At 66.9% G+C, this 56,118-nt stretch carries 55 protein-coding genes and 2 pseudogenes (2 of these 57 running past the window's edge); 22 read left to right on the top strand and 35 right to left on the bottom strand.

Going from position 1 to position 56,118, the window contains the following annotated elements; translation table 11 throughout:
- The 3 genes in view from MXB53_RS07455 to MXB53_RS07445 are tightly spaced (at most 38 nt apart) and all read left to right on the top strand, a layout consistent with a single transcriptional unit that may run on beyond the window.
- A protein-coding gene (locus MXB53_RS07455) for a DNA polymerase/3'-5' exonuclease PolX (RefSeq protein ID WP_248896755.1) crosses the window boundary here: on the top strand, positions 1–414 show its 3' end. The gene continues 1,305 nt to the left of window position 1, outside the view; 414 of the gene's 1,719 nt are visible here — the last part of the coding sequence; the start codon falls outside the window, past its left edge; it ends in the stop codon at positions 412–414.
- Positions 407–2,449 (top strand): NAD-dependent DNA ligase LigA, encoded by a 2,043-nt coding sequence (gene ligA, locus MXB53_RS07450; protein ID WP_248896754.1) that lies wholly within the window; start codon positions 407–409, stop codon positions 2,447–2,449. Before MXB53_RS07455 ends, ligA begins: the two co-directional genes overlap by 8 nt.
- Before the next feature lie 38 nt (positions 2,450–2,487).
- Entirely contained in the window at positions 2,488–3,819 is a 1,332-nt protein-coding gene (locus tag MXB53_RS07445) for a hypothetical protein (RefSeq protein ID WP_248896753.1), read from the top strand.
- Positions 3,820–3,894: 75 nt separating this feature from the next.
- Here MXB53_RS07445 and MXB53_RS07440 read toward each other — a convergent pair whose 3' ends face one another.
- The 3 genes from MXB53_RS07440 to MXB53_RS07430 all read right to left on the bottom strand — a co-directional run bounded on the left by MXB53_RS07440 (position 3,895) and on the right by MXB53_RS07430 (position 6,791).
- Positions 3,895–4,797 (bottom strand): carbamate kinase, encoded by a 903-nt coding sequence (locus MXB53_RS07440; RefSeq protein ID WP_248896752.1) that lies wholly within the window; start codon positions 4,795–4,797, stop codon positions 3,895–3,897.
- A 2-nt stretch (positions 4,798–4,799) separates the two neighbouring features.
- Positions 4,800–4,955 carry a DUF7563 family protein gene (locus MXB53_RS07435; RefSeq protein WP_248896751.1) on the bottom strand — a complete coding sequence of 52 codons (156 nt, stop codon included), beginning with the start codon at positions 4,953–4,955 and terminating at the stop codon, positions 4,800–4,802.
- Between the two features lie 93 nt (positions 4,956–5,048).
- Positions 5,049–6,791, bottom strand: coding sequence for a bacterio-opsin activator domain-containing protein (locus MXB53_RS07430; protein WP_248896750.1), 1,743 nt, complete (start codon positions 6,789–6,791; stop codon positions 5,049–5,051).
- 277 nt (positions 6,792–7,068) lie between these two features.
- On the opposite strand from MXB53_RS07430, the gene MXB53_RS07425 reads away from it, so the two are divergent.
- From MXB53_RS07425 to MXB53_RS07415, 3 genes are all read left to right on the top strand, one after another.
- A complete protein-coding gene (locus MXB53_RS07425) occupies positions 7,069–7,653 on the top strand; it encodes a response regulator transcription factor (RefSeq protein WP_248896749.1) in 585 nt (194 codons plus the stop codon).
- An 81-nt stretch (positions 7,654–7,734) separates the two neighbouring features.
- The gene (locus tag MXB53_RS07420; RefSeq protein ID WP_248896748.1) at positions 7,735–10,227 is read left to right on the top strand and encodes a PAS domain S-box protein; all 2,493 of its coding nucleotides are present in this window, start codon (positions 7,735–7,737) and stop codon (positions 10,225–10,227) included.
- A gap of 31 nt (positions 10,228–10,258) precedes the next feature.
- Positions 10,259–10,672, top strand: a complete 414-nt coding sequence (locus tag MXB53_RS07415; RefSeq protein WP_425601216.1) for a universal stress protein — start codon at positions 10,259–10,261, stop codon at positions 10,670–10,672.
- Here the strand turns inward: MXB53_RS07415 and MXB53_RS07410 are convergent, their stop codons facing one another.
- Positions 10,673–11,689, bottom strand: coding sequence for a PLP-dependent cysteine synthase family protein (locus MXB53_RS07410; RefSeq protein ID WP_248896746.1), 1,017 nt, complete (start codon positions 11,687–11,689; stop codon positions 10,673–10,675). It abuts the gene before it with no gap.
- Positions 11,690–11,843: 154 nt separating this feature from the next.
- On the opposite strand from MXB53_RS07410, the gene MXB53_RS07405 reads away from it, so the two are divergent.
- A complete protein-coding gene (locus MXB53_RS07405) occupies positions 11,844–12,002 on the top strand; it encodes a hypothetical protein (protein ID WP_248896745.1) in 159 nt (52 codons plus the stop codon).
- Positions 12,003–12,064: 62 nt separating this feature from the next.
- Complete coding sequence (locus tag MXB53_RS07400) at positions 12,065–12,343, top strand: hypothetical protein (RefSeq protein WP_248896744.1); 279 nt, start codon at positions 12,065–12,067, stop codon at positions 12,341–12,343.
- Between the two features lie 26 nt (positions 12,344–12,369).
- On the opposite strand, the gene MXB53_RS07395 is transcribed toward MXB53_RS07400, so the two are convergent.
- From MXB53_RS07395 to MXB53_RS07385, 3 genes are all read right to left on the bottom strand, one after another.
- Complete coding sequence (locus tag MXB53_RS07395) at positions 12,370–13,008, bottom strand: phosphoribosyltransferase (RefSeq protein WP_248896743.1); 639 nt, start codon at positions 13,006–13,008, stop codon at positions 12,370–12,372.
- Between the two features lie 151 nt (positions 13,009–13,159).
- Positions 13,160–13,339 carry a hypothetical protein gene (locus MXB53_RS07390; RefSeq protein WP_248896742.1) on the bottom strand — a complete coding sequence of 60 codons (180 nt, stop codon included), beginning with the start codon at positions 13,337–13,339 and terminating at the stop codon, positions 13,160–13,162.
- A gap of 86 nt (positions 13,340–13,425) precedes the next feature.
- Entirely contained in the window at positions 13,426–14,403 is a 978-nt protein-coding gene (locus MXB53_RS07385) for a TIGR03557 family F420-dependent LLM class oxidoreductase (protein ID WP_248896741.1), read from the bottom strand.
- 120 nt (positions 14,404–14,523) lie between these two features.
- On the opposite strand from MXB53_RS07385, the gene MXB53_RS15950 reads away from it, so the two are divergent.
- Positions 14,524–14,673, top strand: coding sequence for a universal stress protein (locus tag MXB53_RS15950; RefSeq protein ID WP_425601196.1), 150 nt, complete (start codon positions 14,524–14,526; stop codon positions 14,671–14,673).
- Here MXB53_RS15950 and MXB53_RS07380 read toward each other — a convergent pair.
- The 8 genes and pseudogenes from MXB53_RS07380 to MXB53_RS07345 form a co-directional block, all read right to left on the bottom strand.
- A complete protein-coding gene (locus MXB53_RS07380; protein ID WP_248896740.1) occupies positions 14,649–15,560 on the bottom strand; it encodes a sodium:calcium antiporter in 912 nt (303 codons plus the stop codon). The two genes, MXB53_RS15950 and MXB53_RS07380, sit on opposite strands and share 25 nt — an antisense overlap.
- Before the next feature lie 120 nt (positions 15,561–15,680).
- Positions 15,681–16,559: a universal stress protein gene (locus MXB53_RS07375; protein ID WP_248896739.1), complete on the bottom strand. Its 879-nt coding sequence runs from the start codon at positions 16,557–16,559 to the stop codon at positions 15,681–15,683.
- Between the two features lie 163 nt (positions 16,560–16,722).
- Positions 16,723–17,154, bottom strand: a complete 432-nt coding sequence (locus MXB53_RS07370) for a universal stress protein (RefSeq protein WP_248896738.1) — start codon at positions 17,152–17,154, stop codon at positions 16,723–16,725.
- A 49-nt stretch (positions 17,155–17,203) separates the two neighbouring features.
- Positions 17,204–21,157, bottom strand: a complete 3,954-nt coding sequence (locus MXB53_RS07365; protein ID WP_248896737.1) for a PAS domain-containing protein — start codon at positions 21,155–21,157, stop codon at positions 17,204–17,206.
- Between the two features lie 61 nt (positions 21,158–21,218).
- Complete coding sequence (locus tag MXB53_RS07360; RefSeq protein WP_248896736.1) at positions 21,219–22,556, bottom strand: glutamate-5-semialdehyde dehydrogenase; 1,338 nt, start codon at positions 22,554–22,556, stop codon at positions 21,219–21,221.
- On the bottom strand, positions 22,549–23,388 hold the full coding sequence (gene proB / locus MXB53_RS07355; protein ID WP_248896735.1) for a glutamate 5-kinase: 840 nt from the start codon (positions 23,386–23,388) through the stop codon (positions 22,549–22,551). Before proB ends, MXB53_RS07360 begins: the two co-directional genes overlap by 8 nt.
- Positions 23,381–24,163, bottom strand: coding sequence for a pyrroline-5-carboxylate reductase (gene proC, locus MXB53_RS07350; protein ID WP_283102244.1), 783 nt, complete (start codon positions 24,161–24,163; stop codon positions 23,381–23,383). The genes proB and proC overlap by 8 nt, the downstream gene beginning before the upstream one ends.
- A gap of 150 nt (positions 24,164–24,313) precedes the next feature.
- Positions 24,314–25,110: pseudogene (locus MXB53_RS07345) on the bottom strand (TrmB family transcriptional regulator).
- A 258-nt stretch (positions 25,111–25,368) separates the two neighbouring features.
- Between MXB53_RS07345 and MXB53_RS07340 the strand changes: the two are divergent.
- Together MXB53_RS07340 and cysS are read left to right on the top strand one after the other, a co-directional pair.
- Positions 25,369–26,172, top strand: coding sequence for a TrmB family transcriptional regulator (locus tag MXB53_RS07340; RefSeq protein WP_248896734.1), 804 nt, complete (start codon positions 25,369–25,371; stop codon positions 26,170–26,172).
- Positions 26,173–26,277: 105 nt separating this feature from the next.
- On the top strand, positions 26,278–27,756 hold the full coding sequence (gene cysS / locus MXB53_RS07335; RefSeq protein ID WP_248896733.1) for a cysteine--tRNA ligase: 1,479 nt from the start codon (positions 26,278–26,280) through the stop codon (positions 27,754–27,756).
- On the opposite strand, the gene MXB53_RS07330 is transcribed toward cysS, so the two are convergent.
- Positions 27,753–28,037, bottom strand: coding sequence for a DUF357 domain-containing protein (locus tag MXB53_RS07330; protein WP_248896732.1), 285 nt, complete (start codon positions 28,035–28,037; stop codon positions 27,753–27,755). The genes cysS and MXB53_RS07330 overlap by 4 nt on opposite strands.
- Before the next feature lie 96 nt (positions 28,038–28,133).
- Between MXB53_RS07330 and MXB53_RS07325 the strand changes: the two genes are divergently transcribed.
- The 4 genes and pseudogenes from MXB53_RS07325 to MXB53_RS07310 form a co-directional block, all read left to right on the top strand.
- Positions 28,134–29,201, top strand: a complete 1,068-nt coding sequence (locus tag MXB53_RS07325) for an NAD(P)/FAD-dependent oxidoreductase (protein ID WP_248896731.1) — start codon at positions 28,134–28,136, stop codon at positions 29,199–29,201.
- A 129-nt stretch (positions 29,202–29,330) separates the two neighbouring features.
- Positions 29,331–29,615, top strand: a complete 285-nt coding sequence (locus tag MXB53_RS07320; protein WP_248896730.1) for a DUF7545 family protein — start codon at positions 29,331–29,333, stop codon at positions 29,613–29,615.
- A 70-nt stretch (positions 29,616–29,685) separates the two neighbouring features.
- The gene (locus tag MXB53_RS07315; RefSeq protein ID WP_248896729.1) at positions 29,686–30,498 is read left to right on the top strand and encodes a ZIP family metal transporter; all 813 of its coding nucleotides are present in this window, start codon (positions 29,686–29,688) and stop codon (positions 30,496–30,498) included.
- Between the two features lie 102 nt (positions 30,499–30,600).
- A pseudogene (locus tag MXB53_RS07310) lies at positions 30,601–30,943 on the top strand (DRTGG domain-containing protein); the annotation flags it as partial.
- Here the strand turns inward: MXB53_RS07310 and MXB53_RS07305 are convergent.
- Positions 30,940–32,055: a M24 family metallopeptidase gene (locus MXB53_RS07305; protein ID WP_248896728.1), complete on the bottom strand. Its 1,116-nt coding sequence runs from the start codon at positions 32,053–32,055 to the stop codon at positions 30,940–30,942. The pseudogene MXB53_RS07310 and the gene MXB53_RS07305 sit on opposite strands and share 4 nt — an antisense overlap.
- Before the next feature lie 103 nt (positions 32,056–32,158).
- Between MXB53_RS07305 and MXB53_RS07300 the strand changes: the two genes are divergently transcribed.
- Positions 32,159–33,253: a DUF7544 domain-containing protein gene (locus tag MXB53_RS07300; RefSeq protein ID WP_248896727.1), complete on the top strand. Its 1,095-nt coding sequence runs from the start codon at positions 32,159–32,161 to the stop codon at positions 33,251–33,253.
- 37 nt (positions 33,254–33,290) lie between these two features.
- Here the strand turns inward: MXB53_RS07300 and MXB53_RS07295 are convergent, their stop codons facing one another.
- Positions 33,291–34,088 (bottom strand): CBS domain-containing protein, encoded by a 798-nt coding sequence (locus MXB53_RS07295; RefSeq protein WP_248896726.1) that lies wholly within the window; start codon positions 34,086–34,088, stop codon positions 33,291–33,293.
- Positions 34,089–34,129: 41 nt separating this feature from the next.
- The gene (locus tag MXB53_RS07290) at positions 34,130–35,584 is read right to left on the bottom strand and encodes a DHH family phosphoesterase (protein WP_248896725.1); all 1,455 of its coding nucleotides are present in this window, start codon (positions 35,582–35,584) and stop codon (positions 34,130–34,132) included.
- 85 nt (positions 35,585–35,669) lie between these two features.
- Here MXB53_RS07290 and MXB53_RS07285 point away from each other — a divergent pair, with 85 nt between their 5' ends.
- Positions 35,670–36,047 carry a DUF7522 family protein gene (locus MXB53_RS07285; RefSeq protein ID WP_248896724.1) on the top strand — a complete coding sequence of 126 codons (378 nt, stop codon included), beginning with the start codon at positions 35,670–35,672 and terminating at the stop codon, positions 36,045–36,047.
- Between the two features lie 12 nt (positions 36,048–36,059).
- Here the strand turns inward: MXB53_RS07285 and MXB53_RS07280 are convergent, their stop codons facing one another.
- The 14 genes from MXB53_RS07280 to purH all read right to left on the bottom strand — a co-directional run bounded on the left by MXB53_RS07280 (position 36,060) and on the right by purH (position 50,029).
- Complete coding sequence (locus tag MXB53_RS07280) at positions 36,060–37,565, bottom strand: NADH-quinone oxidoreductase subunit N (RefSeq protein ID WP_248896723.1); 1,506 nt, start codon at positions 37,563–37,565, stop codon at positions 36,060–36,062.
- A complete protein-coding gene (locus MXB53_RS07275) occupies positions 37,562–39,094 on the bottom strand; it encodes a complex I subunit 4 family protein (RefSeq protein ID WP_248896722.1) in 1,533 nt (510 codons plus the stop codon). The genes MXB53_RS07280 and MXB53_RS07275 overlap by 4 nt, the downstream gene beginning before the upstream one ends.
- Positions 39,091–41,112 carry an NADH-quinone oxidoreductase subunit L gene (gene nuoL / locus MXB53_RS07270; RefSeq protein WP_248896721.1) on the bottom strand — a complete coding sequence of 674 codons (2,022 nt, stop codon included), beginning with the start codon at positions 41,110–41,112 and terminating at the stop codon, positions 39,091–39,093. Before nuoL ends, MXB53_RS07275 begins: the two co-directional genes overlap by 4 nt.
- Before the next feature lies 1 nt (position 41,113).
- Entirely contained in the window at positions 41,114–41,416 is a 303-nt protein-coding gene (nuoK, locus tag MXB53_RS07265; RefSeq protein ID WP_248896720.1) for an NADH-quinone oxidoreductase subunit NuoK, read from the bottom strand.
- Positions 41,416–41,781, bottom strand: a complete 366-nt coding sequence (locus MXB53_RS07260) for a proton-conducting membrane transporter (protein ID WP_248896719.1) — start codon at positions 41,779–41,781, stop codon at positions 41,416–41,418. Before MXB53_RS07260 ends, nuoK begins: the two co-directional genes overlap by 1 nt.
- Positions 41,778–42,050 (bottom strand): NADH-quinone oxidoreductase subunit J, encoded by a 273-nt coding sequence (locus MXB53_RS07255; protein WP_248896718.1) that lies wholly within the window; start codon positions 42,048–42,050, stop codon positions 41,778–41,780. Before MXB53_RS07255 ends, MXB53_RS07260 begins: the two co-directional genes overlap by 4 nt.
- A gap of 77 nt (positions 42,051–42,127) precedes the next feature.
- Positions 42,128–42,589, bottom strand: coding sequence for a NuoI/complex I 23 kDa subunit family protein (locus tag MXB53_RS07250; protein ID WP_248896717.1), 462 nt, complete (start codon positions 42,587–42,589; stop codon positions 42,128–42,130).
- Positions 42,589–43,695 (bottom strand): complex I subunit 1/NuoH family protein, encoded by a 1,107-nt coding sequence (locus tag MXB53_RS07245; protein ID WP_248896716.1) that lies wholly within the window; start codon positions 43,693–43,695, stop codon positions 42,589–42,591. The genes MXB53_RS07250 and MXB53_RS07245 overlap by 1 nt, the downstream gene beginning before the upstream one ends.
- Positions 43,695–45,359: an NADH-quinone oxidoreductase subunit D gene (locus MXB53_RS07240; protein ID WP_248896715.1), complete on the bottom strand. Its 1,665-nt coding sequence runs from the start codon at positions 45,357–45,359 to the stop codon at positions 43,695–43,697. The genes MXB53_RS07245 and MXB53_RS07240 overlap by 1 nt, the downstream gene beginning before the upstream one ends.
- Positions 45,356–46,063 carry an NADH-quinone oxidoreductase subunit B gene (locus MXB53_RS07235; protein WP_248896714.1) on the bottom strand — a complete coding sequence of 236 codons (708 nt, stop codon included), beginning with the start codon at positions 46,061–46,063 and terminating at the stop codon, positions 45,356–45,358. The genes MXB53_RS07240 and MXB53_RS07235 overlap by 4 nt, the downstream gene beginning before the upstream one ends.
- The gene (locus MXB53_RS07230; protein ID WP_248896713.1) at positions 46,060–46,473 is read right to left on the bottom strand and encodes an NADH-quinone oxidoreductase subunit A; all 414 of its coding nucleotides are present in this window, start codon (positions 46,471–46,473) and stop codon (positions 46,060–46,062) included. The genes MXB53_RS07235 and MXB53_RS07230 overlap by 4 nt, the downstream gene beginning before the upstream one ends.
- 130 nt (positions 46,474–46,603) lie before the next feature.
- Entirely contained in the window at positions 46,604–47,215 is a 612-nt protein-coding gene (purE, locus tag MXB53_RS07225; protein ID WP_248896712.1) for a 5-(carboxyamino)imidazole ribonucleotide mutase, read from the bottom strand.
- Positions 47,212–48,375, bottom strand: a complete 1,164-nt coding sequence (locus tag MXB53_RS07220; protein ID WP_248896711.1) for a 5-(carboxyamino)imidazole ribonucleotide synthase — start codon at positions 48,373–48,375, stop codon at positions 47,212–47,214. The genes purE and MXB53_RS07220 overlap by 4 nt, the downstream gene beginning before the upstream one ends.
- Before the next feature lie 70 nt (positions 48,376–48,445).
- Positions 48,446–50,029, bottom strand: a complete 1,584-nt coding sequence (purH, locus tag MXB53_RS07215; protein ID WP_248896710.1) for a bifunctional phosphoribosylaminoimidazolecarboxamide formyltransferase/IMP cyclohydrolase — start codon at positions 50,027–50,029, stop codon at positions 48,446–48,448.
- Positions 50,030–50,486: 457 nt separating this feature from the next.
- Here purH and purB point away from each other — a divergent pair, with 457 nt between their 5' ends.
- The 4 genes from purB to MXB53_RS07195 all read left to right on the top strand — a co-directional run bounded on the left by purB (position 50,487) and on the right by MXB53_RS07195 (position 53,998).
- A complete protein-coding gene (purB, locus tag MXB53_RS07210; protein ID WP_248896709.1) occupies positions 50,487–51,887 on the top strand; it encodes an adenylosuccinate lyase in 1,401 nt (466 codons plus the stop codon).
- Between the two features lie 53 nt (positions 51,888–51,940).
- Complete coding sequence (locus tag MXB53_RS07205) at positions 51,941–52,285, top strand: glutaredoxin family protein (RefSeq protein WP_248896708.1); 345 nt, start codon at positions 51,941–51,943, stop codon at positions 52,283–52,285.
- A gap of 115 nt (positions 52,286–52,400) precedes the next feature.
- Positions 52,401–52,964 carry a DUF7110 family protein gene (locus MXB53_RS07200; RefSeq protein ID WP_248896707.1) on the top strand — a complete coding sequence of 188 codons (564 nt, stop codon included), beginning with the start codon at positions 52,401–52,403 and terminating at the stop codon, positions 52,962–52,964.
- Positions 52,965–53,107: 143 nt separating this feature from the next.
- Positions 53,108–53,998: a class I SAM-dependent methyltransferase gene (locus tag MXB53_RS07195; RefSeq protein WP_248896706.1), complete on the top strand. Its 891-nt coding sequence runs from the start codon at positions 53,108–53,110 to the stop codon at positions 53,996–53,998.
- A gap of 23 nt (positions 53,999–54,021) precedes the next feature.
- On the opposite strand, the gene MXB53_RS07190 is transcribed toward MXB53_RS07195, so the two are convergent.
- The gene (locus MXB53_RS07190) at positions 54,022–54,507 is read right to left on the bottom strand and encodes a metal-dependent hydrolase (protein ID WP_248896705.1); all 486 of its coding nucleotides are present in this window, start codon (positions 54,505–54,507) and stop codon (positions 54,022–54,024) included.
- On the bottom strand, positions 54,500–54,991 hold the full coding sequence (locus tag MXB53_RS07185) for an OB-like fold-containing membrane protein (RefSeq protein WP_248896704.1): 492 nt from the start codon (positions 54,989–54,991) through the stop codon (positions 54,500–54,502). The genes MXB53_RS07190 and MXB53_RS07185 overlap by 8 nt, the downstream gene beginning before the upstream one ends.
- Positions 54,992–55,077: 86 nt before the next feature.
- Here MXB53_RS07185 and MXB53_RS07180 point away from each other — a divergent pair, with 86 nt between their 5' ends.
- Positions 55,078–56,118, top strand: the 5' portion of a protein-coding gene (locus MXB53_RS07180) for a phosphohexomutase domain-containing protein (protein WP_248896703.1). Its footprint extends 309 nt past the window's final position; the window shows 1,041 of its 1,350 coding nt (coding positions 1–1,041); the start codon lies at positions 55,078–55,080; its stop codon lies off the right edge, out of view.

Below are 56,118 nucleotides of genomic sequence, written 5' to 3'. Positions count from 1 at the left end.
TGGCTAGAGCGCCTCGACCTCGTCGTCGCCGGGGTGCATACGCCGCCCGACGACCCGACCGACCGCCTGGTCGAGGCGGTCGAGTCGGCACCGATCGACGTCCTGGCGCATCCGACGAACCGCCTCCTGATGGAGCGCGGCGGGATCGATTACGACCTCGACCGGGTCGTCGACGCCGCCGCGGCCAACGATGTTGCGCTGGAGATCAACGCCCAACCCGAACGGCTGGATCTGGACTGGCGCGCGGTCAAGCGCCACCGCGACGCCGTCGACTTCGTCGTCTCGACCGACGCTCACGCCACCGAGGAACTGGATTACCTGCATCTCGGCGTCGCCCAGGCCCGCCGGGGCTGGTGTGAGGCGAGCGATGTGTTGAACACCGAGCCGCTCGATACACTCCCCATCGATGGTTGAGCGACCGGCCGACAACCCCTACGTCACGGCTCCGGACCTCGAGTTCGAGGAGCCGTCGGCACTCTCGGAAGACGAGGTCCGCGAACAGGTCGAACGCCTGCGCGAGGCCGTCAACTACCACGACTACCGCTACTACGTCGAGAGCGATCCGGTCATCTCCGACCGCGCCTACGACATCCTCTTCGACCGCCTCGAAACGCTGGAAGCGGCGTTCGACCTGCACGACCCCAACTCGCCGACCCAGCGGGTCGGGGGCGAACCCCTGGATGAGCTAGAGACGGTCGAACACGTCACCGAGATGCTCAGCCTCGACTCCGCCGAAGAGGCGGCCGACGTACGCGAGTTCGACGAGCGGGTGCGCGAGGTGGTCGGCGACGTGGCGTACGCGCTCGAACCCAAATTCGACGGCTTCTCGGTCGAAGTCGTCTACGAGGACGGCGAGTTCGACCGTGCGGTCACCCGGGGCGACGGCGAGGTGGGCGAGGACGTCTCGCGGAACGTGCGCACGATCCGATCGATCCCGCTGACGCTCGGCAACGGTCCCGACCTGCTCGTGGTCAGAGGCGAGATATACATGCCGCGCTCGGGGTTTCAGGACTGCAACGAGCGCCGCATCCAACGCGGGGAGGACCCCTTCGCCAATCCCCGCAACGCCGCCGCCGGGACCGTCCGCCTGCTGGATCCGAACACGGTCGCGGACCGGCCGCTCGACGCCTACTTCTACGACATCATGGAGACGTCGGCGCCGGTCGAGAGCCAGCGGGACGCGTTCGACCGCATGGAGTCGATCGGTCTCCCCGTCAACGAGTACAACCGCGTAGTGGACGACATCGAGGCGGCCATCGACTACCGCGAGGAGATGCTGGAGCGCCGGGCCGACCTCGAATACGAAATCGACGGCGTCGTCGTGAAGGTGAACGACTACGCGAAACGCGAGCAACTAGGGACGACGGCCACGCATCCGCGCTGGGCGTTCGCGTACAAGTTCCCGCCCAAGACGGGCGAGACGGTCGTCCGCCGGATCGTCGTCCAGGTGGGGCGGACGGGGAAACTCACCCCCGTTGCCCTGCTCGATCCGGTCGACGTGAAGGGCGTGACCATCACGCGAGCAACGCTACACAACGAGCGCCAGGCCCAACAGCTCGGCGTCGGCGCCGGCGCCCGCGTGGAGATCGAACGCGCGGGCGACGTCATCCCGCAGGTGGGCGAGGTGCTCGAACCCGGCGAGAGCGTCTTCGAGATGCCGGACACCTGTCCGGCGTGTGGCGGGTCGGTCGTCCAGGAGGGGCCGAACCACTACTGTACGAACGTGTCGTGTCCGGCCCAACTCCGGCGGAGCCTCGAACATTTCTGCTCGAAGAGCGCGATGGACATCGAGGGCGTCGGCGAGGAGGTCGCCGAACTGCTGGTCGAGGAGGGACTGGTCGATTCGGTGGCCGACCTCTACGCGCTCGAGCAGGACGAACTGGCGTCGCTCGAGGGGTTCGGCGACCGGTCGGCTCGGAAACTCATCGACGAGATCGAGGCGAGCAAGGACGTCGACCTGGCGAGTTTCCTCCATGCGCTCGGAATCCGCCACGTGGGCAAGGAGCGCGCGCGCCGCCTCGCCGACGCGTTCGACCTCGATGCCCTTCGAGACGCCGACCGCGACGCCCTGCGATCCGTCGCGGACATCGGCCCCGAAGTCGCCGAGAGCATCCGCTCGTTTTTCGACAACGAACGCAACCAGACCGAAATCGACCGTCTGCTCGAAGCGGGCGTCAGCCCGACCCGTACCGGCGTCAGCGACGAACTCGACGGCCTCACGCTCGCCATCACGGGATCCATCGAGGGCTACACCCGCGAGGAACTGACCGACCTGCTGGAACGCCACGGCGCGACGGTCACGTCGTCGGTCAGCGGGCGAACTGACTTCTTAGTCGTCGGGGAGACCCCCGGAACCACCAAACGCGAGTCGGCGGCCGAACACGGCGTCGAACGGATCGACGCCGAGGCGTTCCGCGACCGGATCCTCGACCGCATCGAAGACAATTAGGGCGCGGTGACTCCACACCGTCGCCGAAACGTGACGCCATGCGCGTGCTCATCATGGGGGCGGCCGGCCGCGACTTTCACGACTTCAACACGGTGTTTCGGGGACGGGCGGACGTCGATGTCGTCGCGTTCACCCGCGCGCCGGGACAGAATCTGGGCGAGACGGCGGATTCGACCGACCGCCGGTATCCGCCCTCGCTCGCCGGCGAAGGGTATCCGGACGGCATCCCGATCGAACCCGAGGCGTCGCTGGAACGGCTGATCGACGCCCACGACGTCGACCAAGTGGTGTTCTCGTACTCCGACGTTTCGCACGCACACGTCATGCACGCCGCGTCGCGTGCGCTCGCCGCCGGCGCGGATTTCCGCCTCGTCGGCCCCGACGAAATGATGCTCGACCTCGACGTGCCGGTCCTGGCCGTCGACGCGGTGCGGACCGGGTGTGGTAAGTCGGCGGTGACCCGGGCGTTCGCCAACGCGCTCGACGACCGGGACGTGACGGTCCGCATCGTGCGGGAGCCGATGCCGTATGGCGACCTCGAAGCCCAGCGCGTCTGCCGATTCGAAGACGAATCCGATCTCGACGCCGCGGCGACCATCGAGGAACGCGAGGAGTACGAGATGCACGTTCGAGACGGGCACGTCGTCTTCGCGGGCGTCGATTACCGTGACGTGGGCGACGCCGCCGTCGCGGAGGCCGACCTGCTCCTCTGGGACGGCGGCAACAACGAACTCCCCTTCTTTCGGCCGGACGTGCACGTCGTCCTCGCGGATCCGCTGCGGGCGGGCGACGAACGCCGCTACCATCCGGGCGAGGCGAACCTCCGTCTCGCCGACTGCGTGTGCATCACCAAGGAGGACAGCGCAGACGCCGACGCCATCGACACCGTCGTCGACAACGTGACCGACCTGAACCCCGACGCCAACGTCGTCCACGCGGATTCGGTCGTCACCGTCGACCATCCGGACCGCGTGCGGGGCGCCCGCGTCCTCGCCGTCGAGGACGGTCCGACGCTGACTCACGGCGACGCGGCGTACGGCGCGGGCGTGGTCGCCGCCGAGCGCTTCGGCGCGGCCGAACTCGTCGACCCCCGCGGCGCGGCCGTCGGACGCATCAGCGAGGTGTTCGAGGAGCAGCCGCATCTCGGGCGCTGTCTCCCGGCGATGGGGTACAGCGACCAGCAGATTCGGGACCTCGAAGCGACGATTCGCGCGGTGGACTGTGATCTCGTCCTCGCGGGGACGCCCCACGACCTGTCGCGACAGGTCGATGTCGGCGTGCCGATCGAACCGGTCCGGTACCGAGTCGACCCCTACGACACCTCGTTCGACGCGCTGCTCGACCGCTACGCGGACGCGCTCGACCTCTAGGGAGTACCGTAACTGTTGATAGATTCGCGCCGGATCGTCCCGGTGCGAATCTATCGTGACGTTCGATGATCCCTACTAGCGAATCTGCGTGCCCGCGTCGCCCGCGAGCGCCGCGTCGACCGATTCGGGCGTCGTGATGATCGCGCGCTCGCCGCCTTCCGCCACGAACCGGGCACAGGCGTCGACTTTCGGCCGCATCGATCCGGTTCCGAACTCGCCGCGGTCCAGATACTCCCGGAGCGTCGCCGGATCGGCGTCCTCGATGGGTCGCTGCTCGTCGGTGCCGTAGTCGAGATACGCGTACGGAACATCGGTCAGAAAGACGAGTTCGCGGGCGTCGAGGCGTCGGCCCAGAAGCGCGCTGGTGTGGTCCTTGTCGATGACGGCCTCCCGGCCCTCGAGGCCGTCGTCGGTTTCGACGATGGGCACACCGCCCCCGCCGCCACAGATCACGGACTGGCCGCGGTCGACGAGGGATTCGATGGCGTCGGCCTCGACGATCCGTTGCGGTCGTGGCGAGGGGACGACGCGCCGGTGCGCGTTGCCACCCTCGACGGGCGCCGTCTCGAAGGGTTTGCGCTCGGCTTCCGCGGCGGTGTAGCGCGGACCCACCGGTTTCGACGGCGACTCGAAGGCGGGGTCGTCGGCGTCGACGACGGCCTGGGTCGTGACCGGAAGCGCCGTCTCGTTCCACTGCGAGTCGAGGACGCGCGCCAGCAGATAGCCGAGGTGACCCTGCGTCTCCGCGACGAGAACGTCGAGGGGATGGGCGGGCGTGTCGGCGGCCGCCTGTTCGAGCAGTCGGTTTCCGACCTGGGGGCCGTTGCCGTGCGTCCAGACGACGGTCCGGTCGGCCGACTGGAGGGGGCCGAGCCGGCGGACCGTCCGTCGGATCGTCGCCGGTTGTGACGCGTGATCCGCGTCCTCACCCTCGAGCAAACAGTGGCCGCCGAGGGCGAGGACGGTCCGCTCGGCCACGGTTAGCGCCTGTTGGCGTGGGCTTCGCGCACGTCCCCGCCGTCGCGAATCTTGTCCGGACAGTGGGGACAGACTCGCGGTTTCTCGGTGTCTCGCGGCGTGAACACGCGCGCGTAGCGTTCCGTGACGAACGACTCACAGTTCTGGCACTTCACCATCGGAGGGTCACCTCAGTTCGGCGATCCATACACCACGCTGCGAGAGCGAGGGTTATAGTGGGAGTTCCTACATGGGTAGGGACCCCGTGGCCTCTACTCCGTCTCCTCCAAGTAGACTTCGACCAGTTTCCGCTCGGCTTCCCGGAGGTGTTCGTGGAACGTCGGCGGCGCCAGGCCCAGTCCCTCGGCCACCTCTTCGGCGGTACTGTCACGGGGCCAGTCGAAATAGCCCGCGTTGAACGCGGCGCTGATGACCGTGTCCTGGCGTTCGGTGAGCTTCTCCGCGAGCGAACCGCGGAACCCCTCGACGGACTGATACGATCGGTCGGTGTTGCGCTTGCTCACGAGGTCGACGTCGTCGAACTCGTCCTGGATCGCTTTCAGCACGCTCCGGAGGTTGACGTCGGGGGCGAACTCGAGGCGGACGTACCCCTCGCCGCCGTCGACGAAGAACTTCGTGATACTCCCGCTGGTTTCCGAGAGCGTCAGCGCGATGGAGGCGTCGTGGAGGGTGCATTCGAGGAGGCAGTCCGCGCCCCGGTCGTCGATGACGCGACAATCGTCGACGCCGTCCGACTCGACGAGGCGTGGCGTCACTTCGCTGGCCGACCGGCCGGCCACGGTGAGATAGCAGGTGATGCCCCCGTCGGAACTCAGGTGGATGCCGTCGAGGTCGATGCGGCAGTCGTACTCGGCCGACAGGTCGACGAACACGTCGGATCGGGCGGTGATCTGGAGTTCCAGTTCGACGACGGTGTCGGTGTCGACCAGCTGTCGCGTCTGGATCGAGTCGATGGCGTTGCCGAGCGTGGTGCCGACATCGTGGAGGGTCGACCGGTAGCGGTCGCTCAGCGGCATGGGCTCGCTCGACCAGGCCACCATCGCACCCCGGATCGTCTGGCGGTAGTTGATGGGGATCACGACGGCGGTCTGGGGCGTCCAGTCGGTGCCGAGGGCCGCCTGTAACCGATCGATCGGTCGGTCGGACGCTGCGTCCAGGTCCACGACACGGATGTCCTCGGTGTCGATGGCCTCCCGTATCGCGCCGCCCTCGGGACACGTCACCGGGTCGATGTCGGCGTCGGATCGGCCGCTGACCGCGTTCGGGAGGAACTCGTCATATGTTTCGACGTACTCCCCGACGATGGCCAGGTCGTACGGCGTGTTCTCGACGAACCGATCGCAGATTTCGCGGCTGAGTTCCACTTCAGTGCTGACATCGACGACGGTCTGGTTGACCGAGCGGATCAACTCGTTGAGCGTCTTGAGCTGTTCCAGTTCCGCCGCCTCTTCCTGGACCGTCTGGTCGGTGCCGGCGGCCTCGATCTCCTCTTTGAGTCGCTCGACGTCGCTCGATTCGATCGAGCCGTCGTTCTCGTGGCCCTCGATGGTCTCGGCCGTGGACTGCAAGGCGAGATACTCCTGAGTGTCCTCGCCCATCTGCTCGCGGAGCTGGAGCTCCTCGACGACGCCGCTGAGTTCGGACTTGGTGACCGGCTTCACCAGATACTCGTCGAAGGGGAGGTCGAGGATCGTCTGCTCGGGCTTGACTGCCGTCAGCATCGACACCTGGCAGTCGACATCCTGCTCGCGAATTCGTTCGAGTACTTCGTCGCCCGGCATGTTCGGCATCCGCCGGTCGAGCAGGACGATGTCGATGTCGTCATCGATCGTTTCAAGCGCCTCCTCCCCACTGTACGCGATGTGTACGTCGTGGTCGTCTCGTAACCAGAGCGCGTACGTGTCCGCGACGTCTTCGTCGTCGTCGACGATCAGCACGGACGGTTGTCCGGTCCTGGTTTCGACGTCACCCCCGACCTGTGGTTTGTTGTTCATCGTGGCATCCTCTCGGCAGTATATCACCCACTTCCGAGTCACACTCTATAAGGTTTCTCCCGTCGACCGAGAGTGGTTTTTCTGGTCGACCTCCCCACCGTTCCGAACCGCGAGGCAGTCGCCGTCCACCTAATCTCGTAGGGTACCGTTACATCCAGTGAGACGGCGAAGCGTCATCCGTCGTGATCACTCTTACACCCCGTGTCCGGTCTGAGACGCCAGCGCGGAACCGGCGGCTCGCGCCGCCGAACCATCCCGCCCACGTGCATTCCCACCGATGACGGACACCGTGACGGTGTTGATCGTCGAGGATGAGACGGACCTCGCCGATACGTACGCCATCTGGCTGGAACAGGAGGAGTACGAGGTCTGGACGGCCTACAGCGGCGACGAGGCCCTCAGCAAACTCGAGCCAGCCATCGACGTGATCCTCCTCGACCGGCGGATGCCGAACATCCCGGGCGATGTCGTCCTGAAGAAAGCCCGCGAACGGGAAGGGGCCTACCAGATATCCATGCTGACGGCGGTCGAACCCAACGCCGACATCTTCGACCTCCCCTTCGACGAGTACCTCACCAAACCCGTCACCCGGACGGAGGTGCTCGACGCGGTCGAGCGGCTGGTGGTCCGCGACTCGATCGAAGACGACCTCAACGAACTGTTCCAGTTGGCGTCGAAACACAGCACGCTCGCAACCCAGTCGAACGACGATATCGAACGGACACAGCGAAAGATCCAGGAGGAGATTCAGGACCAGCACGAGACGATCCAGTCGAAGATCCAGCGGCTCGACGACCCCGAGGACTACTTCTCGGTGATCGAAGAGCCGCCGGCGACTTACGACAGCCACGACGCCCCCTGATCGTGCCGCCCTCGAATCGGTAACACCCCGTGCGATTAGGGCCGTTATTTATACGATGGCAGTTGCAGCCATCCGTACACTTTGAGTCACCACGACCGGCGACGGTATCTCTCCGCGGCGGCCGTGTCCACGCTCGGCCTCTGTACGCTGGCCATCCCTCTCTGGGACATGTGGGACGACGTGAGTGACCTCTCCTGGAGCCTCGTCACCACCCTGATCGAGAACAGCCCCATGTTGCTCCTCTCGATCGGATTGATGGGTGCGGGGTACTGGCTCGTCATCTGTGACGCAGACACGGAGTACGTCACGACCGTCGCGAAGTGGAACGTCGGCGTCGTCGCCGTCGTGGGACTCCTCTATGCGTGGGTGATCCTCCTGCAACTCTGGGCGATGCACAGCCTCAAACCGTGGGTGCTGGCGCTGGACGGCGTGTTGTTCAGCGGCGTCGTCGCGCTCGGGGTTGGCATCTACAACGCCGAAGGAGAACAGTATCAGTTGGAGCTCGAACGCCGAGAGGAGATCCACCGCTCGCTCACCGAGGACGTCCTCGATACGTCCGACGTCGCGATGTTCGTCGTCAACGACGACGGGCGCGTCGCCTGGGCGAACCGCGCCGTCGACACGTATTTCGGCATCGATCCCACCACCATCCGCGGCCGCGATGTCGACGCTCTGATCGCGGACGACATCGCCGCGACGCTCGACGACCCGGAGACGTTCGAGACTCACGTCACGTCGCTCTACGGCACCGACGACACCGACCGTCTGGAGTGTCGCGTGCCGCCCACCGACGGCGGCCCCGACACGGCGCAGTGGCTCGAACACCGCTCTCAGTCCATCGAAACCGGCCGCTACGAGGGCGGACGCATCGAGTACTTCACCAACATCACCGAACAGAAGCAGGCCCAAGAGCGTCTCGCCGCGCGTGAACGGACGCTCCGGGAGATGTACGACGTCATCTCCGCGGAGTCGACGCCGCTCGAGGAGAAGGTCGGCGCCGTCATCGACATCTGTCGGGACTTGCTCGGCGTCGACTACGGCGCCTTCGCGCGGATCGACCCGGACGACGACGCGTACCACGTCGAGGCCATCCAGACGGACGACGCCGATATCGGCGCGGGCGACACCATTCCGTACTCCGAGACGTGGTGCCGGCGGATGATCGCCGAAGGCGAAACCATCCAGTTCGAGACCGGGTCCGCCGGGCCGGACGACGAGTTCGAGCGCTACGTCGGCACGCCGATACAGGAGGACGACAGTCTCTACGGCGCGCTCTGTTTCCTGGCTCGCGAGGACGCCACGTTCAGCGACTGGCAGTTGACGATGGTCGAACTGATCGGCGACTGGATCGGCTACGAACTCCAGCGCACCTCCCTGCAGGAAGAACTCAGACGACGGGTGGCAGACCGGGAGGCGAAACTCGCCTCGTTCGTCGACGCCGTCGACGAGTACGCCATCTTCCGGGTCGACGACACCCACCGGATCACCTCGTGGAACCGGGGCGCCGAGGCGATCACCGGCTACGAACGGGCGGAGATTCTCGACGAACGGCTCGACGTGTTCGTCGACACGGAGTCCGAGTCGCCGACGCAACTGTTCGAGCGCGCGGCCGAACAGGGGCAAGTCACGTACCAGGGGTGGTGGGAGCGCCGCGACGGCCGGACCTTCTGGGCGGACGTGACCATCTCGGCACAGACCATCGGCGACGGCGACACCGAGTTCGTCGTCATCGTCCGCGACACCACCGACGAACGGGAGTACGAACGCACCATCGAAACCGAGCGCGAGCGCCTCGAGTTCCTGAATCGCGTGCTCAGACACAACCTGCTGAACAGCCTCAACGTGGTCCGGGGACGCATCGCCCTCGTCGACGACAACGAGCCGGACGACATCGCCTTCGACGACCACGTCAACACCGCGCGAAGCCGCGTCGAGGGGATGATCGACCACATCGAGCGGATGCGGACCTTCACCGACGCCATCATCGACGACGAGGACCACGAACTCCGGCCGATGGCGCTCGACGACGTGATCGAGAGCAAGACCGAGATGCTCGCCGAAACCCACGACTCGGCGACGATTCAGACCGTCCTCCCCGACGACGGCCCGAGCGTGCTCGCCGATCCGTTGCTCGGTGCGGTGATCGAGAACGTCGTCGCGAACGCCCTGATCCACAACGACAGCGACGCCCCGCGGGTCGACATCTCCGTCAGCGACGCGACGGTCGAGGTCGCCGCCGACGAATCCGGGGCGATTCTGGGACGGGCAGACGACAGCCAACCATCGGCACACGCGGAGGTCATCAGCCACCCGGCGATCACCGTCCACGTCGCCGACAACGGCCCCGGCATCCCGGACGACGAGAAATCGGCCGTCCTGGAGAAAGGCATTTCCCGGCTGAGCGAACCCGGGAACGGCTTCGGGCTCTTCCTCGTCAAGGAGATGATGGACACCTACCTCGGCGACATCGACATCCGAGACAACGATCCGTCGGGCACCGTCGTCGACCTGACCTTCCTCACGGCCACGACGGAGGACGGAGACGACGCGTCGATCCGGGTGCTGGCCCGGTGACGCGGTGGGTTAGGACGCGGTCTTTTTGCCCGTGCGTGCCGCGCTCGCAGACAGGGGTACGGCGTACGACCACGAGAGCGACGCCACGAACCGATCGGGGGAAACGCCGGCGACGGTGGCGGTGCCGACGGCGGCCACCGCGGAAACGACCGTCACGGAAGAGGGGTCGGAACTCGAACGGTCGATCGGACTGGTCGGCGGCCTCGCCGTCGGCGTCGGGACGCTGATCGAGCGAGGGCTGCCGACCGAACGTATTCACACCGAGTCGACATCGGTCGAACGGCCGACGCAGGCCATCGTCGACCGCTCGACCGAGTTCGACGTCATCGTCATGGGCGAGGGCGAGTCGACGCTGCTGACGACGATCCTCGGCGAGACGACCGAACGTATCGCCGAGGGAGCCGTCGCGCCCGTCCTCGGCGTGCGGCGGCGAGCGGCGGCGTGATTACGCGGTCGACCCCGAGTGGTCGGCCCAGTCGGGGAAGGACGTGTACCGGTCGCCCCGGTCGGCAGCCATGAGGACGACCACGTCGTCGTCCGCGAAGCCGCCGTCCATCGCGTGCTCGTAGAAAGCGGCGAGGACGCCGCCCGTCGACGGACCGACGAGAAACTGGTCGTCGACCCGGAGGTGGTTCCTGACGGTCGCCGCGTCGTGTTGTCCGGGGTCCCGGATATCGAGAGAGACATCCGCGACCCGCTGGCGCAGGCGTCGCGCCCAGCGTCGCGCGGCGCTGCTGGTGACGACCCGCCGCCGGTCGACCACGGACGGGTCGAACGTGCCGGGGTAGTCGAAGGCGGGGCCGCGGGCGTATCGGAGGCCGGAGATGGTGTGCGACGGCCGCGCGGGTTCGTAGCCGATCACCGACACGTCGCCGCGGTCGTGGAGCGCGCGGCCGACGCCCGTCACCGTTCCGCCGGTGCCGACACCGCCGACGAAGTGGGTCACCTCGCCGTCGGTCTGCTCCCAGATCTCGCGTCCCGTCTCCCGTTCGTGAACGGCGGGGTTCGCCGGATTCTCGTACTGGTTCGGGTTGTAACACGCGTCGTCCGTCGCTTCGGCGACTCGCTCGGCGCAGTCCTCGATCATCCGTTCGTACGTCCGCGACCGAGTCACCTCCCCGCCCGCGTCCTCGATGGCGAGGACCTTCGCCTCGCTGGGGCGGGGCGGCAGATAGATTTCGACGTCGTAGCCGCGGTGCCCGCCGAGACGGGCGATCGCCGTGCCGGTGTTGCCGGAGGAGGGTTCGATGATCGTCGGGACATCGTCGAGATGGCCCGCGTCGGCCGCCGCATCGAGCATTGACTTGCCGATGCGCGTCTTGACCGAGCCACCGCCGTAGGGCTGTTCGTACAGGTTGAACCACTCGACTTTGGCGTACACCGTGGGCGGCGCGTCCAGGGGAAGCTTCACCAGCGGCGTCTCGCCGATCGTCGACTCGTCGACCGGGACGGCCTCGGACATACGCAGCGGTTCGACACTGCGGCAGTTAACCGCGGTTCCTACGTGTGTCGGCGGCCGTCGACAGCGCGTGCTCCGATTAGGGACGGGTTATGAGGATGCCGCGCGCCGAGGCGTCGCTGACGAGCAGCGAGACGCCGCGACACGGCGTACGACCATGACCGACGAACTGACACTCACCGTCACCGAAACCGAAGCCGCACAGCTCAGAACCGTCCTCGACGTCTGCCTCGAGGAGGGGTTCGATATCGACGACATCGACCGCGCGGCGCTCGAACGCGTCCGAGACGCGCTTTCCGAAGGGGGTAAGGCGTGAACCGCCGTCTCGCCCGGTGATTTGGTCGCTCGCCTTAGTACCTCCTTCTCGTGGGACGACCCATGAATCCGGCCGCGACCATTCTGGCCGAACGGGGCGAAGGACCGGCGGTCGTCGAACTCGAAGACGGCCGCGAGTACGAGATTGCCTTCGACGAGGTGGATGTCGAGGGCTTCCACGCCTCGGGGACCGACCGCGAGGACGAGTACGCGTACCGTATCGACCGCCCGCCACACTCGGACGAGCCACTGGCGCTCGAACGCCGGCGGCTTCCGGAGGGCGACTGGACCGAACTCGGGCGGGTGGCGTTCGTCGAGGATCCCCGAGACGGGTCGTTGTAACCGTTTTCCGCAGTCGCCGCTCGGTCTTACTCCACGGGGAGATCCCAGCCCAGATACGCCATCGCTTCCTCGTCGGTTACCTGTTCGAACTCGCGGTAGCAGGCGCCGACGGCCGTGAAGTTCGGCGGGCTCTCGACGACGATCACTTCGTCGGCCTCCGCTTCGAGTTCGGCGACCGAATCCGGGGGCGCGACCGGCACGGCGAGAACGGTGCGTGCCGCCCCCGCGCCCTCCACCTGTCGGAGACACGCTCGGGCGGTCGCCCCGGTGGCGACGCCGTCGTCGACGACGACCACCGCCTTGTCCTCCATCTCCGGCGGGTCGCGGTCGCCGCGGTACCGTTCGATCTTCTGCCGTGCCGTCTCGGCGGCGCGTTCGCGTTCCTCGTTGAGGTAGTCCTCGTCGATGCCGTACCGCTCGATGACGCTCTCGTTGAGCCACGCGCTCCCGTCACCGGCCGCGGCGCCGATGGCGAACTCGGGGTTGCCGGGCACCCCCATCTTCTTCGCCGCGACGATGTCGAGCGGCGCATCGAGTCGGTCGGCGACGGGGCGCGCGACCGGCAGGCCACCCCGTGGAATGCCGAGCACGAGGTCGGCCGCGATATCGCGCTGATCGAGGAGTTCGGCCAGGCGGTCACCGGCCTCCATCCGATCCTGGAACATACGTCCGATACGACGCTGTGCAGGCAAAAACGTCGAACCTAATGGGCTGTCAACGCCGGACGGTCGCGCCACGAGCGGCCGAAGCCCGCGAATCGGCGGGTCGTTCTCATACTGTCGGCTGTAGCTCTTGATTCAGTTACAGCCGACAGTATCAGTCGCTGATCGGAATCGTGTGGATCTCTTCTGCCCCTTCTTCTGGCTCCGCTTCGTGCTCGGCCTCGATGTGGAGTGTGTGGTCGTCCGCTTCGGTGGTGTCGACCGCGCGTCGTCGCGTCGGCCCGGCCAGTTCGTCGAACAGCGATTCCATCTCGAAGGGCGGATGGGTCGTCATACGGGTGTCACCCGGCTGTGAGTCGGCCGGCGCCGTATGTCAAACGGTGGGCTAATAGATTTCACCCGCGTCAGAACAACATCCCGTCACCGACCCCCGACATCGGGGAGCGTCCCCGCCGCCTCGATGAACGCCTCCTGGTCGGGGCTGGTCGAGAGGAACTCGATCTCGTCGAAGCCGGCGTCGCGGTGGCGGTCGATCACGGCATCGACGTCGGCGATATCGGCCGTCACCAGCCCCCACTCGTCCCAGTCCTCGCGGTCGATGTCGGCCGCCCGGCGCTCGATTTCTCGAGGGTCGGCCACCTCGTCGTCGAAGTCGACGGCCATCGATCCCGTCCAGAACTCGACGGCGTCGAGGGCGTCGTCGTAGTCGTCGGCGTAGGAGAGGCCGAACTGGCGGATCCGTTTGATCTCGTCGGGGTCGCGGCCGGCGTCCGCGGCGCCGTCGCGGAGCGCGGGGACGAGCGTCTCCTCGTAGGTGTCACAGTCGGCGAGCGTGAGGAAGCCGTCGGCGTATCGTCCCGCGACGCGGGCGGTGTGGGGACCGTTGCCGGCGACGTACAGCGGCACCCGTTCGTCGGGGAGTGTGTAGAGGCGTGCGTCGTTCGTCTCCCAGTAGTGGCCGTCGTATTCGCAGGTGTCGCCGTCCCAGAGCGAGTGGATGATCTCACAGGCGTCGACGAGGCGCCGCCGGCGCTCCGCGTACTCGGGCCACTCGAAGCCGAGTGGCACCTCGTTGAGCGCCTCGCCCGTGGCGAGCGTGCAGTGGACACGACCGGGGTACATCGCGCCGAGTGTGGCGAACGCCTGGGCGATGAGCGCGGGGTGATACCGGCCGATCGGGGGGGTCACGCCCGTCCCGAAGCCGATGGTCTCGGTGCGCTCCAGCGCGGCGCCGAGCCACGGCCACGCCGCGCCACAGTGGGCATCGGTGTGCCACCAGGGGTGGAAGTGGTCGCTGGTCCACACCCGATCGAACCCCGCCGCCTCGGCGACATCGGCGAACTCCAGCAGCCGACTGGGCGGATACTGCTCGTGTGCCGCGAACAAACCCACGTCCATGTACGAGGGATACAGGTCCGGTCGAAAAAATGGACTCCCTAACGCCGGGCCTTTGGCCGAAGAGTCAAGCGCGAGGCCACCGATCATCGGCCGTGTACGACGACATCTGTCTGCCGACCGATGGAAGCGACCCCGCCGCGCGGGCGGGACCTGATCGTGATGGGACGGACGGGCGCGGGCGACAGCGAGACGCGCGTGGGATCGGTGACCGACCGCGTGTTGCGGACCCCGTCTTGTCCGTGTGATCAGACCAGAAAGGTGGGCGCGTAGAGCGAGATACAGCCGATGGCGCCGAGACGGCTCACCCGCCCGCGGACGAACAGCACCGCGACGACGACGGTCGAGGCCAGCAGCATGTAGCCGCCGGCGCCGAGGACGGCGCCGACGTCCGCGAACGTGAAGCCGCCGACGGCGGCGCCGACGCCGAACGAGAACAGCGGATCGGTGATGTTGCTCCCCAGCAGCGTGCCGATGGCGATACCGCTCCGATCCTTCGAGACGGCGATGGCGGCGATGGCGATCTCGGGGAGGGTGGTGCCGAGGCCGGTCAACAGCCCGACGACGAGGTGTGGAACGCCGGCGGCGAGCGCGACGTTCCGGCTGTTGACGACCAAGAAGTGTCCGCCGATGACCACGAGCGCGAGGCCGAGGCCGAGGCTGGCGACGGACCGCCACGTCGACTCCGTCGCCCGGGTGTCGACGGCGTCGTGAAAGTCGAGGTCCTCGTACCGGAGCGCGAGAAAGAGGAGGTATATCGTCGCCAGCGCGGCCCCTTCGACGCGCGTCGCCTCACCCGACCAGACAGTCGCGAGCATGAGCGCCATCGCAACGAGCATCCCACCGCCGTAGAGTCTGACCTTCGAGCGGTCGAGCGTGAGCGGCGAGAGGAGCGCGACGACGCCGACGCCCACGGTGATCTGTGCGGTGGCGGAGCCGACGATGTGACCGACGGCGAACTGCGGGGCCTGATAGGCGCCGGCGTAGATCGAGGTGGCGATTTCGGGGACCGAACTCCCGATGGCGACGACGGTGACGCCGACGAACAGTTTCGGGAGGCCGAAGCCGTGGGCGAGACCACTCGCGCCGCCCACCACGAGTTCGCCGCCGTAGACGAGCGCCGCGAGCCCGGCGAGCAAGAACAGTATCTCGACGAACATGGAGCGCGTACGCGCTACCGGTTTGCCGGCGCAGATAAATAATCCCCTCACTCAGGCGGGTGGAAGTCAGTACCGGTGGTTCGCCGAACGGTTACCGCGAACCGCCGGTGAGCAGCTACCTCAATCCGTATCAGGGGGCGCCGTCAGCACCGGCCCCGGGAACGTCCGAAGAACGCGCTCGGTGACGCTGCCGAGCAGATAACGGCTGACGCCGCTCCGTCCGTGAGTCCCCATCGAGACGAGGTCGATTCCGTGCTCGTCGGCGTAGTCGGTGATGGTCCGGCCCGGCGATCCTTCGAGGACCGTCGTTTCGACATCGACACCGCGCTCACGCGCCTGCTCGGCGACGGCGTCGGCCGCCTCCTGGCGCTCGCGGGAGAGGGAGTCGATGAACTCGGCGCTGACCGTCCCGCCGTGGTAGGCGCCGGCGATGGACTGGACATCGACGACCGACAGCGCGTGAACCGTCGCGTCGTACCGATCCGCGATGGCGAGCGCGTGGTCGGTGGCACGCGCCGCGCAGTCGCTCCCGTCGGTCGGGACCAGCACCGCGTCGAACGCGCTCGTGCCGTCCGCCCGGGTGGTCAGAACCGGCACGTCGCTCGTGCGGAGGACACGTTCGGTGACGCTGCCGATCAGGAGCCGCTCCAGTCCCGTCCGGCCGTGGGTACCCATCACGATCAGGTCCGCGTCTGACTCGGCGGCCCGCTCCACGATCCGTTCGTGAGGGCGGCCCGGTTCGACGGCCGTCCGGCAGGGCACGTCGGCGTCCGCCGCCTGGGTTTCGGCGCGCTCCAGCGCCTGACGCGGCTCCTCGTCGAGCGCCTCTCGTCCCGGGTCCTCGGGGGGTTCGACGTCGATCATCGGCGGCACGTCCGCCTCGAGGACGTGTACCACCGATACCGCGGCGTCGAAACGCCGCGCCAACTCGATGCCACAGGTCGTCGCCGCCTCGGCGGGATCGCTCCCGTCGTTCGGTAGATAGATCGTGTCGTACATGGTGTGGGTCAGTCGCACTCGCTCGCAGTAGATCGAGTGTCCACCCGGACGGAGTTAATTCGTGGGCCAATCGCCGGGGGTCATACGGTTTATTAGAAGTCAGTACCGGTGGTTCGCTTGACCGTCCCAGCGACCCACCGGTAAACAGTTACAATAATCCGTATCAGGGCGGCGACTCGACCGTGAGGATCGGCACGTCGACCGTCCGGAGAGTTCGCTCGGTCGTGCTCCCGAGGAGCAGTCGCTTGACGCCCGTTCGGCCGTGGGTCCCCATCACGACGAGGTCGATGTCGTGGTCTGCGACGTAGTCGCGGATGACCTCCTCGGCGACGCCGTCGAAGGCGCCCCCCTCGGCGTCGATCCCGTCGGCTTCGAGGTCGTCGATTGCGTCCTCGACCAGCTGCTCGCTCTCCGCTTCGATATCCTCGATGACCGTCGGCGGGACGTCACCCCCCGGCATCGACGGTTCGGGGAGTGCGATGGCGTGGATCACGTGTACCGTCGCGTTCCACTGTGTCGCCAGCCCTCGAGCGTGATCCAGGGCGGCGTCGCTCGGACCGCTTCCGTCGATCGGCACCAGTATCGAGTCGTACATCTCGTCTCCGTAGCGCGGCGACACCGGCATAAATCGCCCGCCAAATCCGCTACGTCTCCGCCATGTCGGCCCGATCCAGCGTGATCCGGAAGATCGTCCCCTCGGGGTCGTCGTCGAGGGCAGCCACCTCGCCGCCGTACGTGTCGACGATCTCGCGGACGATATGCAGACCGAATCCGGTGCCCGGGTTCTGGAAGCCCTGGATGCCCTTCTCGAAGATGCTCTCTTTGAGATCCGCGGGGATCCCGGGGCCGTTGTCGGCGACGGACACCGTGACCGTCTCGTCGGTCGCCGTCGCGTCGACGGTGACTTGCGGCGTCTCCTTGTCGTTGTGCTGGACGGCGTTGTGGAGGACGTTTCCGAACGCCTCGCCGAGCAGGGAGTCGGCCGCCACCGAGACGGGCGGAAGGTCGCCGACGGTGAACGCCGCGCCGGGGTAGGTGGCGGCCACCGACTCCGTTTCGTCGACGAGGACGCGGTCGACTCGCACGGGTTCGAGTTCGTGCTGGTCGCTGTCGATGGTGGCGTCGGTCAGGTTTCGGATCGTCTCGACCAGATCGATCATCTCGCCCGTTCGCCGCTGGGCCGTATCGAGATGGTCCGACACCTCGTAATCGACGCGTCCCTCGATGAGATTCAGCCGCGCGTCGACGACGTTGAGGCTGTTGAGGAAGTTGTGTCGGATCAGTCGGATCAGGAGTTCGAGACGCTCGCGTTCGTGTTCGAGTTCCTGCTGTTGCTCGACGCGTTCGGTGATGTCTCGGGCGAGCGTCATCGCGCCGACGACCGACTCTTCGGCCTCGTCCCAGATCGGCAACGTCTGGGCGTCGATGACGTGGTCGCCGTACGCCAGTCGGTAGGAGACGGTTTCGCCCTCGAGGGCGGCACCGCAGGCCCGTTCGACCTTCCGCCCGCCCTCTTCCGGGAGGGCGTCGGCCTCGGTCGGTCGCTTGCCGTGTAGATCCCGGCCGTCGATGTCGACCCACTCGAGGAGTTCTCCCGCGGCGACCTGATACCGGAGGTCGGTGTCGACCATCGTCACCGACCCGTTGGGGATGTTCTCCGCGAGGCGGCGATAGAGGCGTTCGCTCCGGTGGAGGCGGGCCTCGCGGTCGATCGACAGCATGGCGTGGGCGACGATCGTTCCGAGGCGGTCGAGCGTGGTCCGCTCGGCGTCGCCGAACGCGTCCGTCCGCGACGTGAAGACGGTCAGGACGCCGTACAGCGCCCCCTCGAACGTGAGCGGGATCGCTGCCATCGCCTCGACACTGTCGGCCGCGACCGCCTGCTCGACGCACATGTCGCCGGTGCGAACTGCCTCGGCGGTCACGGAGTCGCCCTCGATATCGATCGGGGGGTCGACGGGGAGATCTTCGGCGTCGGAGCCCGTCGCCCGCATGATGGTCTCGCGGTGCGGGCCGACGGTGCCGACCCAGGCCGTCCGGTAGAACGCCGACTCCTGGAGATGCGTGCGGATGGCCGACTGGACGGCCGCCGGGTCGGACTGTTCGATCACCGTCTCGGAGATGTCCTGTACGAGGGAGTTGATGTCGTTGAGGACGGAGAGCTGCTCGCGCTGGCGCCGGAGTTTCCGCTCTCGCTCCCGCCGTTCGGTGATGTCCTGTGAGATGGCCATCCCGGCGACGACGGTGCCGTCTTCGGCCGTGATCGGCGTCGTGTGAACCGTCCGCAGCTCGTCGTCGTGGGTCATCACGAACTGCCGCTCCTCGCCGTTCAGCGTGGCCCGGTAGTTGGGCAGCACCTGCGCGGCCAGCGGCTCCGGCAAGGTTTCGTCGATGCGTTCGGTCTCCACGTCGGACTCCCCGTCGAGGTTCCCGGGCAGCGAGCCACCGAAGGTGGTGTAGCGGAGGTCGTGATCGAACAGCACCACCGCGCCGTTGGGGAGGTTGTCGATGAGCGTCCGGTAGCGGCGGCGGCGCTCGGTGAGTTTCCGCTCGCGGTCCCGCCGCGAGAGTTCGTAGCGCATCCACTGCGCGATCTGTTCGACGAAGGCCAGTTCGATGTCGTCGAACGCGTCGCACGTCTCGTCGCCCGCGAAGCCGATTGTGCCGTACGGCTCGCCGTCGACGGAGATCACGTGGCCGACGTAGGCGTCGCTGTCCCACGTGCCGTACGCCAGGTCACTCACCCACTCCGATCCGCTGGCGTCGTGGGTCGCGACGAGTCCCCGTTCGTCGAGCGCGGTTCGGCAGTACGCCTGTTCGATCGGGCATTCGACGCCCTCCTCGATCACTCCCGTGTCGCCGGCCACGAGTTCGATCGTCTGCGTCCCGGCGTCGATACGGGTCAGGAACCCGGTGTCGAGACCGAGGAAGTCGCTGCCGAGGGCGAGCAGATCCCGGGCCCGCTCCTCGACGGGTTCGTCGCGGACGGATATCTGGCTGGCGCTCCGGAACGCCGCGGTGGCGTCTTCGAGCGAGCGCCGACGGTCGTGGTTGTCGATGGTGGCGGCGACGAGGGTGGCGACGCTCCGAACGAAGTCCACGTCGTGTTCGTCGAACGCCTTTCGGTCCGTGTCGTGGGTGCCGAGGATCCCCCACGGATCCTCCAGCGAGCCGATGATGACGCTGATCCCGCTCGTCACGTCGTGATCCGTCAGGAGGTCCGGTCCCGAGAACCGCGCGTCCTCGGCCAGATCCTCGACGACGACTGGCTCCTGTTGGCCGAGCGTGTACGCCGCCTGGGAGTCGTCGCCGGTGGCGGAGACGGTGGCCGCGCCGACGATACCTGGATCCCAGCCGACGCCCTGTCGGAGCGTCAGTTCGCCGGCGTCGGCGTCGAGGTCCAGCACCTTGCAGTAGTCGTTGTCGAGGACAGCGGCGACGACGCTCGCGGCCCGGTCGAGGAACGCGTCGAGGTCAGTGTCGCCGAGCGCGTGCTTGCCGAGCTCCGCGACGGCCCGTTGCTGGCGCGACTGGGCGGCCAGTTCCCGTTCGCGTTCCTTGCGCTCGGTGATGTCACGGACGACGCCCACGCGCCACGTCTCGTCGCCCTGATCGATGAGCGTGAACGTCGCCTCGGCGGTGAGGGGATCGCCATCCACCGTCTCCAAGTCGGTTTCGAGGCGTGCCTGCTCGGTGTCAGTTTCGCACAATTCGCGGTGGATCTCCTGTGCGCGCTCGGCCGTCTCGTCGCTGACCAGCGTGCTGGCCGCGGTGCCGACGAGGTCTTCCGGTTCGCGGCCGACCATCTCGGCGTACGCCTCGTTGACGAGTCTGAATTCCCCGTCCTGGTCGACGATGTAGACGCCGTCGTCGATGGTCTCGAGGATGGTCTCGTACTGCTCCAGTTCCCGTTCGCGCTCCTTGCGCTCGGTGACGCCCTTGAAATACACCGACAGCCCCGTCTCGGAGGGGTAAGCGCGCACCTCGAACCACTCCTCGAGCGGGGGGAAATACGCGTCGAACGCGACCGGCTCCTGGGTCTCCATCGCGCGTTCGTACTCCGCTGGAAACCGCGAGTCGACCGCCGCGGGGAACGCGTCCCAGATGTTTTCGCCGAGGAGAGCCGCCTCGCTCCGTTCGAGGAGCGACTCGGCACGGCCGTTCACGTACGTGAATCGCCAGTCGCGATCGAGCGCGAAGAAGCCGTCGTCGACCCGTTCGAGAACGTCGGCGCCGTCCCGCGTCGGCGTCTCGGTGTCGACGGTGAGGGCGGCCCGGTCACCCGAGAGCAGGACGGCGTCGACGGTGACCACGCCGGGGCCGTCGGCGAGTGCAGCCTGGCACGACACGTCCCGGACTGGCTCGCTCGTCTCGAACACCTGCATGTACGGCCGCTCGGCAGGGGGCAGTCGCTCCCCCCCGCGACCGGATACGTCCGGTATCGAGGGATCGTCTCGGTCGAGATCGAACAGCTCCGTGGCGTCGTCGTCGGCCCACACTAAACCACCCCTGTCGTCGACGACGAGAACGCCCCCTGGAACCAACGATGCAAACTCGGAGAGAACCCCCATGTCGGCCTCCAGAAGAGGGTCGGACATACTGTGACCTGCTGACTTTTACAGTTAAACCCTTCACCAACGTGCTTCGGTGACCGGGCCGTCACTCCTCGGAGAGACGACCGGGCGACCACTCGCCCTCGAACTCCTCGTGACGGAAGGGTTTCGCGTCCTCGCCGGCGTAGGTGTCGACCACCTGGCCGCTGCCTTCGAGGTGGTACTTGTAGGTCGTGAGGCCGTCGAGACCGACCGGGCCGCGGGCGTGGATCTTGCCGGTGCTGATGCCGACTTCGGCGCCGAGACCGAACCGGTAGCCATCGGCGAAGCGCGTCGAGGCGTTGTGGAAGACGCTCGCGGCGTCGACGCTGCGCATGAATCGGCTCGCGCGGTCCGGCGTCTCCGTGACGATGGACTCCGTGTGTTTCGAGCCGTAGGTGTTGACGTGGTCGACAGCCGCCGACAGGGAATCGACGACCTTGATCGAGAGGACGAGGTCGCCGTACTCGGTCGACCAGTCGGCGTCGGCCGCGGGGTCAACGTCAACGATATCGCGCGTGGCGGCGTCGCCGCGGAGTTCGACGCCCGCCTCGCGGTAGCGGTCGACGGCCGACGGGAGGAACGACGCGGCCACCGACTCGTGGACCAGGAGCGTCTCGACGGCGTTGCACACCGCGGGATACTGCACCTTCGCGTCGTACGCGATGTCCGCGGCCATCCCGAGGTCGGCCTCACGGTCCACGTAGACGTGACAGACGCCCTCCGTGTGACCGAGGACCGGGATGCTGGTGTTGTCCTGGATGTAACTGACGAACTCGGAGCTTCCGCGGGGCATGAGCAGGTCGACCGAGTCGTCCATCTCCAGGAGTCGGGTCACGTCCTCGCGGGCCTCGATGAGCTGCGCCCAACCCTCGGGCACGTCTACGTCGGCCGTGGCCTCACGGATGATGTCGTAGAGGACGCGGTTCGAGTGGCTCGCCTCGCTCCCGCCTTTCAGGATGACCGCGTTGCCCGACTTGAGGCTGAGCGCGGCGATCTGGGCGAGGGCGTCCGGCCGCGACTCGAAGACCGTCCCGATGACGCCGATGGGGACGGAGAGCTTGTAGAGTTCGAGGCCGTCGTCCAGACGGCGCGACGCGAGCGTCTTCCCGAGAGGGTCGTCCTGTGCCGCGACGCTGCGCACCATCTCGGCGATGCTCTCCAGTTTCGACGCCGAGAGTTCGAGGCGGTCGACGAGCGCACGGCTGTACTCGCCGGCTTCGAGCATCGCCTCGGCCTCCGCGACGTCGTCCTCGTTGGCCTCGAGGATGGTCTCGGTGTTCGCCTCGATGGCGTCGGCGATGTCGTGTAAGGCCGCGCGGCGCGTCTCGTCGGACACGTTCGCCAGGTCCAACGCGGCGGTCTGTGCCTCCGCGACTTTCGCTTCGGTGGTTTGCTCAGTCATCGATGACTCCGTTCACGGGGACGAATACGGTTCCCACGGGCTTGCCAGTAGCGATTTTTTCCAGCACGTCCGGTTCGGTCGACCGCGCGATGATCGCCGGGATGCCGTGTTCGCTCGACTCGCGGGCACCCCGGACTTTGGTCTGAATGCCGCCGAACTCGCCGCTGGAACTCGCGTCGATGCGCTCCTCGACCGCGGCGTAGTTGCGGCCGACTGCCTCGATCAGTTCCGCGGCGGGATCCGACTTCGGGTTACCGGTGTAGACGCCACCGACGTCGGTGAGCGTCACCAACAGGTCGGCGTCGATGCCGATGGCGACCGACGACGACAGCATGTCGTTGTCGCCGATGCGGATCTCCTCGGTCGCGACGGCGTCGTTCTCGTTGATGATGGGCACGACGCCCCAGTCCAGCAGCGTCTCGATGGTGTTGCGGAAGTTGGTGAACCGCTCGGGGTTGTCCAGGTCGTGTTCGGTCACCAGCACCTGCGCAATCTTGCGGCCGTACCGCTCGAAGCTCTCGGTGTAGCGCCGCATGAGGTGGCTCTGCCCGACCGTCGACAGCGCCTGGGACTCCTCGAGGGTCTCGTCGTCGTAGCCGATCCGCCCCATGCCGGCGCCGATGGCGCCCGAGGAGACGAGGACGATGTCCTTGTCTCGCTCCAGCAGGTCGGCGATGTCGTCGACGAGTTTGTCGAGTTTGTCGTCGTCGAGGTTGGACTCGTCGTCGGTCAGGGAGTTGGTGCCGGCCTTGACGACGACGCGGTCGGCGTTGGCCGCGAGCTGCCGCGCTCGGTCGGCCTCGGCGTCGTCGACGGCGGAGAGTTCACGCATCGTCGAACTCACCCGCCAGTTCCCGGGAGCGGTCGGCCGCGGCGGCGAGCGTCTCGTTGACGACGGCTTCGACATCGCTGTCCCAGAGGACTTCCATCCCCTCGATGGTCGTCCCGTTGGGCGAACAGACGGCGTCGATGAGGTCGTCGACGCTGCGGTCGGAGCGGAGCACCGTCTCCGCGGCGCCCTTGAACGTCTGGGCGGAGAGCGTCTCCGCGTCGTCCGGGTCCATCCCCTGATCGACCGCCGCGAGTTTCATCGCCTTGAGGAAATAGAAGACGAAGGCCGGGCCGCTCCCGTTGAGCGCCGTCGCCACGTGCATCAGGTCCTCCTCGATCACGACGAACGCCCCGAGGTCCTCGAGGAGGGCACGGACATCCTCGTCGGGGTCGTCCCAGACGACGGCCGCCGCCATATCCCCCGTCTCGGCGGCGAGGTTGGGCATGACGCGGACGACCGAGGCGTCGGTCCGCTCGGCGACGAAGGATCGCGGGACGCCCGCCGCGATGGTGACCAGCGTCTGTGACGGATCGAGATCGATCTCCTCCAGGACCGCGCCGACCACGTCGGGTTTCACCGCGACGACGACCACGTCCACCTCCGGACCGGTCGCCTCGGCGGGATCGGTCGTCGTCTTCCAGCAGTGCGACGCCACGGCGTCGAGCGCGTCTTGGTTCGGATCGCACGCCGTCACTCGGTGGTTGCCCGCCCGAGCGAGTCCCGTGATGAGGGCACTGCCCATATTCCCACAGCCGATGATGCTGACGGTAACCATTCTATACGGTCCCTAAACCGCGTCCCCGATATACACACTTTGATTCCCGACGAACTCGCGGCGTGGCTCGCGAGCAGCGAATCTGGATCGTCGGACAACCGCCGCTTCGCGCCGGCGGTGACCGCCGGCAAACAGTGACCACGCACCGTCTCAGTCTCGCTCATCGTTGAGGTGCCAGGTGAAGATGGCCCGCAAGACGACGACCAGGCCGTTCCGATCGCCCGAACCCCAGATCGCCGTCTCGGATCGGGTGTCGGTCGCGGTGTCGTCGACGAGGACGCTCACGAGCGTCCGATCCCGATCGACCATCAGGAGGCGACCGGCCGGCGTCTCCGCCCAGTCCCACAGCGATTCGAAGGTTTCGGCCTCGGGAACCGCTGCTTCGATCCGCTCTTGCACGCGTGGGGACAGCCCTGCGAGTCGGATGGTGACGCCGCGGTCCGCGGCGGCACGGAGTTCCGAAATGATCTCCTCGGTGAGCAGTCCTTCGACGGTCATGTAGACGATTTCCTCCTCCGCATTGCGGAAGAACTCGAACACTCGGTCGGTGACCGCACTGCCCCCGTCGACGGTCCAGACGCCGCGTTGTTCCTCCCGGCGCTCGACGGATTCGAGTTCGTCCAGGGCCGTCGTCAGCGCGGCCAGTCGTTTCGGCCGACACGGCCCAGAACTCCTTTGGCGAGGTCTGTTTGATGTCGACCAGCCCGCGGTCGTGGAGCTCGTCGACGGCGTCGTACACCCGGGTCCGGGAGACATCCGATATCTGACTCACGTCCTTCGCCGTCCCCGTGCCGAGGGGAAACGAGCGCCACGAACGTCCGCGCCGCATACGCACTCAGCCCGAGCTGTTCGAGCTTCTCGACGGCGGCGTCACGTGGGTTCTCGACCGGGTGGACATGCGGTTGTATGAGTGAAACTCGACCACAGAGGTGGTCGAGGACACGCATCGGGTCGTGGTTGGGACACAATCCGAGGCTGCGTGCCGGATACCGGTAGAACTACTCCCCCTATAATTACTTTGTGATTAATTGAGTTAATCAACTGACTGCGGCACGGTACGGCCCCGTCGATGGTCGGCTTGCGACGCTACGCTCGGCCTCTCGCCGGTCAACGGCGGTAGAGGTGTGAGACTGCGGGAGTGGCAACGTCTATCCGTTCCGAGGTCGAATTATCGCATATCCGGATCAGTCCGGTGGTTGGGACACATGAGTAGAACTGATGCTACGGATCAGGCAGTCGAGGCGCTCCAGGAACTGGGACTGAAAGAGTACGAAGCGAAATGCTTCGTCGGTCTCTCACGCCTCGATATGGGGACCGCAAAGCGACTCAGCGAGGTGACCGACGTGCCTCGGACGCGGGTGTACGATGCGATCCGGGTGCTGGAAGCCCAGGGTCTCGTCGAGGTGCAGCATTCGAATCCACAGCGGTTCCGAGCGGTCCCGCTCGGCGAGGCGACGGAGACGCTCCGCGACCAGTACGAATCGCGGGTCGACCGGCTCGCCAGCGCCCTGGAACGGACGGAGGACGTGGCCTCGGAACAGGAGGACACTGCCCAGGAGATCTGGTCGATGGCCGGCAGCCAGGCCATCGAGAACCGGACCCAACAGCTCATCGAGGACACGACCGACGAAGTCGTGTTGGGTCTCGGCGAGCAGTCGCTGCTGACGGACGAACTCGTGACCTGCCTGACCGGCATCGACGAGGAGACGGAGCTGTTCGTCGGGACGGTCTCGGAGTCGCTTCAGGAGCAAATTCACGCCGCGGTTCCGGACGCCCGAACGTTCGTTTCGGGGCTCGGCGGGCTCCAGGCCGACGACGCGAGCCAGGAGAACCTGGCGATCGGTCGTCTCCTTCTGGCCGACCGCTCGGCCATTCTCGTCAGCACGCTCGTCCCCGACACGGGGGAGGAGCACGCCATCTTCGGAACCGGGTTCCGCAACGGCCTGGTCGTCATCGCGCGCCGCCTCATGGCACAGGGCCTCGTCCCGGCACGGGATTCGAGCCGATAGTTGTCACTCTCGGAGTGACATCTCCAAATCCGGTGTGCTGCGTCGGCGACGCTCCCGTCGCCGTATCTACAAATATTAATGCCTCGGCCCGGAACCCATCTCGTGATGACGCTGTCCGTGACCAACACGCTGACGGGCGACCGCGAGGAGTTCGAACCAGCGGGCGATGAAGTCCTGCTGTACGTCTGTGGGCTGACGGTCTCGGACGACGCCCACCTCGGCCACGCCCGGGTGTGGACCCACGCCGACGTGATGCACCGCTGGCTCGCATATCTCGGCCACGACGTGCGCCACGTGGAGAACTTCACCGACATCAACGAGAAAATCGTCGCCCGCGTGGGGGAGAACGACCTCGGCGACTCGGAACTCGAGGTTGCCGAGGGCTTCATCGGCACCATCATCGACGACATGCGCGGCCTGAACCTCCGGCGCGCGACGGTCTACCCCCGCGTCTCCGAGCATATTCCCGAGATCATCGACCTCGTGGAGACGCTGATCGACCGGGGTTACGCCTACGAGGCCGACGGCTCCGTCTACTTCGACGTGACCGAGTTCGAGGACTACGGCAAACTCTCGAACCAGCGCGTCGAGGAGATGGAGGCCCAGGGCGCCGACGAACAGGCGGAGAAGCGCCACCCCGCCGACTTCGCGCTCTGGAAGGCGGGCGAGGTGGCTCCCGCGGACCTGACCGACCACCGGGTGGACGGGCTTCCCCTCGGCGAGAATCCGCCGACCGGCGAGACGTGGGAGTCGCCGTGGAGCGAGGGCCGGCCCGGGTGGCACATCGAATGCTCCGCGATGAGCATGACCCACCTCGACGACACCATCGACATCCACGTCGGCGGGCACGACCTGGTCTTCCCCCACCACGAGAACGAAATCGCCCAGAGCGAGGCGGCGACCGGCCAGCAGTTCGCCCGCTACTGGCTCCACACGGGCCTGCTGGAAACGGCCGGCGAGAAGATGAGTTCCAGCCTCGGCAACTACTTCTACGTCAGCGACGCGCTCGACGAGTTCGGGCCGAACGTGATCCGAACCTTCTATCTCTCGACCAACTACGGCTCGAAACAGACGTTCAGCGAGGACGCGCTGGCGGAAGCCGAGGAGCGCTGGGAACGCCTCGAACGGGCCTACGAGACGGCCGTCGACGCCTGCGACAGCGTCGACGCTCGAAGCAAGGTCGAAGACGACGACTTCCGCGAGGCCGTGGAGACGGCGCGCACGACGTTCGCGACGGCGATGAACGACGACTTCGGGGTGCGCGAGGCGACGGCCGCCCTGCTGGAACTCGGGACGGCCGTGAACCGCCACGTCGACGGCCACGAGACGTACGACTACGTGGGCCTGCGGCGGGCGATAGAGGCGTTCGAGGACCTCGCTGGCGACGTGCTCGGCCTGTCGTTCGGCGCGGGCGAGGGAAGCGACGTGCAGTTGGCCGACGACCTAATCGAACTCGTCCTCGACGTGCGCGAGGCGGAACGCGAGGCGGGCAACTACGAACGCGCCGACGAACTCCGGGACGATTTGGAGGCCATCGGCGTCACCGTCGAAGACGAGGGCGGCGAGACGACCTACCGGTATTAAATCGTGAACAGGTCCGTCCCCTCCGGGACGGCAAAGAGGCCCATTCTGACGCCGGCGTCGAGCCACCCGTAGCCGTACGAGAACGAGGCGAGGGCGTTCACCGGGTCGCCGTCGTCGCGGAAATGCCGGCCGTCGGCGAGATACGATTCCGCCATCTCCAGACACTCCGCGGCGGCCGTGCCGAGGGGGGTGTCGGCGGGCGGGCGTGGCTCCGCTTGGTCCAGGGCGTCCGCGAGCATCCGTTCGTAGCGGTCGGTCTTCTCCGCTAGATCCGCGGGCATACCTCGGCGTGGGGGACCCGGCACCAAGAACGTGCGGGCGGGCATCGCGACGCCCGACAGCGCAAGCTAAATGGGTCCCACCCGTCAACAGAGAGTATGAGCGAGAGCGATGGCGTCGAACACCGGCGTCTCATCATCGCCGGGAGCGGAATCGCAGGGCTTACGGCGGCTATCTACGCTGGTCGGTCGAACAACGAGCCGCTGGTGTTCGAGGGCGACGAACCCGGTGGCCAGTTGACGCTGACGACCGACGTCGACAACTACCCGGGCTTTCCCGAGGGGATCAGCGGCCCGGAACTCGTCAGCAACATGCGAGAACAGGCCCGGAAGTTCGGGGCCGAGGTGGAAAACGGCGTCATCGAATCGGTCGACGTCGAGGACGACGGCATCGGCAACACCTTCCACGTCACGCTGTCGAACGGCGATCAGTACACGGCCGACGCGTTCATCGCCGCTTCGGGCGCGAGCGCCCGCACTCTCGGTATTCCGGGCGAGGACGAGCTCATGGGCTACGGCCTGTCGACGTGTGCCACCTGTGACGGCGCCTTCTTCCGCGACGAGAAAATCGTCGTCGTGGGCGGCGGTGACGCCGCCTGCGAGGAGGCCGTCTTCCTCACGAAGTTCGCCTCCACCGTCTACCTGGTCCACCGCCGCGACGAGTTCCGCGCCGAGGACTACTGGATCGACCGCGTGATGGAGCACGTCGAGGACGGCGACATCGAACTCAAGTTGAACACGGAGGTGACGGAACTCCACGGCTCCCAGGAGGCAGGCATCGACCACGTGACGATGGTCCACAACCCCGAGGGCCACCCTACCGACAACCTCGACGACCCGGACACCGAGGCGTTCGAGTTCGACGCCGGCGCCGTGTTCTACGCCATCGGCCACACGCCGAACACGGGGTATCTCGAAGGCCTCGACGTCGAGATGGACGAGGACGGCTACCTCGAAACCGTGGGCGGCGACGGCGCCGGACAGACGGCGACGGGCGTCCCCGGCCTGTTCGGCGCGGGTGACGTCGTCGACTACCACTACCAGCAGGCCATCACCGCGGGCGGCATGGGGTGTAAGGCCGCCATCGACGCCGACGGCTATCTCGAAGACCTGGAGCGCGAACGCGAGGCGGCCGAACAGCCGGCGGCAGCCGAGAACGACGACTGAGACGGGTCATTGTAACGGTCTACCGGTGATCGCCGACCCGTCTGGTCGGCCTCCCAGTACTGACTGACCATACGCCGTCTGACCGTCCGATTCCCACACGCCCTTATACCGTGCGCCCGGAGTAGCGGCATGGTCGACACCGAGACGTACACCATCGAAGGGCCGAGCGGTGAGACTGACGAACTCGAACTCCCGGAAGGGCTGGTCGACGCGCTCGCCGAACAGGGCGAACGGCCACCGACGGTGGTCGCCGAGATCGCGCTGCTCTCTTTCGTCCAGCGCTCGCACGCCATCGTCCACCACGCCGACGACGAGGTGCCGGAGGACCTCCGCGAGATCAACGAGACCGCCGAGGAACTGTTCGAGGAGCGCTTCGGCATGACCTTCGGCGAAGCGACCGGTCATAGCCACTAGTCGGCGCAGTCCACTGCCGGCGACTCCCCGGAAGCACAGCGCCTATTATCGCGTCGCCCGTCGTTCGCGTATGGGTCTGGCCTCGAATCTCCTCTTAGTGTTCACTGCCGGCTTGCTCTCCGCGGTGACCACCGGTGCGGGCGCGTTCCCCTTTTTCGTCATCGACGACGTGAACCGCCGTGTTCAGGTCATCCTCTGGGGTCTCGCCTCGGGGATCATGGTCTCGGCGTCCACCTTCGGCCTCGTCTTCGAGGGCCTCGCGGCGGCCGACGGGACCGCCGACCACTTCCTGATCGTCGGCGGCCTGCTCGCGGGCGCGACGCTCGTCGTCGTGGCCAACCGACTCCTCTCGGGCCACGAGTTCGACCCCCGGGAGTACGCGGAAGCCGACTTCCGCAAACTCGTGTTGATCCTCGGCGTGTTGACCGTCCACAGCTTTCCGGAGGGCGTCGCCGTCGGCGTCTCCTTCGCCGAACTGAACCTCGCCGGCGGCGTCGAATTCGGCCCCTTCATCGTCCCGCTGCTCGCCATCTTCATGACCGTCGCCATCGCGATCCACAACATCCCCGAAGGGCTCGCGATTTCGATCCCCCTGCGGACCGTCGGCATCTCGAACTGGAAGATTGTCTGGTGGGCGATCTTCTCGAGTCTCCCGCAGCCGATCGGCGCCGTTCTAGCCTTCGCGTTCGTCCGGGTCGCGCTCGAGTTCCTCCCGGCCGGGTTCGGGTTCGCCGCCGGGGCGATGATCTATCTCGTCGGCTCGGAGTTCATCCCCGAGGCGATCGATATCGGAACCGAACTCCCGTACGGCGGCTACCGCGAACTCGTCGTCGCCTTCGTCGTCGGCGTCCTCCTGATGGCGCCGTTGGCGGTGTTCGGATGAAGGATCCGGAGGCGTCCCACACCTGAATTTGATGCGGCGTCCCGCGGTGTCGGGAGGATGATGGGAGCGTTGTCCTCGCTGTTCACGCCGGACTCGGTCGCCGTAGTCGGCGCGATGAGCGGCGCGGAGGCGCTTCGCTTCTTCCGCCGGACGAAAGACGCCGCCGTCATCACGGGCGGCGACCGGGCCGACATCCACACCGCCGCGCTCGAAGCCCTGTCTGGTGCTCACGGGCGGGCGTCGCCCCTCGGCCGCCGTCCTCGGCTCCGCCGCCGACAACGACATCCCGATCATGCTCTGTTCGGCCGACACGCGCACCGTCCTCGAACGCGCCGAAAACGTGATTCACCGCGGCCGAACCCGGGACGAACGCACCGTCGACGTGATGGGCGATCTGCTGGTCGACCACGCCGACATCGACGCGCTGCTCGGCGCAGGCGATTAACGCTCCGTCTCGTCCCCGCACTCCCAGCCCCGATCCGTACGGTTGAGGCGTTCGGCGCCGTCCTCGGTGACGACCACGAGATCCTCGATGCGGACGCCGAAGCGGTCGGGCAGGTAGACGCCGGGCTCGACGCTGAACACCATCCCCGGTTCGAGTGCGATGTCGCCATCCGCGACGATGTACGGTTCCTCGTGGACATCGAGGCCGACGCCGTGGCCGGTCCGGTGGACGAACCGGTCGCCGTAGCCCGCCGCCTCGATGACCGACCGCGCGGCGCGGTCGACCGCTCCCGTTCGAACGCCGGGTTCGACGGCCGCCACGGCCGCGTCCTGCGCCTCGCGAACGACGCCGTGAACCCGTTCGAACGCGGCCGGTGGCTCGCCGTCGAAGACGACCGTCCGCGTCTGGTCGCTCGGATAGCCGTCGAGACGCGTCCCGAAATCGAGGACGACGGGGTCGCCCGCCCGGATGGGGCGGTCGCCGCTCGCGTGGTGCGGATCCGCGCCGTTCGGCCCCGCACCGACGATGGTGTCGAAGGCGACGCCCTCGCCGCCGTGGGCCGCGAGACGCGCCTCGACGAACGCCGCGAGGTCGGCCTCGGTGCGACCCACCGCGTCGGCGCCGAGCGCGCGCACGTCACGCATCGCCTCGTCGGCCGCCCTGGCCGCCGCCCGGAGCGCGTCGAGTTCTGCCGCGTCTTTCCGGCGCCGGAGCGACGCGAGCACCTCGCTCGCGAGGCCGAACGTCGTCTCGGGCAGTCGCCGCCGCAGATCGATCGACACCCGTACCTGCATGTCGTCCGCGAGGAGGGCGTGCGACGGGTCGATATCGTCGAGGAGCGGACCGAGAACCGGTCCGGGACCGGTGTCGTCGTCCCAGGTTCGGATGTTGTCGATCCAGGTCCCGTCTCGGAGGTCGCTATCGAGCGTCGGGAGGACGAACGTCGGGTCACCGCTCGCGGGGACGACGAGCAAGCGAAGTCGTTCGCTCGACTCGATCCGGGCGCCGCTCAGATAGTGGCAGTTGTGGCCGGGCGAGAGCAGGAGCGCGTCGGCGCCGGCCGCGACCAGACGGGACTGCGCGCAGCGGGTGCGCCGTTCGAACGGGGTCATGGCCGGTCGTTTCGGCCCGTCTGCCAAAGCATCGTCGTGTCGGGGCGATCAACGCCGGTTCGAGCCCCCGACGTTTTTGTCAGTTCGGCATCGCATGTAGGATATGCCCTCCTGGTACGCAATCGCCGCCCTGCAAGCGGCTCGTGACGCAACCGAAGACCTCCTCTGGCCCATCGACCGCGGCCGGTGGCTCAGACTCGCCGTGATCGCCCTCTTCGTCGGCGTCGGCGGGGGCGTTCCGACCGGCAACTTCAACGTTCCCTCGGGGGGCGGTGGCGGCGGGCCGTCGGGGATGCCGTCGCCGTCGTTGCCGGACGGCTCGGTCGCCGCCATCCTGATCGCGGTCGTCGGTCTGCTCCTGGCGCTGGTGCTGTTGTGGAGCGTCGTCGGGGCCGTGATGGAGTTCGTCCTCATCACCGGCCTTCGGGACCGCGAGATCGCGATCCGGAGACCGTTCCGGGCGAACCTCCGGCGTGGCCTGCGCCTGTTCGGCTTCCGGCTCGCCGTCGGCCTCGGCAGCCTGCTCGTTATCGGGATTCCGCTGGTCGCCGTGTTCGTGCTCGGTCTCGGTCTCTCGCCGATCCTCCTCGTCCTCGTGGTGCCGCTCATGCTCGTGTTCGGTCTCGTTGCGCTCGTCGCCCAGGTCGCGCTCGGCCTGACGACGGACTTCGTGGTGCCCGCGATGCTGACCGAACGGAGCGGCGTCCTCGACGGCTGGCGCCGCCTCTGGCCGACGCTTCGCGAGGAGTGGAAACAGGTGGGCGTCTACCTCCTCGTCAAGTTCGCGGTCGGCATCGCAGTGAGCCTCGCCGTCTCGCTCGTGGCCCTACTGGCCGCGCTGGTCGTCGCGATCCCGTTCGCCGTCGTGGGCGGCGGCCTGTTTCTCGCGCTCTCGGCCGCCGGCGCGAGCGCCATTGGCTGGGTTGTCGTCGGCCTGCTGGTCGCCCTGTTCGTCCTCGTGATGATCGTCGTGAGCCTGCTCGTTCAGGTGCCCGCACTCACGTTCGTCCGGTACTACTCCCTGTCCGTGCTGGGGATGCTGGTGCCGGAACTCGACCTGGTGGGCGTCGAACGGCCGGACGAAGAGGACATCGAGGCCGACGAATCGGCGGGCGAGACTGATAAATCGGCAGGTGGCACCGACGAATCGATCGACAGTACCGACGAACCAACGGACGACACCGACGAAAACGAGTAAGAAATGTCGACCACCGGCGACAGCGCCGGGCGGCGCGTCACCGCTGTTCCTGGAGGCGTTCGGTGGTTTCGATCAGCGGGTGGCGGGCGTAGTCGACCACGGCGATGTCGTCGATGGAGTCGAGGCCCTCCTTCTCGGCGGTGCGCTCCATCCCGAGTTCGATCCCGTCGTCGCCGTCGATGACGATCACGTAGGCGTCCATCTCCTCGATATCGAGGCGGTTGGCGGCCATAACGCGGTGGTGGCCGTCGGCGAGCAGGAGCGTCCCGCCGTTGTCGATGACGACCAGCGGTTCGGCCAGTCCGTGTTCGAGTTCGTAGCTCCGCCCCTGCAGTTCGTCGGCGTAGACGCGCGCCTGGGTCGGCGTGAGGTTCTCCAGTTTGACCTGGCGGCGCTCCTCGTCGACCTCGACGTCGTGGATCTCTTCGAGCGTCTGCATCAACTTCCCCACCTTCTTCGGCGTCGCTCGCTCGATCTGACTGCGAATGACGTCCGTGTTCGAGATGATGCCGACGAGGTTGCCGGCGTCGTCGACGACGGGGAGTTTCTGGATGCCGGACCGGAGGATCACCCGGGCGGCGTCGTTGATCTTCATCTCCGGATGCGCGACCACGAGGTCTTCGGTCATCACGGTGAATATCAGGGCGTCGTCGTCGGCGAGCAGGAGATCGCGAGCGCTGATGAACCCCTCGACCTGTCGGCCGTCGGTCACGGGGAACCCGGTGTGACCCTCGCTTTCGACGATGCGACGCGCAACTTCGGCAACGGAGTCCTCCGGGGAGACGGTCGCCACGTCACGGGTCATGTACTCCTCGACGGTCGCGTTATCGGCCATTACACGCCCGTATGCTGCGGAGTCTCAAAAGGGTGGCCGTCCTACTCCTCGTCCGAGAGCGGGAACTCGAAGGCGATGTCGGCGGCGTCGGCCAGCGGTGCGTTCGGCGGGTTCTCCAGCACCTCGAACACGCGTCCGGCGATCACTTCGTCGAGAATCGTCGACAGCGACCCGGAAGACTCGTCTTCGACGGCGCCGAGGATGCCCAGCGGGATCTGTGCGCCCGCCATATCGGCGTGTCCCCCCGCGCTACCGATGGGGCCGAGGGCGTCGCGCAACACCTCGCCGAGGTCGACATCCGTCCCGCGGGCGCGCCCCGAGACGTACACCGTCTCGTCCATGAAGCCGTAGACGACGGCGATGCTGACTCCCTGCATATCGAGCAGTTTGTCGGCGGCCTGGGCGAGGGCGTCACGGTCGCTGATCTGCCCGACGCCGGAGGTGAGGATGTCGCCGCGCACCTCGCGGTTGCGGATGGCCGCCGCCATCGTCGAGAGCACGTCGGGGCTCATGCTGGGCGATTCGACGCGTTCGAGGACCGATTCGTCGACGTAGGGGAGGAGAAACGCCGCCGCCTCGAAGTCGGAGTCGGCGGTCTCGCGGGTGAACTCCCGCGTGTCGATCCGGATGCCGTACAGCAGCGCGGTCGCCACCTCGCGGTCGGGGTCGAGGTCGAGTCGCTTCAGATACTTCGCGAGGAGCGTGCTGGTCGCGCCGACGCCGCTCCGGAGATCGAAAAAGCCGGCTTCAACGGGCGCGCGGGGCGGGTGGTGATCGATCACGACATCCACGTCCGTCTCGGGGTCGAGACCGTCGTTGACGCCGGGACGGGAGTGATCCACGAGCGCCACGCCGTCGTAGGCCTTGATGGCGTCCGGTTCGTCGAGGTTCTGCAGGTCGAGCCCCAGCAGGTTCACCAGCGCCCGGTTCTCCTGGTGGGATATCTCGCCGTAGTAACAGGCGTCGACGTCGATCCCGACCGACCGGGCGATCTGTGCCAGCGCGAGCGCCGACGCGATGGCGTCCGGATCCGGGTTGTCGTGCATCACCACCGCGAGACGTCCGTCGATCCCGCGGAGGACGTTCAGCAGCCGCCACACCCGTTCGGCGTCGTCGCCCGTCGCCGAGGAGAGGAGACGGTCGGCAACGGCGGACCGCGCGTCGATCACGCGGTCCGCGACCTCCTCAAGTTCGGCCGCCACCCCGTCGCGGCCCACGCACGCGACGACGAGGGCGTCGGGGAACACGTCTCGGGCTTCCCGTGCGGCCGCGAGGTTGCGGTCGGCGTCGTCGCCGAGTACCATCACCACGTCGGCCCGGTCGGGATACGTCTCGGCGTTCGTCGGGTCGCCGTGGACCACGGTCGCGGCGTCCTCGATCGCTTCGGCCCGTGTCTCGTCTGCGACGACCACCCGGAGGTCGCCGGGCCACGTCGAAACGACGCCGACGACGGTTTCGCCGGCGCGGCCACAGCCGAGCACGAGCCGCCTGACCATATCCGACGCTGCATCTCGCGGCGGAAAACCCTACCGTCACGCCGTCGATGGAGTTAACTCGGTATGGTGCATGATACCACGCACCATGAACGAGCACCGTGACCTCCTCGAGCCGTCGTTCGAAGAGCAACTGGTGAGCGCCTGCCGGACGACGCTCGGGGACAGTCTGCGGAGTATCACCTACTTCACGCCGGGCGCCCACGAACAGGTGTATCTCCGGTCGGATCTGGAAGCCGACGCCGACCTCGCAGCGTCGGTCGAACACGAGGCTGCGGGATTTCGCACGCAACTCGCCTACAGCGAGAGCGAACTCGGTGAGTACCAGTACACGCTCCGCGTCTTCGAAAACGGGTTCGTGATGCGCGTCATCGACGGGGATCACGGGGTGTTCGTCACGACCGACGGCATCACGGTTCGGCGGTCGAAGGAAGTGACGCGCGCGATCCGGTCGACGCTGAAATAAAAGACGGGCGCGTCAGGCGAACAGCGCGGCTGCGGCGCTCTGGGCCGTTTCGACGACGGGGCCGAACGCCGGCAGGAGAACGAGGGTGCCGACGGCCGCGACCAGCACCGCGGCGTAGAGGCCGAGCGGCGTCGGGCCGAGATCGAACCCGTCAGCCGACTCCTCGATCCACATCGCCTTCACCACTCTGGAGTAGTAGAAGAGCGACAGCGCGCTGTTGATGGCGCCGATAGCGGCGAGCCACCAGAAGCCGCCCTCGATGGCCGAGTAGAAGAGAGCGTACTTCGAGAGGAAGCCACCGAACGGCGGCAGGCCGGCCAGCGAGAACATGAAGACGGTCATCGCCAGGCAGGCGACGGGCGCCCGCGTCGCGAGGCCGTTGTAGTCCTCGAAGGTGCGGCCGATGTCCCAGCGTTCGACCATCGCGATGAACAGGAACGCGCCGGTGTTCATGAAGCCGTAGACCATGAGGTGGGCCATGCTCGCGCCCATCACGTTGCCGTTCGGGCCGCCGCCCGAGAGCGCCGCGAGGCCGATGAGCGCGTAGCCAGCGTGGCCGACCGAGGAGTACGCCAGCATCCGCTTGACGTTCTCCTGGGTCGCCGCCGCGAAGTTGCCGAGCGTCATCGTGACGACGGCGAGGACGGCAAAGAGCAGCGGCCAGTCGATGCCCATGGGCACGACCGTGTCGATGGGGAAGGCCACCGCGAACACGCGGAAGGCGACGGCGAAGCCGGCGGCCTTCGACGCCGACGAGAGGAAGGCGCTGATCGGCGCGGGCGCGCCTTCGTAGGCCTCCGGCGCCCAGAAGTGGAAGGGGACGGAGGCCGTCTTGAACGCGAAGCCGCCGGCGATCATCACGACGCCGACGCCGGCGATGCCGACGAGGCTGCCGGCGTCACCGATGGCGCTCGCCACGTCCGCGAGCAGGAGCGACCCCGTCGCGGCGTACACGAGCGAGATGCCGAACGCGAACACCGCCGAGGAGACGGCGCCGACGAGGAAGTATTTCAGCCCCGCCTCGACGCTCCCACGGTTCTTCTTGAGGAAGGCCACGAGCGCGTACGACGGCAGAGAGGCGAGTTCGAGGCTGACGAACACCGTCGCCAGCGACCCGGCGGAGGCCATGAGGCTCATCCCGGTGGCCGCGAGCATCACCAGCGAGTAGAACTCGGCCTGGTAGGTTCGGTCACGCAGGTAGTCGTAACTCGCGAGCGACACCATGGCGGCGACGCTCGCGAAGATGACGGTGAAAAACAGGCTCAGTCCGTCGACAACGAGCGAGCCGCCGTAGAGTTCGATGGCGCCGCCCTCCTGGCCCGTGCCCGCGAGCAGGAACCAGCCGGCGACGGCGAGCGTCGCGACGGACCCGACGACCGAGACGCCGGCGAGCGCCGCCGGCCGAGTGGAGTCGGGGTCGATGCTGTCGACGAGCAACAGGGCAAGCGCCGTCAGGCCGAGCAGGAGCGTCGGCGCGACGGCCGCCCAGGTCGGGAGTTGGAACTGTAGTGGCGTCACGAGAAGTCACCTCCGAAGTCGAGCAGTGGATTCACCGCGTCCTGGATCATCCCGAAGAAGAGGTCTGGGGCGACACCCAGGACGATGATGGTCACGAGCAACACCGCGAGCGGCACCGTCTCCGTGAGTCCGGCCGGCCCGACTTCGTAGTCGGTCTCCAGCCGGAACGCGCCGAAGAGGGTGCGCTGCATCGCGAGGAGCAGGTAGCCCGCGACGATGACGATGCCGAACATCGCCACCGCAGTGAACAGGGGCATGGCCGCGTGAACCGTCGACGCGAAGGCTCCCTTGAAGATGAAGAACTCGCCGGCGAAGCCGGCCATCAGGGGCAGGCCCATGTAGCCGAACGCGCCCGCGACGAGGATGCCGGTGGTGACCGGCATTCGGTCGGCCATGCCGGACATGTCGCCGACCATCCGGGTGTGGGTGGCGTTGTAGATGACGCCGACCGACATGAACATCAGCCCGGAGATGAGGCCGTGGGCGATCATCTGGAACGTCGCCCCGCCGACTCCGTAGGTCGTGTAGGCGATGAGTCCCAGGATGACGTAGCCCATCGAGGAGACGGAGGAGTAGGCGACGATACGCTTGAGGTCCTGTTGGGCCAGCGCGAGCATCGCGCCGTAGATGACGCTGATCACGGCGATGAGCGCGATGGGCACCGCGAACTGCGTCGCCGTCTCCGGCATCATCGTGAAGTTGAACCGTAACAGGGCGTAGGTCCCCATCTTCAGGAGGACGCCCGCGAGCATCACCGACACCGGCGACGGCGCCTCGACGTGGGCGTCCGGCAGCCAGGTGTGGAACGGGACGATGGGCACCTTCACCGCGAAGCCGAGGAACATCGCCACGAAGGCGACGCTCCGGAGCGTATCTGCGGAGATACCGTGCAAGCCACCGAGTTCGCCGCCGCGAAGCGCCTGCGCGATGGCGGGCATGTCCAGCGACGACACCGAATCACCGAGGCCGAACACCAGGGCGATGAAGCCGATGAACATCGCCAGCGAGGCGATGTTGGTGTAGACGAAGAACTTGATGGCGGCGTACTTCCGGCGCGGGCCGCCCCAGACGCCGATGAGGAAGTACATCGGCAGGAGGACGGCCTCCCAGAAGACGAACCAGACGAAGAAGTCGAGCGCGGTAAAGACGCCAAGGAGGTTCGCCTCCATGAACAGCATCAGGCCGTAGAACTGGGACTGGCGCTCGTCGATGGAGGCCCACGCGCTGACGATGGCGAGCGTCGAGAGCAGCGCCGTCAGCACGACCAGCGGCAGCGCGATGCCGTCGACGCCGACGTGCCAGTTGAGCGTGTAGCCGCCGAGTTCCAGCCACGGCGTCATCGTTTCGAACGCGATATCGCCGCCCGTGAGGGCGTTGCCGGTCGCGTCGTATCGACTCCACATGTAGAGGCTCCCGACGACGGGGAGCAGACTCAGCGCCGCCGCCAGCCGACCCGCCACCCGATCGGGGGCGAGCAGGACGGCCATCGAGGCGGCGAACGTGACAGCGATCAATCCTTCAATAATCATGCGAACCACCCTCCGAGGACGCCGAAGACGACGAGCAACGCCGTCAGTCCGAGCGTCAAGAGCACCGCGTAGTTGGTCACGACGCCGGTCTGGATGCGCCGGACGCGACTCCCCAGGAACAGGCTGACGCTGGAGACGCCGTTGACGACGCCGTCGATGACGCCCTGGTCGAACTTATCGGCCAGTCGCGCCAGGGGCAGGACGACCGACTCCGCGAGCCAGACCTGATACTCGTCCTGGTAGTAGTTGTTGTACCACAGCGTCTTGACCGCCCCGAGTTTCGCCGTGTGCTCCTCGGGGTCGGAGACGTTGTAGAGGACGTGTGCCGTGAGCACGCCCGCGAGCGCGAGCGCGAGCGACACCGCGCCAGCGACGTAGGACGCCACGTCGGCGCTCGTGTAATGCGCGTAGTCGTGGAGCAGTTCGCCGTAATGCTCGCTCGTGAGCGCCGAGAGCTCGCCGTGGGCGAGCCAGTCGTGCAGATACTCGGGCGGGAAGCCGACCAGGTCGTGGAGCGGCACCATGTTGACGAAGCCGATGGTCGCCGCGAGGATGCCGAGCACCACCAGCGGCGCCTTGACGTTCCAGCCCACGCCGTGTGGGTCACGAGCCGTCTCGGTCCGTGGCTCGCCGTGGAACGTCAGGAACACCATCCGGAAGGTGTAGAAGCCGGTGAAGAAGACGGCCACGAGTCCCATCGCGTAGCCCGCGAGCAGGAGCGGCGACCCGCCGAGACCGTGGATGAGCGCCTCGTAGAGCACCTCGTCTTTCGACCAGAAGCCCGCGAAGGGGACGATGCCCGCGAGCGCGAGCGACCCCGAGAGGAACGTGTAGTAGGTGACGGGCATCCGGTCTTTCAGCCCGCCCATGTTCCACATGTCCTCGTCGTGGTGCATGGCGATGATGACCGCACCCGCGCCGAGGAAGAGCAGCGCCTTGAAGAAGGCGTGGGTCAGCAGGTGGAAGGTCGCGGCGACGTAGCCGCCGGCGCCCAAGCCGAGCATCATGTAGCCGTACTGCGAGATGGTGGAGTAGGCGAGCACCTGCTTGATCTCGCGTTTCACGACGCCCATCGTCGCGGCGAAGAGAGCGGTGAAGCCGCCCACCAGCGCGATGATGCCGAGCGCCGTCGGCGAGAGCGCGTAGAAGCCGTACATCCGGGCGACGAGGTAGACGCCGGCCGCCACCATCGTCGCGGCGTGGATGAGCGCGGAGACGGGCGTCGGACCCTCCATCGCGTCGGGCAGCCAGGTGTGCAGCGGGAACTGCGCGGACTTCCCGATGACGCCGCCCAGGATCAGGAGGCCGACGATGGTGAACCACGTTTCCGGCGCGAAGCCGAAGGTGGTCACCTCGGCGGCGCCCGACAGCGCCTCCTCGGCGAGCACGGGGAAGGATCCCTCGCCCGCGAACTTCGCGGTGCCGAAGGTGGCGAAGACGGCGACGACGCCGACGAGGAAGAAGTAGTCACCGAAGCGGGTGACCAGGAACGCCTTCTTCGCGGCGCTCGGCGGGCCGTCCTGGCGGAACCAGAAGCCGATGAGGAGATAGGAACAGAGGCCGACGAGTTCGAAGAACATGAACGCCATGAGCAGGTTGTCGGCGACGACGAACCCGAGCATGGAGGCGGTGAAGAGGCCGAGGCCGGCGTAGTAGCGCGGCAGACCGGTTTCGCCCTCGTCGTTCATGTAGCCGAGGCTGAAGACGTGGACCAGCAGCGCGACCAGCGAGACGATGAGCAGCATCATCGCGGCCAGCGGGTCGAGCAGGAGGCCGAAGGTGAGACGAGTCGTCTCCTCGCCGACGCCCGCGACCCACGTGTACAGCGTCTCGTTGTAGGCGTTGCCGGCGCTGACGGTCAGGAAGACCCACGCCGACAGCACCAGCGACCCCGCGGTGGCGGCGATGCCGCCGAAGGCACCGCCCTTGGGGAGATACTCCCCGCCCGCGAGCGACACGAGGAAGGAGAGGAAGGGCAGCAGGACGATGACGGGCGCGTAGTCGAATGCACCGGCCATCTTACCACCTCATCTCCCGTGCGATGGTCACGTCCACGTCGCCGAAGTTGCGGTACAGGACGAGGATGATGCCGATACCGACCGCCACCTCGGCGGCGGCGAGCGCCATCGTGAACAGACTGAACGTCTGTCCCGTGACGTTGCCCCAGTACGCCGAGAAGGCGACGAGGTTGATGTTGGCCGCGTTCAGCATGAGTTCGACCGACATCAGGAACAGCAGCGCGTTCCGACGAGTCAGGATGCCGAAGAGGCCGATGCAGAACACGGCCGTCGCCAGCAGGAGATACCACTGAACGGGCACCATCAGCGGTCACCTCCCTCGTCGTCGGTCAGTCGGGTCCGAATCCGTCGGCCTCCGTCGGACAGCAGAGCGACCACGTCGCCCTCTCGCTCACGGCGTGCGAGCATTACGGCGGCCACGAGCGCGGCCACGAGGGTTATGTCGATGATCTCGAACGCGACGAGAAAGCCCTCGCTGGGGACCGATCCCATGTCGAGGTTGAACATCGCGTAGCCGATGCTGGCGGTGATCCCGGCGTCCGGCGCGAACCCCTGTGGGTCGCCGAACGAGGCGCGGAGGATGGTGGTAGCGATGACGACGAACAGCGCGACGGCTGCGAGTCCGGGCAGGAGATGCGAGCCGAGCCGCAGCTCCGGTTTCGTCGTCATGCCTCACTCACCTCCGATGTCGATTCTGCGGTCGGTTTCGTGAGCATCACGGCGAACGTGATGAGAATCAGCACCCCGCCCACGTAGACGAGGATCTGCATGGCGGCGAGAAACTCCGCCTGCAGCATCACGTAATGTACCGCGACGCTCAACAGGGCGCCTCCCAGCAGGAGTGCGGAGTGCCACACGTCCCTGACGAGGACGACGCCCAGGCTGCACCCCAGGGTCACCAGGGCAAACAGCACGAACGCGATCGTTTCATACACCATTGCTTTGAGTTTGCTTCAGGTATTCCTTTGAACGTTTCGAGACGGTGCAGCGCCGACACGGCGCGCCATCTCGGGCGTTACTGGTAGTCGATTTCGCCGTCACCCTCGCCGATCCAGGCGCTCCGGTCGGGGTTGCGGGATTCGAGCGGGTCGATCCCCTTGTACCAGGGGACGTTCTTCAACTGCTCTTTGTTGTAGACGAAGTCGTCTTTCGTGTCGGCGGTGAACTCGAAGTTCTGGGTCAGCAGGATGGCGTCCACCGGACACACCTCCTCGCAGAGTCGGCAGTAGATGCACTGTCCGATGTGGAGGTTGTACTGTTCGCCGTTGCGCTGGTCGTCCTGCACGATCTGAATCGTATCGTTCGGACAGACGTTCTCACACTGTCGACACCAGATACACCGCTCCTGGCTGAACTTGTGGACGCCGCGGAACCGCGGACTGACTTCGGGCGCCACGTCCGGATACTCGACGGTGAACGTCTTGCCGTCCAGCGCGTGTTTCATCGTCGTCGCCATGCCTTTGAGGATTCCAATCATTATGCGATCACTCCCACGAGGACTGCCGTGAGCACCAGGTTCGCGAAGGAGAGCACAAGCATCCCCTTCCAGCCGATTTCGATCAACTGGTCGATACGCACGCGGGGGACCGCCGACCGGGCCCACTGCGTGAACAGGAAGAACGCCCACATCTTGATGACCATCCAGACGAAGCCCGGCAGGACCGGCCCCGACGCGCCGCCGAGGAACAGGACGGCGATCAGCGCGCCGCCCAGGAAGATGTGGATGAACTCGCCCAGATAAAACAGGACGAAGTAGACGCTCGAGTACTCCGTCTGGTAGCCCGCGACAATCTCGGTCGGGGCTTCCGGGATGTCGAACGGGTTCCGGCCGATTTCGGCCAGGTTCGCCGCGACGAAGAGGACGAACCCGAACGGGTTGACCAGCGCGTACCACTGCGGAATGGCCACGCCGCCGATCGTCACCAGCGTCTCCGTCTGGGCGGCGACGATTTCGCTCATCTGCAGCGACCCGGCCAGGATGACCACGGACGCCGCCGTCACGACGAGCGGAATCTCGTACGCGAGGTTCTGAGCGATCGAGCGCAGCGACCCCAGCAGCGAGTACTTGTTGTTCGAGGCGTAGCCGGCCATCACGAGGCTGATCGACGCGATGGAGGCCGCCGCGAACGCGAAGACGAGGCCGGTCTCGGGATCGGCCAGTTGCAGGCCGCTCCCGAGTGGGATGACCGCGAACCCGAGCAGCGCCGAGAAGGGCAGGATGATCGGAGCGATGTCCCACGCCGGGCGGTCGACGCCGTCGGGAACGATGAGTTCCTTCGAGAGCAGTCGCACCGCGTCGGCCACGATGACGAGTAGCCCGAACGGCCCGATGCGGTTGACCGCAATGCGGTCGGTGAAGGCTGCCGTGATTTTCCGCTTGGCCCACGGCCCGGCCACCGCCGTCATGCCGAGCATGATGTTGGCGATGATGAAGGCGCCGATCAGGCCACCGACGACGGCGCCGAGCGTCCCGCTAACGCCCAGCAGTCCGGCGATCGTCTCCGGGAGGGTCTGCGTGGCTCCCGCGGCGGAGGCGTTCGCCGTCGCCGTCGTCGTCCCCGACTGGAGCGCCACCGGATCCATCAGCGATCCACCTCGCCGAGCACGATATCGAGGCTCCCGAGCGCGGCGATGAGGTCCGGGATGTACTCACCGTTCGACATCTCGGGAAGCGTCTGGAGGTTGGAGAAGCAAGGGCTGCGGATCTTGAACCGGGCCGGCTTCTCCGTGCCGTCCGAGCGGACGTAGATGCCGAGTTCGCCCTTCGCGCCCTCGACCGCGCGGTAGATCTCCGTGTCGTCGTCGGGGCGGATCGTCCGGGGCACGTTCGACTGGATGGTTCGCTCGTCTTCCGGCCAGTCCTCCAGCAGGTCGACGCACTGTTCGATGATCTTCGCGGACTCCTCCACCTCGCGGAGGCGGACGAGCAGCCGCGAGTAGTTGTCACAGCCGTCCTCGGTCACGACATCCCAGTCGAGTTCGTCGTAGTAGCCGTAGGGGTCGTCGCGCCGCAGGTCGTAGTCGACGCCCGATCCGCGGGCGACGGGACCGGTCGCGCCGTAACTCTTCGCGACTTCCGGCGGGAGGACGCCGGTGTCGACGGTCCGCACCTGCAGGATCTCGTTCGCCGAGATCATGTCGTGGTACTCCTCCAACGCCTCTGGCAGGTCGTCGAGGAAGTCCCGGACGAGTTCGAAGAAGTCCTCGCGGGGTTCGGGCAGATCCCAGACCACGCCCCCGAGGCGGAAGTAGTTGAACATGAGCCGCTGGCCCGTGAGTTCCTCGAGGATCTTCTGGGCCTTCTCGCGGTCCCGGACCGAGTACATGAAGATGGCGGTGAAGTCGCCGTAGACGTCGAGCGCGAACGTCCCGACCGCGAGCATGTGCGCCGCGATCCGGCAGAGTTCGGCGCCCATGGTCCGGATGACCTGTGCGTACTCCGGCACCTCGATGTCCGCGAGGTCCTCCGCGACGCGGGCGTACGCCCACTCGTTCAGCAGGCCCGCCGAGATGTAGTCCCAGCGGTCCGGGTAGGGCATGATCTGGTAGCGGTAGGTGCCCTGCTGACAGATCTGCTCCTCACAGCGGTGGAGGTAGCCGATGTCGGACTCGACATCGACGACCTGCTCGCCGTCGAGGACCGTCTTCAGGTGAAGGACGCCGTGGGTCGCCGGGTGGTGCGGCCCGATGTTGAGAAACATCGTATCCCCGTCGTCGTTCTTGTGGTCCTCTTCGAGGGGGTTGGCGTGTTCGCGCAGGGGGACGATCTGCGGGCGGTCCTGGTCGTAATCCCGGCCGAGCGGGTGGCCCTGCCACGTCTCGGGGAGGAGGATGCGACGCAGGTCGGGGTGGTCGTCGTACTCGATACCGACCAGGTCGTAGGCCTCGCGTTCGTGCCAGTCGGCGGTGCGGTAGACCGGTTCGGCCGACTGGCTCACGGGGTCGTCCGTCGGCGTCGGCACGACGACGCTCACCTCGTCGGTCGGATCGTCGTACTTCTTGAGGTGATAGATAGACTCGTAGCGGTCCTCGTACTCCTGTGCCGTCACACAGGAGAGGTGGTCGTAGCCGGCCTCGTCGCGGAGACGGAAGAGGACGTCCTGCACCTCGTCTGGCCGGATCACGAACCCGGGGGCGTTGAGGTGGTCGTCGCGGTCGAGGACGGCGTCCCCGAGCAGGTCCGCGATCTCCTCGGCCGTCGTCGGTTCCGATTCGACCGTGTCTGGCGGTGATTCTTCGAGGCTCATGGCGAATTTGCCCAGTTATACCGCATGACGAGGTCGTCCTCGTCGATCTGGTCGGCGAGTTTGTCGACCACTTCGTCCTGGTCGAGGTCGCTGAACTGTTCGAGTTCGTACGGCTTGACCGTGACCGGCGAACTCTCGCCGTTGGCGATGCGTTCCTGGAGTTTGGCGACGCCGTAGATCAGCGCCTCGGGACGGGGGGGACAGCCGGGGACGTGGATGTCGACCGGGATGACCTCCTCGGCGCCCTTGACGACGTTGTACCCTTCCTGGAACGGCCCGCCGGAGATGGTACACGACCCCATGCCGACGACGAACTTCGGTTCGGGCATCTGGTCGTAGACCCGCTTCATCCGCGGGGCGAACTTCGAGACGATGGTCCCCGGGACGATGATGACATCGGCCTGTCGCGGGGAGGCGCGCGGCACACCCGCCCCGAACCGGTCGAGGTCGTGTTTCACCGCGTAGGTGTGCATCATCTCGATGCTACAGCAGGCGATGCCGAACTGAAGCATGAACATCGAGGACCCGCGCACCCACTCCATGAACCGGTCGAACTTCGTGAGGATGAACGGCGACGAGCCGAAGGCCTCGCGAAGTTTCGAGTTGAACCGGTTGTCGGTGCCGGCGGCACCGAGGCGGGCGTCGCGTGTCTCGCTCTGTACTTGGCTTGTGTCCGTGACGAATCGTTCCTGTTCGCTACTCATGATTGACGTTCCGTTTTACGGCGGGTGGCACGTGGACTCTTGATCCACTCGACCGCACCGTTCCGCCAGGCCCAACCGAGACCGACGACGAGGACGCCGATGAACACCAGCATCGGCGCGAGGGCCTCGGCGAGGGTCGCACCGTTCTCCAGCGCGGACCGATAGATCAGCGTCCACGGGAAGATCAGGACGGTTTCGACATCGAAGACGACGAACAGCAACGCGACCATGTAGTACTGGATGTTGAACTGCGCGTGCGCCGTCCCGGTCGGCACCTCGCCGCTCTCATAGATGACGGTCTTTCCCTGTTCGGACACGCTCGGTCGGAGGAGTGCCGACACCACCATCATCGCAATGGGGATGGCGACGCCCATCACGCCGAGCGCACCGATTGCTATCCACTGATTCATACCTTGATTCCTGTCGTCCTGCCGGTTAGGAGTGCTCCCCCATAAGCGTTGATTTATGCCGTTCGGGAGGATTCGCGCGCTTGACGCCTCCAGTCGCCCGAATTCGGTCGTTTCGCGCCGCCGGAGACGGCTAGTCGTGGCGCTCGCGAAACCCGTCGATGCCCAGGTCGTGGAGGTCACGAGAAACGTCCGCGACGCCCGCGCGGAGGTCGTCGTGTTCGGCGTCGAGACGGTCGACCAGTTCGTCGTGTTCGCGCGCCAGGATCTGGACCGCCGACAGCGCGGCGTTGTACGACTTGCCGGCGTCGACGGCGACGATGGGCGCGCCCGTCGGCATACCGATCACGGAGTCGACCGACTTCTCCTGGACCGGCACGCCGATGACGGGCAGCGGGTAGGCGATGGAGGCGGTCATGTTCGGCAGGTCGGCGGACTTCCCACCCGCGCCCGCGATGATGACATCTAGCCCGCGGTCGGCCGCCGTCTCGCCGTACGCGTACATCAGGTCCGGCGTGCGGTGGGCGGAGACGACGTAACTCTCGAAGGTAAAGCGGGCTTCGGGCGGGTCCGCGTAGTCGGTCTGTTCCGCGAACCCGAGTTCGCGGAGCGCGTCGTAGGCACCCGCCATCACGTCGAGGTCCGAATCCGAGCCCATGATGATGCCCACCTCGGGCGTCGTCGCGGGGTCGCGGTCGCTTGCGGCCTGTGCGTGCAGGTCGTCGATGATGTCGTCGATGGTCATTGGAAGGTGAGGCCGTCGCGCAGTTCACGGGTCGATTCGAGCAGGTCGTCGATGACGTCGAGGCCGTCACCCGTCGCGGTGACGTGGCCCATCTTCCGCAGGGGACGCACCTCCTCCTTACCGTACCAGTGGAGGTGGGCCGCCTCGCGTTCGAGGACGGTCTCGACATCCGCGAGTTCCGCGGGACGGGACTCCTCGACAGTGCCAAGGATGTTGGCGCTCACCGTCGGCGCGCGACGGCGGGTCGACCCCAGTGGCCACCCGAGCACCGCGCGGGCGTGCTGTTCGAACTGGGAGGTGATCGCGCCCTCGATGCTCCAGTGGCCGGAGTTGTGGGGCCGCGGGGCGATTTCGTTGACCAGAATCTCGCCGTCCGGCGTCTCGAACAGTTCGATGCCGAAGACGCCGCGGCCATCGAGCGTATCGAGGACATCGCGGGCGACCGACTGCGCTTGCTCCGCAACGGCGTCGCTCGTCCGCGCGGGAACGACCGTCTCGCGCAGGATCTCTTCCTCGTGGACGTTCTCGCCGACGGGGAAGGTCCGCACCTGGTCGTCGCCCTGAACGCCGATGACCGAGAGTTCGCGCTCGAAGTCGACGAAGGCCTCGGCGAGGGCGTTTGGCTCGTCGAGCGAGCCGATTTCGCGGATGGCGTCCTCGGCGTCGGCGGCAGCGCGAACGGGCACGTTGCCGCGACCGTCGTAGCCGCCGTGGCGCGCCTTGAGCATCACGGCGCCGAACTCCTCGACGGCCGCCTCCAGATCGGCCACCGCGTCGATGCGGCGGTAGTCGGGGACAGGGATGTCCGCGTCGGCGAGCATCTCCTTTTCGGCCCACTTGTCCTGGATCGTCCGCAACGTCTCGGGCGTCGGGTGGACCGGCACGTCGGCCTCCGCGCTCGCGGCGGCCAGGTGATCGGGATCCGCGAGTTCGATTTCGTAGGTCAGCGCGTCGGTGCGGTCGGCCAGGCGGCCGATCGCTTCGAGGTCGTCGAAGTCGCCGACGATCTGGTCGCGAGCGACGGGCGCGGCCGGGCAGTCCGGCGTCGGGTCGAGGACGATGACCTCGACGCCGAGGGGCGCGGCCGCCTCGGCGAGCATCCGGCCGAGTTGGCCGCCGCCGACGACGCCAATCGTCGGGCCAGGAACAGTAATCGACATGGATGGAGGTGATAGCGACCCGCGCTTAAACGTTGTCACAGCGAATGACGAGCCACGCTGTCTCGCCTGGTCAGTCGTGGCGGAAGGTCCGCTTGCCGGTAAAGGCCATCGCCATTCCGTGGTCGTCGGCGGCGGCGATGACGTCCTCGTCGTTGACGGAGCCACCGGGCTGGATGACGGCCTCGATGCCCGCCGCGGCGGCCTGTTCGATGCCGTCCGGGAAGGGGAAGAAGGCGTCCGAGGCCATCACGGCGCCCTCGGCGGATTTCCCCTCGGCGTGTTCGTCGGCCTTCATCGCCGCCAGGCGGACGGCGTCGACGCGACTGACCTGGCCCATGCCGATACCCACCGTCTCCGTCCCCGTCGCGAAGACGATACCGTTGGATTTGACGTGTTTGAGCGTGCGCCACGCGAACAGCATCGTTTCGATTTCGTCGTCGGTCGGGTCGCGTTCGGTGACGATTTCCAGATCCGCGCGGGTCGGCGCCCAGTCGTCGCGCTCCTGGACGAGTCGGCCGCCCGCGAGCGGTTTCTCGGTCAGCGACGCGGTGCGCTCGCCCAGCGACCCGATGTCGAGGACGCGGAGGTTGTCCTGGTCGGTGAGTACGTCGAGTGCGCCGTCGGTGTAGCCCGGCGCGACGACGACTTCCTTGAACGACTCGACGATAGAGTCGGCGGTGGCGGCGTCACAGGGGCGGTTGAGCGCGACGATGCCGCCGAAGGCACTCATGGCGTCGGTGGCGAGGGCGTCGTCGTAGGCCTGGGCGAGCGAGTCGGCGGTCGCACACCCCGCCGGGTTGGTGTGTTTGATGACCGCGGCGGCGGGGTCCTCGAACTCCCGAATCAGGTCGAGGGCGGCGTCGGCGTCGTTGTAGTTGTTGTACGACAGCGCCTTCGCGCCCTCGTTCAACTGCGGGGCGTGAACGACGCTCGCGGTGTCGCTCGCGGCGTCGGCGTAGAGCGCCGCCTCCTGATGCGGGTTCTCGCCGTAGCGGAGCGTCCGGGTTCGGTCATCGGAGACGACGCGACGGGTCGGGAACTGGCCGTCGTCGTCGCCCTCGACGGTCACCTCGTCGGCGTCGCGATCCACCGTGACGCGATCCTCGGCGAACCACTTCACTGCGCGCGGGTAGGCCTTGAACTCCGCGTCGTGGAGGACGCGGCGTTTCAGGTCGTCGGCGTCGTCGTCCTCGTACACCGGCACCGCTTCCTGGGTGACGATGGGGCCGGCATCGAGTTCCTCCGTCGCGACGTGGACGGTGCAGCCGGTGGTACGGACGCCGGCGTCGAGCGCCTGTTCGTGGGCGTCCTCGCCGCGGAACGCGGGTAAGAGCGAGGGGTGGACGTTGAGCGTCGTCGGCAGCGCGTCGAGCATCTCGCCGGAGAGGACGCGCATGTAGCCGTCCATGCAGACGAGGTCGAACTCGTAGTCGTCCAGGCGCTCTCGGAGGCGCGCTTCGTGCTCCGCTGTGGACTCGTCGGCGCCGCGTCCGACCACCTCGGTCGGAATCCCGCGGTCGGCGGCCGACGACAGCACGGGCGCCGACTCGTCGTCGGTACAGACGACCGCCACCTCGGCGCCACCGGGCGCTCGGTCCGCGATGTGCAGCAGGTTCCGTCCGCGATTGCCGGCGAGACCCGCGATTCGTAACATATGCGTGGGAGGCCCGCGCGAGGGAAAAACAGTTGCGACTCGCTGAGTCCATGTACTGTGCGTAGAATGTGACTGAACTGTCGGTGGAACGCTTGCGTCCACCTCGAAAGCCCACCCAGCGACGGCTGGTCGGCCAGCCGATGCGGGCGGGACTGAAAGGGGCGAGTCGTTGAAGGAAGGCGGGCGTTCACGGCGGCTCCGCCACCGTGAGCTCGGGAGAGCTTTGCTCTCCCGGTGACGTAAGCACGCGACCGAAGCGAGCGCGCGCAGCGAGCCCCCCGACTCCAGCGACTCGGGGCTTTCACGGCGACAACGTCGCCGTGAGTTCGGGTGACCCAAGGTCTCCCGGCTTTCGAGGTGTTCACAGCAGTAGCTTAGGAGTATTCGCCGATTCTCGTCACACACCACTGTCCGCCGTATCGGTACGCTTTTGCGTCGTCCCGGGGCACTCCCGGACATGACCGATCTGCCACGGAGCGACCCGCTCGCGGCCGTCTCGCCGCTCGATGGCCGGTACGCGAAATACACCGAACCGCTGGTACCCTACGCCAGCGAGTCGGCGCTCATGCGCGCTCGCGTCCGCGTTGAAGTCGAATACCTGCTCGCGCTGGCCAATCTCGACGCGACGCCCATCGCCATCGACGGCGACGACCGGGCGGCGCTCCGGGACTGCTACGAATCGTTCGACGCCGACGACGCCAGACTCGTCAAACGTCTGGAAACGGAGGGGGCCGAGGGCTACGCCGCGACCAACCACGACGTCAAGGCGGTGGAGTATTTCCTCCGGACTCGGACCGACGAGTCGCTCCACCCGTGGATCCATTTCGGCCTGACCAGCGAGGACGTGAACAACCTCGCGCACCGCCTGCTGCTCAAACCCGCCGTCGAGGAGGTACTCCTGCCGGCGTTGGCGGACGTACGCGACGAACTGGCGTCGCTGGCTCGGGAGTATCGCGACACGCCGATGCTGGCGCGCACCCATGGCCAACCCGCGACGCCGACGACGTTCGGCAAGGAGATGGCGGTGTACGCCGCCCGCCTCGGGCGGGCGATGGGTCGGACCCGCGAAGCGGCCGACGACCTGTCGGGGAAACTCGCCGGCGCCTCGGGCACCTACGCGGCCCACGTGGCGGCCTACCCCGACGTGGACTGGGAGACGGTCGCCCGCGAGTTCGTCACGGATCTCGGTCTCGATCACACGGCGCTGTCGACGCAGGTGAACCCCTGTGACGACATCGCGGCGCTGTTCGACGCGATCCGCGGCGTCAACAACGCCCTCCTCGACCTGGATCTTGACGCCTGGCTCTACGTCTCGGACCGATATCTCGGGCAGGAAGCCGTGGCAGGCGAGACGGGGTCGTCGACGATGCCCCACAAGGTGAACCCCATCGACTTCGAGAACAGCGAGGGCAACCTCTCGAAGGCCAACAGCGATCTAACGTTCCTGGCCGACTACGTCACCACCTCCCGCCTCCAGCGTGACCTCTCGGACTCGACGGTCAAGCGGAACATGGGCGCGGCGCTCGGCCACTGTCTCATCGCCTACCGAAAGACAGAGGCAGGACTGGAGAAGGTCGTGCCGAACGAGACGGTGATGCGCGAGGAGTTGGAGGCGACACCCGAGGTCATCGGCGAGGCAGTCCAGACCATCCTGCGCCGCGAGGGCGACACCGCGGCCTACGAGCGGGTGAAGGAACTCACGCGGGGCCAGCGCGTGACTCTCGACGACTTCCGCGCGCTGTTCGACGACCTGGACGTGGACGAGTCGGTGCGGGCGGAACTCCGACGCTTGACGCCGGCGACGTACACGGGACGGGCCGCGACGCTCGCCGACAGCGTCGACGACACAACGGAGTAGGCGTGATCGGGGCTTGCGCAACCCCTTTTACCCGCGGTCCCCTACGTTGTTGTATGACGTTCCAACCCGGGAGCGACCTCGACGCCGACGACGTACAGACGCGTGTCGACGCGGCCATCGAGGACAACGACGTAGTGCTGTTCATGAAGGGCAACCGGTTGATGCCCCAGTGTGGCTACTCACAGCGCGCGCTCGAACTCATCGACCAGTACGTCGACGACTTCGAGACGGTGGACGTGCTGCCGGCGATCGACGAGTTCCGCGACGCGCTCGAATCCCACAGCGGGTGGGAGACGACGCCCCAGACGTACGTCGAAGGGGAGTTCATCGGCGGGAGCGACGTGCTCGCGGAACTCGACGAGCGCGGCGAACTCGAAGCGACGCTCGCCGGCGAGTGATAGCGGCTGTCGCGCGACGTGTTCGTCGCCCAACGAGAACAGTAGACCATATAAGCACACGACCCCTACAACGGGGTAGACGGGCGTAGTGGCGCCACCTTCGCCGAAACCAACTATGTCAGGCCGCGTATATCGACTCCATTCGACGCTCGAACTGCCACTCGAAGACGTTCAAGAGTATTTCGAGGGGGACCCGGACCTCCCCCCCGAGATCGACGACGTCAACCTCACTCGACGCAACAACACGCTGATCCTCAAAGCCGTCGCTGAAGACGACGAACTGAGCAAGTACACGCCGACGGCCCAGTTGAAAGCCAGCGTCACCGAGACGCGGGTGTACGAGGAGGAACCGCCCCGGGCCGGCGGCCCGTGGCAAGAGGAAGAAGAGGAGATCCCGTCGGAGCTCGTCGAGTTCGCCTGCTTCAAGGGCGACCGCGAGACGGTGCTCCAGAACACCGCGCTCCAGTACCCCATGTTCCTCGTGCTGCAGGACATCGCCCGGATGTGCGAGAAGGGGACGCTGACGGCCATCGTCGAGGAGGACGACGAACTCAAGGCCACCCGCATCGTCGAGGGCGAGGACCGACCCGCGTCGGTCGAAGTCGTCGAGAACCCCAGCCAGTCCCAGGCCGAGAAAAACGGCGTCAACTGGCGGGACAATCAGTTCATCTCGGACTGACGGAGTCTAACGACTAGGTTATCAGTCGTACCGAGAGGTCTGGTTCACGATGGGTCACGCGGTAGAGACCGATATCGGCACGCTCGTTCCCAGCGAGCGAGGTCCGGAAATGCTTATCCACGTCTTCCAACACATACGATAGGATGGCTTCCGATCAGGGCTTCCACGAAACGAGCTACGAGCGCCACCAAGACCACTACGATAGTGAACAGGCTGATGATAAGGCAGAGGAGTGGCTGAACGACGGGTCGGTCGACGCGTGGCGACATCAGCGGATGTACCGGACCCTGGACCCGATTCTCGAAGCCGACCCCGATGCCCGGTGGCTCACCATCGGCGACGGTCGTTTCGGAATGGAAGCCCAATACATCCTCAACCACGGCTGTGAGGCGCTGCCGACGGACATCTCGACCGAGTTGTTGGCTGAAGCGGAAGAAATGGGGCTGATACCGGAGTACCAACAGGAGAACGCCGAGGCCCTGTCTTTCGACGACGGATCCTTCGATTACGTGTTCTGCAAGGAGTCGTACCACCATTTCCCGAGGCCGATGCTCGCGCTCTACGAGATGCTTCGGGTTGCTCGAAAAGGAGTCGTCCTGATCGAACCCAGCGACTCATTTATTAACGCACCGCTCGGAAAGAAACTATTGGATGCAGCAGCCGGGCTCGCAGACAGGAGTATCGGCCCGGGACGGTTCGAGTTCGAGGAGTCTGGAAACTATAAGTACACCCTCTCCCGCCGTGAGATGGAGAAAGCCGCTCTCGGCCTGAACTACGACACGGTTGCGTTCAAGGGGATCAACGACGTGTACGTGTCCGGCGTCGAGGACGAACAACTGAGCGAGGACGGTCCACTCCAACGGAAAGTTCGACGCTGGCTCACGATCAAGGGGTTGCTCTGTCGGTTCGGGTTCATGAACCACAGCCTACTCACTGCCGCGATCTTCAAATCGGAGCCCCCTGAACCGGTTCGGAATGGGCTCTCGGAAGCCGACTACGACATCGTCGACCTCCCGGATAATCCGTACATCTGAGACGGAGCGTTGGTGACGGAAATTCAGTCGTCCTGTCGGTGGACGACAGCGATGAGAGTGGCAATGACGACGGCGACGGCCGCGGGCCACCGCGCCGAACTCACGTAGAAATTCGGCCCCGGAAGCGCGTGATCGGTGAGCGGCCAGAGGTAGGGGTGGGTGTAGCCGGACGGAAACAGGAGGAGATAGTCGAGCGCGAAATGCGACGCGGCGCCCAGGCCGCCCATAGCGGCGAGCTGACGACGGTATCGCGGCGCCACCAAGAGGGTCCCGATGATGAGGACGACGGCGACGCCGCCGACGGTAAGCAACGCCTTCCACGAGAAGGGGAGACCGAGCTCCGTCGCTATCGCCTCGTCGCTCACGAGCAGGTCGAGGCGGTTGAAATCGGGAACCGCCGCGCCGACCATCGCCAGCGTCACCGCCGCGGGGGTGACGCGTTCGTCGCGCAGGGACAGCAGGGTCGCGAGCACGTACGCGACGAGGACGTGCGTCAGCAGATCAGCCACCCTTGCCCTCCCGCGGGACGAACCGAACGTGGTCGGTGTCGAACCGCCAGGTCCGAACGAAACGCACGAGTAACAGGAGCGCGCCGAGCGCGGACACGCTGTAGAGATACGTGATTTCCCACGGCGCGCGGACGAGTGCGCGCTCGACGGTGACCGAGCCATCGGGGCGCACGACGCCAGCGAACCACACGTCGTCGCCCGGCGTCGGCGTGGCGTCACCGACGGCCCCGTCGCGGAGTTCGCGAACGACGATTGGAGGACCGTCGTCGAGTTCGATAATGGCCCGCTCACCGTCGACGGAGCGGACGGTGCCCGCGAGGACGACCCGGTCCCCCGGCGCAACATCGCCGCTGGCGACGTGGCCGTTACCGGGATAACGGTGGGATTCGGGCGCCGGCGTCAACGCGCCGTACTGCACACAGAGGCCGCCGAGGAGGGCGAGCAAGAGGGCGATGGCGATGCCGCGACGCGGAATCGGACGCATCCTGCCGGCCGTTTCGGCGCGTCGCCGATGAGCCTGTCGGCTGCCGCCACCGACCGATACAAACCGGTGGGCGCCGGAGGACCGGTATGGATCTGTTCGGGACGGCAGGCATCCGCGGCAGCGTCGAGCACGCGGTGACGCCGGAACTCGCGGTGGCGGTCGGACGGGCAGTCGGCCGGACGGCGACGGGCGACGTCGTGGTCGGCCGCGACGGACGGACGACGGGCGAGGGACTGGCGTCGGCCGTCGAGGCGGGCGTCCTCTCCGGTGGGGCGTCGGTACGGCGGGTCGGCGTCGTGCCGACGCCGGCGCTGGCCTTCGCCTCGCAGGGGCGCCGCGGCGTGATGCTCACCGCCTCACACAACCCGCCGGGCGACAACGGGATCAAATGCTTCGTCGACGGCGTCGAGTACGACCGCGACGAGGAGCGCGAAATCGAACGCGGCGTGGCCGATGGCGCCGATCCCGTCGCCTGGGACGCGTGGGGTGACCGCCGCGAGGAGTCGGTGCTCGGCGCCTACCGCGACGCGGTGGTGGCGTACGCCGAGAACTACGGCGCCCCGCTCGCGGGACTCGATATCGTCGTCGACTGCGGGAACGGGATGGCGGCGCTGGCGACGCCCGCGGTGTTGCGGGAACTCGGCGCGAGCGTCACGACGCTGCACGCCAACGTCGACGGCCACTTCCCGGGGCGCGGGAGCAAGCCCACGCCCGACTCGCTGACGCACCTCCGACGGTTCGTCGCCGACGGCGACGCGGCGCTCGGTATCGGTCACGACGGCGACGCCGACCGCATCGTCATCGTCGACGCCGACGGCGAGGTGGTCCACGAGGACACCGTGCTGGCCATCGTCGCCGAGCGGTACGTCCGCGCGAGCGACGCCGCCGATCCGGTGGTGGTGACGACGCCCAACGCCTCCGCTCGGATCGACGAGCGCGTCGACGTGGCGGGGGGTCGCGTCGAGCGGGTTCGTCTCGGCGCGCTCCACGAGGGCATCGCACGGGTCCGCGCGGGTGAGGGAACGGTTGCCTTCGCCGCCGAACCCTGGAAGCACGTCCACCCGGCGTTCGGTGGCTGGATCGACGGCGTGGTCAGCGCGGCAGTGATCGCCCGGTTCGTCGCGAGC

It is taken from the genome of Haloplanus sp. XH21, assembly GCF_023276355.1.
In the GTDB taxonomy this organism is placed as follows: Archaea; Halobacteriota; Halobacteria; order Halobacteriales; family Haloferacaceae; genus Haloplanus; species Haloplanus halobius.
Note: the sequence above shows the minus strand (reverse complement) of the source record. Positions and strands in the feature narration are given on the sequence as shown.

Coding starts and splice junctions, on each gene's coding strand:
- ligA (WP_248896754.1), top strand. CDS start 407: ATGGTTGAGCGACCGGCCGACAACCCCTACGTCACGGCTCCGGACCTC.
- MXB53_RS07445 (WP_248896753.1), top strand. CDS start 2,488: ATGCGCGTGCTCATCATGGGGGCGGCCGGCCGCGACTTTCACGACTTC.
- MXB53_RS07435 (WP_248896751.1), bottom strand. CDS start 4,955: ATGGTGAAGTGCCAGAACTGTGAGTCGTTCGTCACGGAACGCTACGCG.
- MXB53_RS07430 (WP_248896750.1), bottom strand. CDS start 6,791: ATGAACAACAAACCACAGGTCGGGGGTGACGTCGAAACCAGGACCGGA.
- MXB53_RS07425 (WP_248896749.1), top strand. CDS start 7,069: ATGACGGACACCGTGACGGTGTTGATCGTCGAGGATGAGACGGACCTC.
- MXB53_RS07410 (WP_248896746.1), bottom strand. CDS start 11,689: ATGTCCGAGGCCGTCCCGGTCGACGAGTCGACGATCGGCGAGACGCCG.
- MXB53_RS07405 (WP_248896745.1), top strand. CDS start 11,844: ATGACCGACGAACTGACACTCACCGTCACCGAAACCGAAGCCGCACAG.
- MXB53_RS07400 (WP_248896744.1), top strand. CDS start 12,065: ATGAATCCGGCCGCGACCATTCTGGCCGAACGGGGCGAAGGACCGGCG.
- MXB53_RS07395 (WP_248896743.1), bottom strand. CDS start 13,008: ATGTTCCAGGATCGGATGGAGGCCGGTGACCGCCTGGCCGAACTCCTC.
- MXB53_RS07390 (WP_248896742.1), bottom strand. CDS start 13,339: ATGACGACCCATCCGCCCTTCGAGATGGAATCGCTGTTCGACGAACTG.
- MXB53_RS07385 (WP_248896741.1), bottom strand. CDS start 14,403: ATGGACGTGGGTTTGTTCGCGGCACACGAGCAGTATCCGCCCAGTCGG.
- MXB53_RS15950 (WP_425601196.1), top strand. CDS start 14,524: ATGGAAGCGACCCCGCCGCGCGGGCGGGACCTGATCGTGATGGGACGG.
- MXB53_RS07380 (WP_248896740.1), bottom strand. CDS start 15,560: ATGTTCGTCGAGATACTGTTCTTGCTCGCCGGGCTCGCGGCGCTCGTC.
- MXB53_RS07375 (WP_248896739.1), bottom strand. CDS start 16,559: ATGTACGACACGATCTATCTACCGAACGACGGGAGCGATCCCGCCGAG.
- MXB53_RS07370 (WP_248896738.1), bottom strand. CDS start 17,154: ATGTACGACTCGATACTGGTGCCGATCGACGGAAGCGGTCCGAGCGAC.
- MXB53_RS07365 (WP_248896737.1), bottom strand. CDS start 21,157: ATGTCCGACCCTCTTCTGGAGGCCGACATGGGGGTTCTCTCCGAGTTT.
- MXB53_RS07360 (WP_248896736.1), bottom strand. CDS start 22,556: ATGACTGAGCAAACCACCGAAGCGAAAGTCGCGGAGGCACAGACCGCC.
- proB (WP_248896735.1), bottom strand. CDS start 23,388: ATGCGTGAACTCTCCGCCGTCGACGACGCCGAGGCCGACCGAGCGCGG.
- proC (WP_283102244.1), bottom strand. CDS start 24,163: ATGGTTACCGTCAGCATCATCGGCTGTGGGAATATGGGCAGTGCCCTC.
- MXB53_RS07340 (WP_248896734.1), top strand. CDS start 25,369: ATGAGTAGAACTGATGCTACGGATCAGGCAGTCGAGGCGCTCCAGGAA.
- cysS (WP_248896733.1), top strand. CDS start 26,278: ATGACGCTGTCCGTGACCAACACGCTGACGGGCGACCGCGAGGAGTTC.
- MXB53_RS07330 (WP_248896732.1), bottom strand. CDS start 28,037: ATGCCCGCGGATCTAGCGGAGAAGACCGACCGCTACGAACGGATGCTC.
- MXB53_RS07325 (WP_248896731.1), top strand. CDS start 28,134: ATGAGCGAGAGCGATGGCGTCGAACACCGGCGTCTCATCATCGCCGGG.
- MXB53_RS07320 (WP_248896730.1), top strand. CDS start 29,331: ATGGTCGACACCGAGACGTACACCATCGAAGGGCCGAGCGGTGAGACT.
- MXB53_RS07315 (WP_248896729.1), top strand. CDS start 29,686: ATGGGTCTGGCCTCGAATCTCCTCTTAGTGTTCACTGCCGGCTTGCTC.
- MXB53_RS07305 (WP_248896728.1), bottom strand. CDS start 32,055: ATGACCCCGTTCGAACGGCGCACCCGCTGCGCGCAGTCCCGTCTGGTC.
- MXB53_RS07300 (WP_248896727.1), top strand. CDS start 32,159: ATGCCCTCCTGGTACGCAATCGCCGCCCTGCAAGCGGCTCGTGACGCA.
- MXB53_RS07295 (WP_248896726.1), bottom strand. CDS start 34,088: ATGGCCGATAACGCGACCGTCGAGGAGTACATGACCCGTGACGTGGCG.
- MXB53_RS07290 (WP_248896725.1), bottom strand. CDS start 35,584: ATGGTCAGGCGGCTCGTGCTCGGCTGTGGCCGCGCCGGCGAAACCGTC.
- MXB53_RS07285 (WP_248896724.1), top strand. CDS start 35,670: ATGAACGAGCACCGTGACCTCCTCGAGCCGTCGTTCGAAGAGCAACTG.
- MXB53_RS07275 (WP_248896722.1), bottom strand. CDS start 39,094: ATGATTATTGAAGGATTGATCGCTGTCACGTTCGCCGCCTCGATGGCC.
- nuoL (WP_248896721.1), bottom strand. CDS start 41,112: ATGGCCGGTGCATTCGACTACGCGCCCGTCATCGTCCTGCTGCCCTTC.
- nuoK (WP_248896720.1), bottom strand. CDS start 41,416: ATGGTGCCCGTTCAGTGGTATCTCCTGCTGGCGACGGCCGTGTTCTGC.
- MXB53_RS07260 (WP_248896719.1), bottom strand. CDS start 41,781: ATGACGACGAAACCGGAGCTGCGGCTCGGCTCGCATCTCCTGCCCGGA.
- MXB53_RS07255 (WP_248896718.1), bottom strand. CDS start 42,050: ATGGTGTATGAAACGATCGCGTTCGTGCTGTTTGCCCTGGTGACCCTG.
- MXB53_RS07250 (WP_248896717.1), bottom strand. CDS start 42,589: ATGATTGGAATCCTCAAAGGCATGGCGACGACGATGAAACACGCGCTG.
- MXB53_RS07245 (WP_248896716.1), bottom strand. CDS start 43,695: ATGGATCCGGTGGCGCTCCAGTCGGGGACGACGACGGCGACGGCGAAC.
- MXB53_RS07240 (WP_248896715.1), bottom strand. CDS start 45,359: ATGAGCCTCGAAGAATCACCGCCAGACACGGTCGAATCGGAACCGACG.
- MXB53_RS07235 (WP_248896714.1), bottom strand. CDS start 46,063: ATGAGTAGCGAACAGGAACGATTCGTCACGGACACAAGCCAAGTACAG.
- MXB53_RS07230 (WP_248896713.1), bottom strand. CDS start 46,473: ATGAATCAGTGGATAGCAATCGGTGCGCTCGGCGTGATGGGCGTCGCC.
- purE (WP_248896712.1), bottom strand. CDS start 47,215: ATGACCATCGACGACATCATCGACGACCTGCACGCACAGGCCGCAAGC.
- MXB53_RS07220 (WP_248896711.1), bottom strand. CDS start 48,375: ATGTCGATTACTGTTCCTGGCCCGACGATTGGCGTCGTCGGCGGCGGC.
- purH (WP_248896710.1), bottom strand. CDS start 50,029: ATGTTACGAATCGCGGGTCTCGCCGGCAATCGCGGACGGAACCTGCTG.
- purB (WP_248896709.1), top strand. CDS start 50,487: ATGACCGATCTGCCACGGAGCGACCCGCTCGCGGCCGTCTCGCCGCTC.
- MXB53_RS07205 (WP_248896708.1), top strand. CDS start 51,941: ATGACGTTCCAACCCGGGAGCGACCTCGACGCCGACGACGTACAGACG.
- MXB53_RS07200 (WP_248896707.1), top strand. CDS start 52,401: ATGTCAGGCCGCGTATATCGACTCCATTCGACGCTCGAACTGCCACTC.
- MXB53_RS07195 (WP_248896706.1), top strand. CDS start 53,108: ATGGCTTCCGATCAGGGCTTCCACGAAACGAGCTACGAGCGCCACCAA.
- MXB53_RS07185 (WP_248896704.1), bottom strand. CDS start 54,991: ATGCGTCCGATTCCGCGTCGCGGCATCGCCATCGCCCTCTTGCTCGCC.